The sequence below is a fragment of the Arcicella sp. LKC2W genome (genome assembly GCF_034931005.1).
Lineage (GTDB): Bacteria > Bacteroidota > Bacteroidia > Cytophagales > Spirosomataceae > Arcicella.
Genome location: NZ_JAYGIN010000023.1, coordinates 1 through 57,671, shown reverse-complemented (window position 1 = coordinate 57,671; position 57,671 = coordinate 1). Strand labels below are relative to the sequence as shown.

The following is a 57,671-nucleotide window of genomic DNA, read 5'->3' as shown; positions in this document are numbered from 1 at the left end:
TTTCAGTTTTGTTCATTGTTGGATGAGTTAATAATTGACTTTTTAGCACGCAGATGACGCAGATTTTCAACCGCAGATTTTTATAGATTTACTCTTATACAAAATAGACATACATAAACTTTGAGGTTTGTACAAAATACATTTAGTCGTTCTATTTTATCTGTAAAAATCTGCGTTACGAAGTATCTGCGTCTTCTGCGTGCTAAATCGTCAATGAAAACTATTTCTTAAATTTCACGGTACGTTCGTCTTTGATGATACCTTTCCAGTTCATTCCAAAGCCAAAATCGTAGGCGTTTCCTTCACTGTCTTTGTAGCATTTCAAATCGTAAGGAACGTCTTCGGCTTGTTTTTCTACCGTAATCATGTCGGCAGGCATTTGCATTGGAAGAAGTGCCGCTGGTTCAGATTTTCCTGCAACGATTTCTAAAATTGCTTGGTCTTGCACGCCAAAACTCAATAAAAGAGCAGAAGCATTTTTCTCAATTTCGCTGAAAATCATTGGGTTAGTCGTATTCACTGAAACAATAACAGGCTTACCTTTCATCTTTTCTTTGGTTTCAGTAACCAAAGTCATGTCGGTAATGTTTGGTGTTTTTGCCGTTTTGTTTTTGTAAGAACGGTTCGTGAAATTTTCCATTGGGTCACCACCTGCAATACTTGTTTCACGAGCTTCGGTAGCGGTATAATCTCCGTATTGCAAACTGATTGGAATATATCCGTTTCCGCCATTTTTCAAATCTTCTTTGTCGTAACCAATCGTTGCCGATGGATTTTGGATAAATACTAAAGCGAAATCAGCTTCGTCGGCATTGTCGGTTACATTATAATATTTCTTAACGATATCGATACTTACAGGATAATCCGTTGAAGCAGGAGATTCCATTCCTAAGAAATTACGGCTTGCAGGGACAAATCTTTTTGGTACATAAACTGTCTTTTTAGTGGTAATTGGTAAGGTTGAACTTTGGTTTTTTAACATTACAACTGACTGTAATTGAGCATCATAACCTGCTTTCATAAACGCAGGATTTCCAACAGTCGCTTTGGTTTCTTCTACATTCAAATATGGATTTTCAAAAACACCAACTCTGAAAATATTACGCAACAAACGCACCGCAGATTGTTCCATTCTTGCTCTCATTTTAGCTTCGCCGTGTTCTTTTACGCCCATTTGGTAAGCTTCAATAACAGGTTTTGCATCATTATTTCCACCGTATTGGTCAACACCAGCCATTAATACTTTATAGTGACGTTCAGCCAATGAAAGTTTTTCAACTCCCCATGATTTTCCATCAATAAAAACATCCATTGCTTTATGGTCGCCAGTTACAAGCCAATCGGTACAAACTACGCCATCGTAACCATATTTTGTTCTTAGTAAGTCGTTGATAATGTACTTGTTATAATTGTTCGCTACATTTTCACCATTCTTTTTATCTTGATTCCAAGAAATGGTATAGTAAGGCATCACGGCAGAAGCCATGCCTGTTTTACCTTTCAATTTGAATGCTCCGTTGATAAAAGGAATCAAATGAGCATCAAAATTATTACCTGGATATACCGCAAATTTTCCGTTAGCATAGTGTGCATCACGTCCTGCTTCGCCAGCACCGCCACCTGGCCAGTGTTTTACCATCGCATTTACGCTACCCAAACCCCAACCGTTCGCAATTTCTTTTTTTCCAAGTGAAGTTTGAAAACCATTACAATATGCCTGAGCCATTTCTGCTGAAAGAGCAGGGCTTTCGCCAAAAGTACCGTTGAAACGACTCCAGCGTGGTTCTGTGGCAATATCAACTTGCGGAGAAAGGGCAGTCGTAATACCCAAAGCACGATATTCTGCGGCTGCTACTTGTCCGAATTTTTCAACTAATTCAGGTTTGAAAGTCGCCGCCATACCTAAAGAACTTGGCCACATCGAAATTTCACCGCCCGAAGCCGCATCGTATTCTGCTTTGGCTTTCGTTCCGTGACGTGGGTCTGTACTGTTGTTGGCAGGAATTCCGTTTCCAACACTTTCACAGTAAGCTTGTAATTTGTTATTCCATTTTGCGGCTACTTCTGGCGACTGAACCGTTGTCAATAATACGTGACGAAGGTTATCATCTTTCAAAAATAATTTTTGTTGGTCGGTCAAATCAGAAGGGTCTATTTCACCTTCTTTGAAAGGTTTTCCGTTGTATGTTCCCGCAAAATACCCTCCCGCACGGGCAGGAAGCGATTGATGCGAAGAGTAAAGCATTAGCCCTGCAATTTCTTGAATAGTAAGTTTTGAAGCCAAATCTTTTGCACGTGCATCAATGGGTAAACGCCAGTCCTCAAATTTATCTAACTTGCCATTTTTGTTTAAATCTTTGAAAGCTAAACCATTGACTGTCAAAACTTTTATACCTGAATTTGGCGAATATCCTAAGGTCTGCCCACCTTGATTTTTGATAATGTTAAAAGTTCCGTTAGTGGTTTCTGTCCACTTTTTCTGAGCAAAAATGGGTTGTAAGCAACTCGATAAAATGAGGGCGGTAATAATACGTTTTGTCATTGGATATGTGTTTGATTTGGGAATTATTTACCTCGTCGGAAGTAAATAATTTCGTTTGATTTTACATGAATTTTACACTTTATTCATTCGATAAAATTAAACTAAAATTTAGAGAATTAAATTTTTTCTTCAAAAATCACTATTCAATAATTGCTACGGCTCTTGTCCAGCCCGCACTTGCTGCTTTAATTTTGGCAGGGAAACAAGATACTTTGAAGCCGAATGGAGGTAATTGGTCTAAGTTTGCCAATTTTTCAATTTGACAATATTCTTTTTCAATTCCAACATAATGAGCTTGCCAAATCACGCCATCTCTTGGATTGGCTCTATAATCTGCCGCTTGAATATGCAATGGAATATCCCAACCCCAACCGTCAGTTCCCATTACTTTTATGCCTTGGTCAATCAACCAGTGTGTAGCTTTGGCGGAAGCCCCCACGTGGATTTTTACAAAATCTTCATCGTGAATTCTTTTGTCAGCATCACAACGAATCAAGACAATATCAAATGGTTTTAATGTATAATTAATGTCAGCTAATTTTTCAATTAAATCTTCTGGTTCAAACATATAGCCGTCTGGTTTATCCGTAAAATCAAGCACAACGCCATCGTGGAAAAACCAATCTAAAGGCATTTCGTCAATTGTTCTCGACGGTTTGCCTTCGCAAGTTGGATAATAATGGTAAGGGGCATCTACGTGTGTTCCGCAGTGACTTGTAACGGTCAAGAATTCTCCAGCAGGGCCATTTCCATTGATAAAAACATCACCAGCGATGCCTTCAAACAATTTTCCACCCATTTTTTTAGCACCTTCTTTATGGTCTTCATAGACAATTTTAGTAGGAAGTGGCTCTTTAATTTCTTCTGAAATGGTTACAGAAAGGTCAATTATTTTCATATTGAGTCCCGTATGGGAGGTTAAGTAGGACAGGTTTCCAACCTGTCTCCGTTGTTATTATGTATGTAGGACAGGTTTCCAACCTGTCTCTGTTGTTAATATTTATGTAAGTAGGACAGGTTTCCAACCTGTCAATGGAGTACCTGTTATTTATTCAGTAGGACAGGTTTCCAACCTGTCGTCGTTAGTAACGTCCATTTTACAGGTTAGAAACCTGTGTTACTTGTTTTTTTACAGGTTAGAAACCTGTGTTACTTTAAAAGCCTTCCGCCATCTACCGTAATGATATTTCCAGTAGAAAAAGTCAGTTGAGTGGCTACCGCAAAAACGGCATTGGCTACGTCTTCATTCACTGCAAAGCGTCCGAGTGGTGTATTTTCCTTTTGATTTTGCAAAAATGCAGGGTCAAAATTCTTGGTATATTCACCTTCTACAAATCCGGGAGAAACCGAAACCACTCTGATTTTCGGAGCTAAAGCCCTTCCTAACGAACGAGTCATGGAATCAATTGCAGATTTTGAAGCACAATATGCCACATTTGAGCCAATTCCATAAATACCTGCGATAGATGAAATATTGACAATCAGAGCAGTATCTTCTTCCGATTTCATCAATAAATCTTTAAAAGCTCTATTCATGGCAAACGTTCCTCTGAAATTAGTTTGCATGATTTTGTCAATCCATTCGTCAGTCAAAGCCTCCAAATCTTCGTGAGCAACAGGCGTTGTGATACCTGCATTATTCACCAAAACGTCTAATTTTCCGTATTTCTCAGCCACAAAATGTTTCAAAGCATTTACTTTTTCAGCATCGGTATTTGGAGCATGAAAAATCGTATGATTTCCTTCAGGCAAAGTGCTTAACAGAGCTTCTGCTTTTTGAGAATTTGAGTTGTAGGTAATGATAACATCAAAGCCATTTTCTGCAAATTTTCTACAAATAGCAGAGCCAATTTCGCCTGCTCCGCCAGTTACTAAGACGACTTTTCTTAATGATGAGTTTTTCATAACGTGAGATTTTGAAGAGTATTTTATACCAAAGTTTTGTTCGATTAAATATAGTGTTTAATAAGTTTTAAGGGAACTTCCCGAAAGTAAAAATAACTTTCGGGAAGTGAAGTCGGGGCTTTATACTTCTCGAAAGTTTCTTCCACTTTCGAGAAGTTCTTTCAGAAAATTAGACTTCCCTAATAACTTATTAAACAGTGTATTAAATCAGAATTTACGAAACAGTCTTATATCTTCTCACTCTAATATCAGCTTGTTCTTTATGTCCTGCAAAGTTTTCAATAGCACATAATCTCGAACAATATTCACCAATCATAGCACTTGCTTCTGGCGTTCTTACTTCTTGATAAGTACAAGTTTTCATGAATTTTCCAACCCATAAACCACCTGTATATTTTGCTCCGTGCTTAGTTGGAAGCGTGTGATTTGTACCAATTACCTTGTCTCCGTAAGCTACGTTTGTATATTTTCCGAGAAATAATGCTCCGAAATTGGTCATTTTCTCCAAGAAATAACGTGAGTCAGCAGTCATAACTTGTACGTGTTCGCTTGCAATGATGTCGGCTTCTGCTACTAATTCATCAATGCTATCCACCAAAATAACCTGTCCGTAATCTCTCCAAGCAATACTTGCTACATCAGCTGTTGGTAAAATAGTCAATTGACGTTCAACTTCTTTGATGGTATCGTAAGCCAATTGTTCGCAATTTGTCAATAAAATAGCAGGAGAAGTTGGACCATGTTCCGCTTGTCCGAGCAAATCCGTTGCACAGATTTCGGCATCACTGGTTTCATCAGCAATTACTAAAGTTTCGGTTGGGCCAGCCAATAAATCAATCCCAATTTTTCCGAATAATTGTCTTTTAGCTTCGGCAACATAGGCATTACCTGGCCCAACAATCATATCAACTGAATCAATCGTTTCTGTTCCTAAAGCCATCGCTGCAATCGCTTGAACGCCACCCAAAAGGTAAATTTCATCTGCACCTGCCAAGTACATTGCCGCCACCGTAGCCGCAGGAATTTCGCCTTTGATAGGTGGTGTACACGCCACAACACGCTTAACACCAGCAACTTTAGCAGTAAGCACGCTCATGTGTGCAGAGGCAACCATTGGATAACGCCCACCTGGAACATAGCAACCTACACTATTAACAGGAATATTTTTATGCCCCAAGAAAACTCCAGGAAGGGTTTCAACCTCAATATCTTTCAAGGCATTTTTTTGGTGTGTTGCAAAATTTCTGATTTGTGCTTGTGCAAATTTGATGTCTTCAATCACTTGTGTAGGTAAACTTGCGATAATTCCCTCAATTTGTGCTGGCGAAAGTCTGAAACTTTCTGGCGACCAATTATCTAATCTTGCAGATAAAGCTCTTACTGCTTCATCGCCACCTGTTTTTACTTCATCAATGAGGTTTTCAACGGTTTCTCTTACCTTTTTATCATTTGATTCTGCTTCAAATAAAGCAATTGCTTCTTTTATTATTCGCTTCATAATTTTTTGAAATTAAAATGTTTTGACAAGACTGTTTTGAAATTATAAAGGCTGAAAACCTTTTGTTCAATAAATAAATCTGATTAGAAAAGCCTGTTTTTTGAATAAGTATGACAAGTTTATAACCTCTCTATACATTTATTTGATAGATTAGAAATTTGTCCTACTTTCCATGTTTAAACCATTTTTAGGCTAATTTTCTCTCTTTATACTGTAATTGAACTAATAATTTCAAAAATCATAATTCAATGATGAATTAAAATGTCTTGCAAAATTCAATTTTAATCATATAAAAGTCCAATATTTGTTTCTTGGGTTTTTGATAAGTAAAAGTTATTATGAAATTGGGAGTTGCGTTAGTTTTTGAATGGAACAGGAGTTTTGAGAGCGTTTCCATTGTTTTGTTAATGAAGTTAGAACTTATGAGCGGTCTGACTACTGCCTGACCGAGTTTGTATATTTGGTCTGACTACCGTCTGACTGAGTTTGTATATTCGGTCTGACTACCGTCAGACCGAGTTTGTATATTTGGTCTGACTACCGTCTGACCGAGTCTGTATATTCAGTCTGACTACCGTCTGACTGAGTTTGTATATTCGGTGTGACTACCGTCTGACCGAGTTTGTATATTCGGTGTGACTACCGTCTGACCGAGTTTGTATATTCGGTGTGACTACCGTCTGACTGAGTTTGTATATTCGGTCAGACGGTAGTCTGACCGCTAAATATATGTAGTATTTAAACAAAAATTTTGAAAGTATTGGTATCGGAGTTTGTTTTAATATGTGGGAGAAAGTGGTTAAATTAAGAGGATAATATTGGGGAATGAAACAGCGAGATTTGTAAATCAAAAACTCGTAAATCCCCAATCACTTATTACTATTCCGAAATTCACTCGGCGATAAACCCGTTTGCTTTTTGAAAAGTCGGGTGAAATAAGCGGGGTCTTTGAAATCTAAGAAATAAGAAATTTCAGCGATGGAATGAGACGTGTTTAAAAGATATTTTTTGGCTTCATTTACCAAATATTCATGCACAATTTGTAAAGCGGATTTTTGTACCAACGACTGACAAATGCGATTGAGATGCACCGCCGTAATATTTAGTTCTTGGGCATAATCGTTAATAGATTTTGATTCATGGAGCGACTGTTTTACACTTTTTTGAAAAGCCTGAAAATACCCAATCGTTCTATTATCTGACTTTGAGATTTGGTTTTCATTTTGTAAACTCCAACGGTATAAATTCACGAAAAAAAGTTGAAAAAAAGCTCGTAATGAAATCTGTTTTTCGAGATTCTCTGTTTGTAATTCTTCTTCAATTTTGTTTTTCAAATACAGCATTTCCTCAAATCCTTTTGGGTTTGCGTCAAAAGAAAAATTCTTCAAATTATTTAAACCCAAAGTTACGTGAGGAGAATTTTTGAAGATATTTTCAAGGAATGATTCTGAAAAAGTGAGAACATCGCCACAGATATTTGACTGAAATACAAAACCATGCAATGTATTGGCAGGAATCATCAAAATAGAAGGCGTATTCAAAGCAATTTTCTTGTTTTCAGAAATCAATAAACCTTCGCCCGAAGAAAATATAAAAACCTGAATCAAATCGGTGTGGAGGTGTTCGGTAATTTCCCAATCATACACTTTACTTCTCAATTCTAAGGCTTCGAGGTGGATAAATTCGGGTAGGGGCGATGATTGATTATCACCGTACAAACCTTTAAAATTGAGTAAATTATTATTCATGGATGTTTCAATAATGCAAATTCTGGTACTATTTCAATTCAAATATTGATTAAATGTTTGAATTGTGCAATTTTTATTTCAATTTATCCAACAAGAACCTGCTGCAACGTCATACATTTGCATAGAATTCAAACCAAATAATTATTGAATCAATGAGCAACATTATTTATAATCAATTTGATAGAGAAGTACAGCCTCCGTATTTATCTCCAGACTATACCTCAACGGTTTTACGAGCTCCCACTAAGCCATTGGTGGTATTAAAACAATCGCTTTCTGAACTGACAGGACCCGTTTTTGGTGATTTTAATTTAGGAATATTAGATAATGATTTGACCAAAAATTCAATTGTAAACGGTCAACCTTTGGGTGAAAGAATTGTTGTTCATGGAAAGGTTTTGAATGAAAACGGTCAGCCAATTCCGAATACTTTAATCGAAATTTGGCAAGCCAATTCGTGCGGTCGTTATGTGCATAAAGTTGACCAACACGATGCTCCGCTCGACCCTAATTTCTTGGGTGCAGGGCGTTGTTTGACGGATTCGGAAGGAAATTATAAATTCTATACCATCAAACCTGGGGCGTACCCTTGGGGAAATCATTACAATGCGTGGCGACCAAACCATATTCACTTTTCGTTATTTGGGGCAAACATTACTAACCGTTTGGTCACGCAAATGTATTTTCCAGGTGACCCACTTTTACAATATGACCCGATTTTTTTGAGCGTGCCACCTCAAGGACGTGATTTATTGATTTCTCAATTCGATTTGTCAATCACTGAACCAAGTTTTGCGTTGGGTTATCGCTTTGATTTTGTGTTGAGAGGAAACAACGCAACGCCATTTGAAAAACAATAGTTTTTAATGTTTGTAATTCGATGCTCGATGTTTGAATTTAGCAAATCGAAAATCGAATAACGAAAATCGAACATCAATCATCAAAAAAAATGAAACAGACTCCATCTCAAACCGTAGGCCCATATTTCGCATATAGCCTTACGCCAGAGCAGTATTTATATGATTTTAAAAGTTTAGTTGGTAACGTAATGGTCAATCCAACTGAGCATCCAGAGGCAATAACCATCGTCGGAAAAGTTTTTGATGGAGATAATAATGTCATTCCTGATGCCATCATCGAAATTTGGCAAAATGACGGTGAAAATCAACTTTTTGGTAGATTCGGGACGGGAACGGATGCTCAAAATCGATTCATTTTTCATACCATTAAACCCGAATCAGTGAATGGACAAGCTCCGTATTTGACGGTCATTATTTTCATGCGTGGACAGCTAATTCATTCATATACAAGGATTTACTTTTCTGACGAAGTGGCACTTAATGAAAAAGATGAGGTTTTGAATTCTATTGAAAAAGATAGAAGAAAAACATTGATTGCTCAGAAAAATGGGGCAATCGGTTCATTGTCACGATATGAGTTCAATATTTATATGCAAGGCGAAAACGAAACTGTCTTTTTTGAAATATGAGTTTATACTCCGAAATATTCTATTCAAGCGAAATCAACGAACTATTTTCTGATAAGAATGTAGTCGCTGAAATGCTACAATTTGAAGCCGTTTTAGCGGTTTCACAAGCGAAAGAAGGCGTAATTCCTGTTTCGGCTGCTGAGATAATTGGACAATGTTGCCATACTGATTTTATTGATTTTGAACGACTCAAAGCGGATATAAAATTGAGTGGAAATGCGGCGATTCCGTTGGTAAAACAATTGACGGCAATTGTTAAAAACAAAGATGTTGAAGCTGCCAAATATGTACATTTAGGAGCAACCAGTCAGGATGTGGTGGACACGGCAACAGTTTTGCAAATCAAGGATTTTATTGATTGGTTGGAAGAAAAAATGATGCTTTTAGAGCAAAATTTAATCGTAATTACTGAAAAACACCGCAACACTTTTATGATTGGCAGAACGCTTTTACAACAAGCTAAACCAATCACATTTGGTCTGAAAACGGCTTTATGGTTGGAGAGTATTGTTCGTTCAAAAGCAAGAATTGAGGAGGCTAAAAAACGAGTTTTAGTGATTCAATTAGCAGGAGCAGTTGGCAGTCAGAATCAGCAGATAAATCAAAAAGTAAAGTTAATTTTTGCGGATATTTTGGCACTAAAAACGGCAAATTCTTGGCATACAAACAGAGATAATTTAACCGAATTTGCCTCTGTTTTAGGAGTTTTGAACGGTAGTTTGGGCAAAATTGCCAAAGATATTACGCTTCTAATGCAAACAGAAGTAGGAGAGGTGTTTGAAGGTGCGGCGGCTGGAAAAGGTGGTTCAAGTACGATGCCACATAAACGCAATCCTGTGACATCAACGGCTATTTTGGCAAACGCTAATCGAGTACCGCACTTGGTGGCGACGATGCTTTCAGGAATGGTACAAGAACATGAGCGTTCGGTGGGACTTTGGCATTCTGAATGGGAAGTTTTGACCGAAATTATGCAACTCACCGCAGGAACATTAGAGCGTGGAATTGAATTAATAGAAGGTTTAGAAGTTGACGAAAATCGAATGTTAGCAAATCTTGAAATCACGAAGGGTTTGATTTATGCCGAAAATGTCTCATTAGCTTTAGCCTCAAAAATAGGGAAGTCAGCGGCTCATGAATTGGTAGAAAATGCCTGTAAATCAGCCGTTTCAGAACAAAAACATTTGAAAGAAAAACTGATAGAATTATCGGTTAATTTATCAGAAAGCGAATTAAACGAACTTTTCAAGCCCGAAAATTCCATTGGTTTGAGTTTAGAAATTATTGATGGAATTTTGAGAAAAGATTAGATTAAGAAACGAACTCTTCTAAGGTTTCAAATCCTTAGAAGAGTTAAATCCGACCGAAACACAATGCAAACAAACTATAAAATTCAAGGAACACCCAACAGTCCAGTTTTAATTTTTTCTAACTCATTGGGTTCAGAAATGATGATGTGGGACGAAGTAATTCCGTATTTACTTCCGTATTTCAGAGTTTTACAATATGATACTCGTGGACACGGTGGAAGTGTAGAACATGGTGTTGATTCTCCTTATACAATTGCTCTTTTAGGACAAGATGTCATTGATTTATTAGACCAACTCAACATTTCAGAAGCCTATTTTTGTGGATTATCAATGGGCGGATTAATTGGGCAATGGTTAGGCTTAAATTATCCAAATCGTATCAAAAAACTCATTGTATGCAACACAGGAGCAAAAATTGGCAACGATGAAAGATGGAACGGACGCATCGAAACGCTAAAAGCAAACGGAATGCAAGCCATTGTGGACGACACGATAGAAAGATGGTTTACCGAAGATTTTAGAACCCAAAATCCCGAAAGAGTAGCTCAAACGCACGCCATGTTTTTGCGAAGCAATGTAACAGGATATTGCAATTGTTGTGCGGCTATTCGTGATGCAGACTTTAGAGAAGAACTTCAAAAAGTATCGGTTGAAACTTTGGTCATTACTGGCGATGAAGACCCCGTAACGAATGTAGAACAAGCCGAATTTATTGCCAATGAAATACCAGCTTCTCATCTTAGAGTTCTTCATGCAAGACACTTGTCTGCGACTGAATTACCGAAAGAATTTGCTGAAAATATTATTGAATTTATTGCAGGAGAAACGGTTTTTGAAAAAGGAATGCACGTCAGACGTACCGTTTTGGGGAATGCTCATGTTGATAAAGCTACGGCAAATATTAATGGATTTAATGCTGATTTTCAGGAATTTATCTCAAAATATGCTTGGGGCGAAATCTGGACTCGTCCCGAATTAGCCAAACGAGAAAAGAGCTTGATAACGATGGCAATGCTCATTGCGTTGAACCGTCCAGCAGAGTTTAAAATGCACGTAAAAGCCGCTTTCAATAATGGCGTAACCGTTGCCGAAATCAAAGAAGTAATCATGCAATCTGCCATTTATTGTGGCTTGCCTGCCGCCAATGATGCCTTTCATTTGGCATTGGATGTTTTCAAGGAATTATCTATAAATTATTAGCAAGATGAATCAAATTAAAACCAAAGTCGGTATCATCGGAGCGGGCCCTTCTGGACTTACGTTAGCACTTTCGTTGCATAAAAATGGTATTGAGTCAGTCATTATCGAAAATAGAAGCCGTGAATATATTGAAAATCGTGTGCGTGCGGGTTTGCTGGAACATAACACCGTTGAAGTTTTCGATAGTCTGAATGTATCAGATAGATTGCATCAAGAAGGATTAGTGCATCACGGATGTTATATCAATTATAACGGTGTAAGTCAACGAATTGATTTTCAGAAATATACGCAAAAGGAAGTTACTATTTACGGTCAACAAGAAGTGGTGAAAGACTTGGTGAAAGCGTGCTTAGAACGCAATATTTCTATCATTTTTGAAGCCGAAGCTACTAAAATTACAGACTTAGAAACCGCTAATCCTAACATCTATTTTACCCAAAATGGAGAAGAATTTGTATTGACTTGCGACTTTGTGGGTGGTTGTGATGGTTTTCATGGATTGGCACGCAAAACCCTTCCGAAAGACTCTTACAAAGAATATAAAATAGAATATCCTTTCAGTTGGTTAGGAATTTTAGCGTATGCAAAACCCGCTTACGACGAACTAATTTATGCCTATCATTCAAACGGTTTTGCGTTGGCGAGTTTGCGTTCAGAGAAAATTGTACGTTTGTATTTGCAAGTTTCCAACGATGATTCGATTGACAATTGGTCGGATGAAATGATTTGGGATGAACTCGAAAATCGCCTTGAAATGAAACTCAATCGTGGTGAAATCTTTGAAAAAGGCATCACGCCCATGCGTAGTTTCATGATTGATAATATGCAATTCGGACGTTTGTTTTTAGCGGGCGATTCTGCTCATATTGTTCCTCCAACGGGAGCAAAAGGCTTGAATTTAGCAGTAGCTGATATTCATAATTTAGCCAATGGATTAGTCGATTTTTATCAATCAGGAAGCGAAGAAGGGCTTAATAATTATACCAAAAAGTGCTTGGCGAGAGTTTGGCGAGTACAAGATTTCTCAAATTTTATGACTTATCTCTGTCATAAACAAACAGAAGAAGGAAGTTTTGAAAGTCTGCTACAAAAATCAAAATTTGATTATCTGACTATTTCAGAAGCCTATCAAAAAACGATTGCAGAGAATTATGTGGGACTGCCTTTTGAGGTGTTTGGATAGTTGATTTTAATCTTCTTTCTTTTCCATGATTCTGTCCACATTATTCATTTCTAAAATCTTAATAGTTGCTTGACCTATTTGACTTTTTGCATAGATAACTCCATGGTAAAGTTCAAAATGGTCATTCCAATTATCAGTTCGAGGATTGTAGAATCTAATAAATGTAGTACCAGGAAGGAGAATAGTACCGACATCACTACCTTTTGAATTGTTACACAAAAAACAAGCATAAGCTAAATTTTCAAGGTCAGAACTACCACCATGTTTAAGACTAATAATGTGGTCAATTTGATGTTTGAAAAGAGTATCATCATCAGAATATAAACAATACTCACAGCAGTAGGATGCACATTGAGCAATAAACTGTCTATCTTTTTCAGAAATATATCTACTCATTGTGCTAATTTTTTCTTGGCATTTTTTTTAGCCATACGCATCATGTGTTCTAAAAGTAAAAATTTATTCATTTCTTCAATTTCATCATCATTTAAAAAAGAGGTTTGCTTTTTATACAGTAAATCCTCTACTCTATTTTGAATAGAATCAGGTGCTTTGTATGCCAAAACATCTTCTGGTTTTGGAAATGAAGTGATGAAGTTAATAACCTCATCAATAGGGCGATAAGTAATCATAACGCTGTTTTTTTACTAAATTATTGAAATTAAATCAAAAAACACAATCTTTAATGAAACAAGTTCCAATTATAGATTTAGAAACCGCCGCCAAAATGGTAAAAGATGGCGATACATTGCTACAAGGCGGTTTTGGTATGACAGGAAACCCAGTTCACTTGATGCACGCATTGGCTGAAATTGGTACAAAAAACTTAACTTTTATTGGCAATAATACAGGAGAAGCAGGACTTGGCGGTGGTCGTTTATTAAGAAATGGACAACTCAAAAAGATGATTGGTTCATTTTTTACGTCCAATCCAGATGCCGTAAAAGCAGCCCAAAGTGGTGAAGTTGAATATGAACTTCTCCCCCAAGGAACACTTGCCGAAGCCATTCGTGCGGGTGGTGCAGGTATTGGTGGTTTTTACACGCCAACTTCGGCAGGAACACTAATTGCCCAAGGTCGTGAAACCAAGATTATTGATGGTGAAGAGCAAGTTTTTATCAAAGGAATTCGTGGAAATGTAGCTTTTATTCGTGCTTGGAGAGCCGATACCGCAGGAAATTTACAGTACCGAATGACCGAAAATAATTTCAATAAAGCAATGGCAACTGCCGCCGATTTAGTGATTGCAGAGGTTGAAGAAATTGTTCCTGTCGGAGAAATTGCTCCCGAATTTATTCATACGCAAGGTTGTTTTGTAGATTATTTGGTAGAAGCCAAAATTACACTTGAAGATTTAGGTTCTTCGGCTTCGGTTTCATCTTCTAAAAAAGTAGATGAAAGTAGGATGAACATGGCAAAGCGTGCTTTACAAGAACTGCAAAAAGGCGATGTCGTAAACTTAGGAATCGGTATTCCGACCTTAGTAGCCGATTTAATTACCGACGAACACGGCATTATTTTACATACAGAAAACGGAATGTTAGGTGTTGGTCCAGTACCAACTGATGGCGGTGGAGCAATGGATTATCCCGTAAATGCTGGTAAAATTCCCGTAACTGCTTTGAAAGGAAGTAGCTATTTCGATAGTGCTGATTCTTTCGCTATGATTCGTGGAAAACATATCGACGTTGCCATTATGGGCGGTTTAGAGTGTGACGAATCTGCCAATTTAGCCAATTGGGCAGTGCCTAATAAACCGCTTTTGGGCGTTGGCGGTGCAATGGATTTAGCCAAAGGAGCAAAGCGTTTAATTATCACCATGACGCACACCAATCCAGATGGTTCTGCTAAAATTGTGCCTTCATGCGTATTGCCATTGACTGCCGCAGGAGTGGTTGATATGGTCATTACAGATTTAGCCGTTTTTGCTTATCCAGATGGAAAATTGACATTAATTGAGTTGATGCCAAATGCTACTTTGGAAGATGTAAGAGCAAAAACGAGTGCTGATTTTATTGAGAAATTAGGATAGAGGAAGTAGTTATAAGTTATAAATTATGAGTTAGGGGAGTACGGATTTATAATAAATCTGCGATTATCAGTGATTGAAAATCAGCGTCATCAGCGTTCTATTTGTAATCCCGAACATCAAACATCGAAAAATGAATCAATCATATATCATAGATGCCATCAGAACACCCATTGGAAGTTTTGGAGGAAGTTTATCGACCGTCAGAGCTGACGATTTAGCTGCTTTGACCATCAAAGAATTAGTCAAAAGAAATCCAAATATTCCCGTCGAAATGATTGATGAAGTCATTCTCGGAAATCATAATCAAGCAGGAGAAGACAATCGAAATGTGGCTCGTATGGCAACATTATTAGCAGGTTTACCTTATACAGTTCCTGCTCAAACGGTCAATCGTCTTTGTGCTTCTGGAATGTCGGCAGTAGTTGATGCGTCTCGAAGTATTCAAGTTGGCGATGCCGAAATTATGATTGCAGGTGGTATGGAACACATGACTCGTAGTCCTTGGGTCATTTCCAAAACCTCAAAACCATTTGGAAATGATGCTCAAATGTTTGATTCCAGCTTTGGGTGGCGTTTTATCAATCCTTTAATGCAAAAAATGTACGGAACTGATGCAATGGGAATGACAGCTGAAAATTTGGTAGAGATGTACAATATCAGCCGAGAAGACCAAGATTTATTTGCGTATAATTCACAGCAAAAAGCCGCAAAAGCACAACAATCAGGAAGATTTTTAGAAGAAATTATCGGGGTTGAAATCTCTCCTAAAAAAGGTGAAACGGTTATTTTTGACAAAGATGAATTTGTAAAACCAAGTTCAACGCTTGAAAAATTAGCGACATTAAGACCAGCTTTCAAAAAAGAAGGAGGGAGCGTAACCGCAGGAAATGCCGCAGGTTTAAATGATGGTTCAGCAGCGATGTTTTTAGCTTCTGAAAATGCCATTAAAACCTATAATTTAACACCGAGAGCAAGAATTGTATCTTCTGCAATTGTAGGAGTTGAACCAAGAATTATGGGAATTGGTCCTGTTGGAGCATCTCAAAAAGCACTCAAAAAAGCAGGTTTGACACTTGACGATATGGATGTTATTGAGTTTAACGAAGCCTTCGCAGCTCAATGTTTAGCTGTTACTCGCAACTTAGGAATTGCCGATAATGACCCAAGAGTAAATCCAAACGGAGGAGCAATTGCTTTAGGGCATCCCCTCGGAATGTCGGGAACTCGTATCATCCAAACGGCAAGTTTAGAATTACAAAAACAAAACAAAAAATACGCCCTAATTTCTATGTGTATAGGCGTTGGCATGGGCTATGCCGTGATAATTGAAAGAGTATAAATAAAATAAATAGCGTATCGTTACCAAAGGCAATCAGGTGTTTCACAACATTTGATTGCTTTTTTACGTTAGTGTATAAAAAATAAACGTCGTGGAGAATCTCTACGACGTTTACAAAACACTTAAACTCTATATTATTAAAACTTGATTTTTACTTCTTGTTTTTTCCGAATTGATAAGCTAATCCCACCCTCAATGCAACTCCTCCGTTCGATGTGGAATTATTAAATGGTACTTGATAAGATGCTTCTCCAATAGCAAGTAGCTTTTTGGCAAGCACATAGTTTAAGCCAGTTCTTGCATAAGCAAATCCTTGAACACCTCTACGGTTATAGTCGTTGTCAAATGGTCTTGAACCTCCACGTCTATCATCATAACGTCCGAAGCCATTTCCGTCTCTACCAACGCCTACACCAGCACCAAAATAAGGTTGTAGTCTTCTACTTTTAAACGGCATCCAGTTAACTCCTAAAGAAGATTGTCCTCTCGAAAAAGTTGAGTTGTTGGTTCTATTTCCTTGAAAGTCAGCAACTAAAGATATTCTATTTGAAAAGCCGTATTCAATTCTTAGTCCCATTGTTCCGCCAACTTTATCATTGCTCGAATTGTCAAAGGCAATTAAACTTCCACCCAATACTCCAACTCTGAAAAATGCTGGTTTTAATGGATTAAATGGAGTATGTTTTTTTGACGAATCTTTGACAATTTTTCTTTCTAATACAGAGCCAAAAATTGGTTCAGATTTAACTTCTTTTGTTACTTCTTTAACTTCTTGAGCTTGAGTATTAAACAAAATACTAAGCAATGCAAGACCAGTCAAGGTCTTTTTTAGACTTGAAATATTCATTTTATTTATGGTTAATGATTAGATATTTAAGAGTTGAGAATCTAAAAGGCAAAGCCCTAAAATAAACTTTTTGAGATTAAATACGACTTATAAATATAGATTTTAATTACCAAAACGATAGCTTATTCCTATTTGTCCACCTAAAACTGTTGGGGCATTTAGAATAATATTTGGCTCTTTCAAAAACTGCGATTGGAAAAATAACTCTCCACTTGCTACTAAATTTTTAGTCAAGAAAAAAATTGCTCCTGCGTTTACACCTAACAAGTGCATCATAGATTCTTGCTGAAATACTTTACGAGGTTTTAAATAATCTTCAAATTCATAATCACCAAAACCCTGAGTTGGAATTTGCACATACCAATTTGTTCCAAAGTATGGACGTACTTTATCACTAAATAAAAGGTTGTATCTTACTCCTAAGCCCAATTTATAGGACGAAAAACACACATTAACTTTTTCTAATCTTGGATTACTACCATTTGGTTTTGTATTGGTTTTTGGAGGAGGTCCTAATTTATCAATATCCTCTTTTTTATCAATATCAAAAGATACATTGTTTTGTTGATAGTCTAACACGATTCCCCAACGTTCCTGTCCTTTTCGGTTATGATAGCCAAGCACTGTCCTTGCACCAATAGCAGTACCATTTTGATTAGAGAAATCGCCAATTGCTTTTTGTAGTCCACCATTAATTCCAATACTAACAGATTTTGGAATTAATGAAAACCGATTTTCTTCTACAACAGAATCTTCAGGAAAACTCTCTCCTTTATATTTTGAAAAATCATTTGTCACGCCAATATTTGTTGTACTCAAAACTGGACTTTTTCCTGACAATTTGTGGATGTCAATAAATTTTTCTCTTTCTGTAATTATTTGATTCTCAGTAGAGTTATTTCCATATTTTTCGTAATAAATATTGTTTTGGTTATTAATTAATTCTGGGTTTTGAGAAAAACTCTCACGGACTATCTGTTTTATTATTACCTGTTTATAAATAGTATCATGTATGAATATTTTTTGTGGACTAATCTCAGGCAGATTTCGCTGTTGTTGATAAGCATTTACTAATCGGGTTTCCAACGTTTTTACTTGCTCCCGTGTTCGATTCAACTGGTAATACAACACACTTGATACCGCCAGCATGATTCCTCCCACTGCAGGTAACGCCCACATTAATTTCCTCAATTGACGTTTGAGGTCGTGTCGTTCCAATTGTCCTTCCAACGCCCGCCAATCATTATTAGCAAAGTTGGGGAGTTTTGAACTATATAAATTGTCAAAATCTTCTTGCTCCTCCATTTTTAAGAGATATTTGAAATGTTGTGCATTATCATATAATATTTATTATTGAACCTCTTGAAACTTTCGTTTTGAGCGGTTCGCCGCAACGATGAAAATAATGAATGTGTTTTTAAAATTTTGACCCACCGTGGAGCAGATATAACATTGCTACACGGAGTGAATTTTAAACTCATTGACTTCAAACGGAACGATTGACAACAAAAGGAATAAGTTTAGACAGATTCATTAATAGCGTAAAACGCTCAATCTTCACTGTATAAAATTAATTCTTGTAACTTTTTTCTTGCTTTATGTAAGTTAGAAAGGGATGTTCCAACAGTAATATTTAACATTTCTGCAATTTCTTTGTGTTCATACCCTTCAATAACGTGTAGATTAAATACTGTTCTATATGCAGGGGATAATTGCTGAATTAAATGTCCAATTTCTTCTACTGAGAATTTACCGAACAAATCTAATTCAAAACCAACATCCTGAGCCTCCAATAATTCAGCAGTAGGAACATTTTGATGAGACTTTCTTAGATGGTTAATACAAGTATTAATCAAAATGCGTTTAAACCAACTAACAAAAGGATATTCTGGTTTGTATTGCTCAATATTAGTAAATACTTTCATAAAACCATCATTCAATAATTCTCGGGACGTATCAATATCAGCCACATATCGTAAACACACCGACAGCCCAAAGCGGTAGAAGCCTTCATAAAGCTCCCGCTGTGCATTTCGGTCGTTCTTACGACATTTTTTTAGAGTTTGTATTAATTGTTCAGTACCCATCTATACAAGATTACACGATTTTTTTTTGTACTATTGCTTGTAAGAGGAAAAAAAAAGATATTTTTTGAAAATAATTAATTTGTCCTTGTTGTAAAGGATAAATAGTATTTCAAGTGCATTTTTTCATTTTTAAAACGGCATGAAAAATAATTAATTTTATGTGTGCTAATTTGTTGATATTTAGTAGATTACGAATAGTTTTTTGTGAAAAAAAATAAAACAAAGCCATTTTCCTGCCGATAATCTGAAATAGTCCTCATATTATGCTTGAATAAAAGATTCTCAGACGTTTTGAACCCAAAATTTTAAGGAGTAAAATAGATGTGTCCATATTATCAAGAAGATTGGTGGACTAAAATCATCCACAATCAAAATAAACATTCATAACATTCTAATACTTGGTTAGATTGATTTTTCTATTTCTATTTGCAATTATAAAAAAAACTTCTTTTATTTGTATCTGAAAGCATATAACCGTTAGGAATAGCCTTCGCTCGCATATAAAACTTATATTTTTCTTGTCATTCCTTCCTTTACCTTAAAAGGTATCCTGTTTTTGTTGTGTCCAAATTTTTTGGTACATAATAAGCTGTAATTTCCTTTTTATTTTATTAATTATTCAGATTCTATTTAGAAGTCTGCTGGTATTTTTTTGGCATAATTTTCGCTAAACCAGACTATTCTATTTTTGAGCTAACTCGAACAATATGTTTGAGGTATTTAACTATGGAAATGATAGTCCAATATTTTTTAAGTGATTGGGAGTGGTATGTTAAGGTGTTAGTTTTCAATGCTTTATGGGCAGGGTTTTGTTTATTTGTCGTTGCCTATTGAGTGATATTTCTTTTTGGCACAGTTTTGGAGGATTATTTATGGAGTCATTGTACTGTGTTACGATGTCTCGATTGTTTCTTTTGTACCTGAAACCTCTAAAAAGTATTATTTTAACATAGTATTTTGGATACAGAAAAACACCTTAGCCCTAAATATATAATATGTTTAGAACATTAATTTATTAACAAAGCAACAGATGGAAGGAACTTCTACGTTCACTGATGGTGCAAGCAACCAAACGAACCTTACTATTTCATTACAACCTTTAGCAAAGAAAAGTGCTTTTCTTGTAGCTAAAGACTTGTTCAGGAAAGTCAAGAAACTATTTATTCAGGAAGAAATCTCTGAATCATTAGTTGAAACTGTATTTATGAATGAACCAATAAATACAATTCAGCCACAGCCCAATGCAGTGGTTGAATCTGCTATTCCTGCTGTTGTGGTTAAGCAAAAATCACAATTCTCGCATACAAATTATCAATTAAACATACAGCAAATGAATCTTTTTACTTACCTGAGACGAGCGATTACGAGTAGTGAGGAGTCGCTTAGTGGGCAGTTCTTGGAGAAATTTAAGAACTTTCTATCGGTAATAGTCGGTACCGCCCCCGATAATAATGCCCCTCTTGGCTTCGTCAAGCGGGATTTTGGCATTTTATCGCAATTGGGTGGTTCACAACTACTCAGCAGTAAATCATTTAATCATCAGAGTCTGAGAACTTGGATGGGCGTAGTGTTTTTGACGTTGTTTACAGCGTTTGGAGCATTATCTCAGGGAGTTTCATTGACTACTAACCCTGATTTGTCAGTCAAAAAGACGATTGATAATCAGAGTCCTGCTTTGGGAACTGATGTTACTTATACCATTAAAGTAAACAATGCAGGTGCGGCAGCTACGGGTGTCGAACTGACTGATGTTTTGCCTGATGGGGTAACATTCAAATCTGTAAATGTGTCAGGCGTTGGTTCAACATCTAATACTACTGTTGCAGGAGTAACGTCTATTAAATGGAATATTGGCAATGTTAGTGCTTCTGCCGACTTGACGATGACAGTGGTTGCTACGGTTACTTCTCGTGGTCTTTCATTTAATATTGCACAGATTACGAAAGAGAATGAAGTTGACTACGATTCAAGTCCAAATAATAATGACCTCAACGAAGACGACCAAGACGCTGTATGTTTGTCAGTTGCGGATTATTTTTATCAAGGAGATGAGTTTAAAATTGGATTGCCAGTAGGTTATACAAATATTGCTTGGACAATAAAAGTAGGTACAGGTGCTGCAACTGCTATTACAGCAAATACACCAGGTGTATCACTTAATGCTGCAAAAGATACTTTAACAGTTTCAAGTATTACTGCTTATACAGAATTTGCATTTACAGCAACCAATAAAAATTGTCCTGCTACGGGATGTTGTCCAGCGAAATTTATTCCTGGCCCACTTGGTTCAATTAGTGATTATGTATTTAAAGACTATAACGGAGACGGAAAGCAAGATTTAGGAGAGAGTGGAAATATAGGAGTAAAAGTAATTCTTTATAAAGCAGATGGTATTACAAAACTTGATTCCACAATTACAGATAATAATGGTAAATATATATTTGATTCTTTATTAACAGGTACTTATAAGGTTAGATTTGGACTCCTTCCAGGACAATCTTTTTCGCCTTCAAAAGCTGCTGGTACTACTGACATAAATGACAGTGATGCTGGCACAGATGGATTTACATCAGTTATTTCAATTGACGTAGAGAAAACTGGAAAAGACAAAGATAATTTTGATATCGATGCAGGTGTCATCGGTAATGTGGGTTCAATCGGAGATTTTGTATGGCGTGACGATAACTCAAACGGCATTCAAGATTTAGGCGAACCAGGAATTGCAGGTGTAGTTGTTAACTTATATAAAGGAACAGCATTCCAAACATCAATAACAACTGATGTCAATGGTAAATATACTTTCGGTAATTTGACATCGGGTGCATATCAAGTAGAATTTGTAGCGCCTGCACAAAGTAAATTTACTAATGCCAATCAAGGAACAGACGATACAAAGGATAGTGACGTTGGAGCAGCAGGAAAAAGTCAAATTGTTAATATTGACATAACCAAAGCTACAACGGATACACTTCGTAATAATCCACAAATTGATGCGGGTATTATTCCATTGGGTTCTATTGGAGACTATGTTTTCAATGACAATAATAAAGATGGTATCCAAAATGCAGGAGATACTCCAGTAGCAGGCGTAAAAGTTTATTTGTTAGACAAAGACGGAAACAAAATAGACTCTACCGAAACTGGTGTTAATGGAAAATATAATTTCTTCGTTCCATCAGGGGATTACTATGTTCAGTTTACAAAACAACCTGGACAAAGTTACTCACCAACAGGAGCAGGAACTTCATCAACAGATTCAGATGCTGATGTAACAACTGGGAAATCTGGGAAAATCACAATTGATGCTTCTAAACCAGTTGGTGACCCAGCACGTGATAATTCTACGGTTGATGCAGGTTTGATTGGCAACTTAGGTTCAATTGGAGATTTTGTATGGCGTGACGATAACTCGAACGGTATTCAAGATTTAGGAGAACCAGGAATTGCAGGTGTAGTTGTTAACTTATATAAAGGAACAGCTTTCCAAACATCAACAACTACAGATGCCAATGGTATATATAATTTTGGTAATTTGACATCGGGTGCATATCAAGTAGAATTTGTAGCACCAACACAAAGCAAATTTACTAATGCTAATCAAGGCACAAACGATACAAAAGATAGTGATGTTGGAGCAGCAGGAAAAAGTCAAATTATTAATATTGACGTAACTAAAGCCGCAACAGATACACTACGTAATAATCCACAAATTGATGCGGGTATTATTCCATTGGGTTCTATTGGAGACTATGTTTTCAACGATAACAACGGAAATGGTATTCAAGATGCAGGTGATACACCAATCGTAGGTTTAATAGTTACTTTAACTGATAAAAATGGGGTTGTACTTGCATCATATCCAACAGATGCCGATGGTAAATATGAATTTATTGTACCAGCAGGTCAATATATTGTGGTATTTAATAAGCCAGCAGGTTCTACTTTCTCTCCAACGGGAGCAGGTACAACAGCGACTGATTCAGATGCAGGTGCTGATGGTAAATCAGGAATTATTACTATTGATACAACAAAACCAGTTAATGACCCAGCACGTAACAACACCACAATTGATGCAGGTTTAATTCCGAACAAAGGAACTATTGGTGATTATGTTTGGACAGATGCTAATGGTAATAACAAACAAGACGTAGGAGAAACAGGAGTTTCAGGTGTAACGGTAGAGTTATATGATGGAACAGGAACGACAAAGTTAAAATCAACAATAACAGATGCAACTGGTAAATATTTCTTTAATGACTTAGAATCAGGTGCTTATAAAGTGAAATTCATTTTACCTTCTGGTAAAACATTCGTAACGCCAAATACTGGAACAACAACAGAAGATTCAGATGCAGGTGTAGGCGGGTTCTCAGGAGTAATTAATATAGATGTTACAAAACCACTTGGAGACATTGGTCGTAACAACTTGACAATTGACGCAGGTATCAAAGCTGATTGTAATATTAATGCAGGAACATTGGCTACAACAACGCCTAATTTCTGTTTACCAGCAGCAGGTTCAGTAATATTGGAAGCTACAACAGCAACAGCACCAACTGTACCAACAGGATATTCTGTAAAATATGTATTAACACAAGGAACGAATTTAGTAATCCAACAAATTGCAAATGCTCCAACATTCACAGTAAATGCAGCAGGTGATTATACAATTCATACCTTAGTATTTGACAATAACTCAGCTAATGGAAGTTACCTTGATTTATCAACAGTTGTTTTAGGAACGACTAAAGCAAGTGATTTATTAAGTACAATTTCTACGAACAATTTATGTGCTGCATTAGATGCAACAGGTACTAAATTTAAAGTAGGAACAATTCCAGCAGGTCCGCAGGTAGCAGGTGGAACAATTTGTGCGGGTGGTTCTATCACCTTAGGAACTCCAAATGTTAGTGATCCAGTTTATCATTGGTTTAACGTAATAACTGGAGGAACACCATTTGCAACATCGTCATCAGTGACAGTAAGTCCAACTTTTACAACTAATTATTATGTAAGTACATTAGCAAATACGCCTAATGCTTGTGAAAGTTTAAGAACAAAAGTTACCGTAACAGTTAATGCTAAACCAAATAACCCAGTAGCAAAATCATCAATCTCTAATGATTGTACCAGAAATTTGCAAACTGTCAATTTAGCAGATGCTATTACAACAATCCCGACTGGTGCTACAATTGAATGGCACGTATCTAATTCTGTAAATTCAGCAATTGTTACCAATACAACAGCAGTAGGAGCAGGTACATATTATGCTTTTGCAAAATCAACGGCTGGTTGTTATAGTGCAGCAGTAGCAGTAACAGTTATCATTAATTCTTGTGTTTGTGCAGACCCTGCAACAGTGTCAATTGCTCCATTAGCTGCAATTTGTGGTAATACAACAACACCTCCTGTACAATTAAGTGCAACGATTGGTGGTGGTGCTACAAGTGGAACATGGACTTCAAATGGAACTGGAACTTTTGATAATACAGGTAGCTTAACTGCAAAATATTCGCCATCAGCAGGAGACATCGCTAATGGTTCGGTAGAATTAACATTTACAACAAATGACCCAGATGGAACAGATATAAAATGTTCAGCTGCTTCAGCAAAAGTTATTTTAACGATTAAAGCTAAACCACAAGCACCTTATAATTTGAAGTGTGATACGTTGGTATGTTTAGGAGAAAGTAGTAAGTTATTTGCTGTTAGTCAGGGAAATATAGTAAAATGGTATTCGTCTTTAACAAGCAATACTCCTTTGATTGTACTTTCTACTGATGATGAAATACAAGCAGGATTTACCCCAACAGCACCAAATGCCGAAGGAGTTTATACTTACTATGCGGAAGCAACAACACTTGAAGGTTGTATTAGCGAACGTTCTTCGATTTCATTCAGAGTTAAGAAGTGTTTCACAGATTTAGCTGTAATCAAGAAAATTGTTGATGCACCAGATGCACAATCAGCACCATCTTATTTGTTAGGTCAAACAATTACTTACTCGATTGAAGCACAAAATTTAGGAACCGCTAAAGCAACTGATGTTAAAATTGTTGATATTCTTCCAGTAGGAGCAACTTATGTAAGTTCTACCCCTTCAGGAGAATACAATACAACAACAGGAACATGGACAATTGGAGATTTAACGGCTGGTTCTACTAAAGCGTTATTAATCCAAGTGACTTTAGGAAAAGTTGGTTCGGTCGTAAATACTGCTGAGATTTCAGGTTCTAACGAAGACCCAACTAAGAAAGATAACAATATATCAACAGTAACAATCAATGTAATTGACATTGCTGACTTGAGCTTAACAAAAACAGTAAGCAAAACAGAAGTTAATGTTGGAGAGACAGTTGAATACACAATTACGGTATTGAACTCAGGTCCAAATACAGCGACAAATGTTGAAGTAAAAGATAAATTGCCAGCAGGTTTAACCTTTGTGAGTTCATCTACATTAACTGAAAATGCAGGAACATTGACAGGAACAGTAGCAAGTCTTGCTAAGGGAACTTCGACAAACTTTACTTTCAAAGCTAAAGTGATGGCATCAGGTAAAATCAAGAATATGGCAGAAGTTAGTAAGTCTGACCAAAAAGACCCTGACTCAACGCCTAACAATGCTTCTACAAAACCTGACGAAGACGATGATGATAGCGTAGAAATTAATTCTACATTGGTTTGTAATCTTGAGAAACCAACAATTGCTTGTGGATGTACTCAGAAGTCAATTTGTTTAGGTGGTAGTGTAACATTGACAGCAACAGGTTGTGAAAACTCAACTTTTGTATGGAGCAACGGAGACTTAGGAGCAAGCATTACAGTAAGCCCTAAAACAAACCAAACATATACCGTTTATTGTAAGAAAGATGATTGTAAGAGCGAATCTTCAAATGCAGTAGAGGTAAAAGTAATTGTAGTTGATAGTCCATTATTATCAGCGGCACCAAGTAAAATTTGTGCTGGTGAGTCAACAACTTTAACAGCTAAAGGTTGTGGAGGAGTTGTAGAATGGCAAACTTCACCGAAACAGACAGGGCCACAAATTACTGTAAATCCTACCGTTTCAACTACTTACAAAGCAGTTTGTAAAGAATTTGAATGTGTTAGTCCAGAAGCAACCGTTGATGTAATTGTTACGCCAACTCCGAATGCTCCAACAATTGTATGTGCTAAAGGTGAAATTTGCCCAGGTGAAACAATCACTTTAACTGCCATTAATTGTAACGGACAAGTGAAATGGAGTACAGGTCAGGAGACAACAACAATTACTGTCTTCCCAACTACAACTACGAATTATACAGCTACTTGTTCTTTCAAAGGTTGTACAAGTGCAGTGTCAACACCTTATGTATTGACCGTGAAACCAATTGATGTACCAATTATCAAAACGTCAGATTTAATAGTTTGTGTAGGAGGTTCGGCAACATTGACAGCAGAAGGTTGTACAGGAAAAGTAACTTGGTATTATGGAGATAAAAATGAAACAGGTGCTACTATCATTGTAAAACCAACTACAACCACAATATATTATGCTACTTGTAGCTCAACTGTTTGTCATTCAGATAAATCAGCACCAGTAACAGTGCAAGTTGTAAATCCAGCTCCTCCAATTGTGAGTTCGGGTACTTCAACAATTTGTGCAGGTTCATCGGTAGATTTAACAGCAACAGGTTGTGAAAGTGGAATTGTAACATGGTCTGATGGACAAAAAGGTTCAGTAATTACTGTTAAGCCATTAGTATCTACTTCATACACAGCAACTTGTTCAATCGGAACTTGTGTAAGTGAAGCATCAATTAAGAGAAATATTACGGTTACAGATTTTGCTAAACCGACTATCACAGCAGATAAATTAACGGTATGTGTGGGACAGTCGATAACATTAACTGCAAACGGATGTAATGGAACAGTGAAATGGTCAGACGGCGTAACAGGTTCACCAAGAACAATTACACCAACTGCTGACGTGAAATATACAGCAACCTGTGAGTCAACAACTTGTAAGTCTGACAACTCAAATGAATTATCAGTTAAAGTAAATACAGCAGGTCCAGCACCAGTTGTTTCATGTGCTAAAACTGAAATTTGTGCAGGAGAAAGCGTAACATTAACAGCAGCAGGTTGTGAAGGTGGAACAGTAAAATGGTCTGACAACAGTACAGGAACATCAATTACTGTAAAACCAAGTGTAACAACTATTTACACTGCAAAATGTGTAACGAATACTTGTGAAAGCGTTAATTCTAACGAAACTAAAATCACGGTTAATCCAGCAGTTGTGTTGAACTTAACTGCATCAGCAAGTAATGATAAAATTTGTGCAGGTACAGAAGTAACATTAACCTTAGCAGGTTGTACAACAGGTACAGTAACATGGACAGGTGGTTCGACAGGAGCAACTATTAAAGTTAAACCGACAGAAACAACTACTTATACCGCTACTTGTACAGGAGTTGCTTGTGCAAAAGATGCTTCTGCAAGTGTAAAAGTGACTGTATTGCCAGGTGCAACAACACCAAACATTACACCAACAAATACACAGATTTGTGCAGGTGCAGAAGTAACATTGACAGCTAATAATTGTAATGGAACTTTATTATGGAGCAACGGAGCAACAACAGCTACAATCACAGTTAAGCCAAGTATAACAACGATTTATTCAGTACAATGTAAAGTAGAAGGTTGTGGAGAATCTAAAACATCTGAACCTGTAACCGTGAAAGTGGGTACACCAGATGCACCAACGGTGGTATCAACTCCTCCAAGTGTATGTGCAGGTGGTTCAGTAGTATTAACCGCAACAGGTTGTACATCAGGAACAGTAGTTTGGTCGAATGGTAAAACAGGCGTGTCAATTTCTGAAACTGTAAATGCCACAACAACTTACAGTGCAGTATGTAAATTAGGAACTTGCAATAGTCCAGAATCTAATAAAGTAACGGTAACGGTAACAATACCAAGTGTACCAACAATCTCATGTGCAACAAGTACAATATGTGCAGGAAGTACAGTGACATTAGTTGCATCAGGTTGTGAAGGAACTGTGAAATGGTCAGATGGTCAAACAGGAACGATTGTTACAACTGCTCCGACTGTTACAACTGATTATACAGCAACTTGTACAATTGGAACTTGTACATCTGCTCCATCAAGTGTGGCAACAGTTAATGTTGGAAACCCTCCAGCACCACACATTACTTGTAACGCAACGTCAATTTGTCAAGGAATTCAAATTACATTGACAGCATCGGGTTGTGACGGAACAGTAATCTGGAATGATGGTCAAGTAGGAAATGTAATTACAGCAAAACCAAACGCAACAACTAAATACACTGCGATTTGTAAATTCGATAAATGTGAAAGTGGTAAATCAAATGATGTTACAGTTACAGTAGGAGCTGGTCTTAGCACTCCTAAAACTAAAAACTTAACCAATGTTTGTCCATTCTTGACAGTCGATTTAGCATCAGGTGTAACATCAGGTTTATCAGCAGGCGGAACATTTGAATATCATACAGGAGTGTTACCATCATCACCATTGGTATCAAGTCCAAATGCAGTAGGAACAGGAACGTATTATGTATTTGAGAAAACTGCTTCAGGATGCTATTCTGCTCCAGGAGTAATCAATACATATATTAATACAGATTGTACTCCTAAAGATTGTGCTAAAACACCAAGTACAGTAAGTGCAGGAGCAGATGCAACAATTTGTGCAGAGAAAGTCTATAAGTTAAGCGGTACATTCGGTGGTGCAGCAACAAGCGTTACTTGGACAACAACAGGGACAGGTACATTTGATAACCCAATGTTACCAACAGCAACATATCGTTCATCATTGGCAGATGTGTTAGCAGGAACGGTTAAATTGATTGTCACAACCAATGACCCTGACGGAACAGGAACTTGTAAGGCAGCAGCCGACACAATGGTATTGACCATGCAAGGTGTGAAGTTCAAACCATTGGTATCAATTAAAGGTAATTTAACTACTTGTGGAACAGATACAGTAACATTAACAGCAACAGCAGGTAATTACGGATATAAGTGGTTTAAAGTTGGTTCGACAACTGAAATTGCTTCAACAAGAAGTATCACAGTCGCTTCGTCTGGCTCATACTACTTCAAATTAGTAGATGCTAACAAGTGTTGTTCAATTGAGTCAGATACTGCAACGGTTAATTACTTAATTGCCCCTTCTGCTCCAGTAGCAAATAGTGTGAAAATTGATAGAGGAACAACGGTTGACTTGAGCAAATTAGTGGTAAGCAACACGCCAACGGGAGCAACATTAGTATTCAAAACAGGTGCAAATGCAAACTCAACAACGGTAGCTAATCCAAGTGCAGTAGGAGCAGGAATCTATTATGCTTGCTACAAATCAGCACAAGGATGTTTCTCTGGAACAACGAAGATTACAGTTGAGAATAAAGCAGAAGTTACTTCACCAACTGACTCAGATATTGAAATCGTAGTAACTACTGAAAACAATATCGCTCTTGACAGTACCGTGAAAGTAACCATCAAAGTGACAAACAAAGGGCCAGCAACAGCGAAAGGCGTATCAGTGTCATCGCCTATTCCAACTGGATTGACGTTTGTGTCACAAACAGGAGGATTAGTAAGAAACGGAAGTTTATTAAGTGGCTCAATTGATAGCTTAATAAGTGGTGGCGTGAAGATTTATACATGGATTGGTAAAATTTCTGGAACAACAACTTCAGTAACAGTTGGAGCAACAGGAGGATCAAACAACCCAGACCCGAATCCGAACAATAATAACGGTAGCAATCCAGGTGGTTCATCTACGGTTACTGTACCATCTCCAAACTCATCAGACATCGTTGTTACAATTACTACGGATAAAATTAATTATGCAGTAGGAGATACAGTAACTACAACGATTACGGTAAGAAATCTTGGACCTGCAACGGCTAAAAACGTAACAATATCAAGTGCAATACCTGATAAATTAACTTACGTGTCGCAAACAGGTGGTTTAACTAAAACAGGAAGCGTATTAACAGGTAAATTAGATAGTTTAGTTAAAGATGGCGTGAAGGTTTATATCTACAAATCAGTTCTTAACGGAGCAGGCCCAGTAGTAATAGGTGGAACAGGTACATCGAATAACCCAGACCCTAATCCGAACAACAATAACGGAACAGGAACAGGTGGTTCAGTAACGATTAACCCAACTTTACCATCAGGTGCTGATGTAGTTGTAACCATCACAACAGATAAGTCTAATTATGCAGTAGGTGATACCGTAACAACGACAATTACAGTTAAAAACCTTGGGCCACAAACAGCAAAAGGAATTAACGTAAGCTCGACACTTCCTTCAATCTTAGAATACATCGGACAAACTGGTGGATTAGCGAAAGCAGGAAGCGTATTGTCTGCATCACTTGATAGCTTAGGCAAAGACAGTGTGAAAGTTTACACATTCAAAGCTAAAGTAATAGGCAACGGTACAACAACGATTACAGCATCAAGTACAAGTACAACTACCGACCCTAATCCTACTAATAATAGTGGTTCAGGTTCAGGAGGTGCAACAATCGTAGTAGGTTCAACAACGCAAACAGGTGCAGATGTAGTAATTACCATTACAACTGATAAAGCATCATACGCTAAAGGTGAAACGATTACAACAACCATTACAGTTACGAATCTTGGACCACAAACGGCGAAAGGTATTAACATCGCTTCTGTAATTCCAGGTACATTCACTTATGTGTCTCAAACTGGAGGTTTAGTGAAAAATGGTAGCTTGTTAACGGCAACACTTGATAGTTTGATTAAAGGTGGTGTTAAAGTTTATACTTATACAGCTACTTTAAATACAGATGTTGAAACGACCATCGCAGCAGGAGGTACAAGTATCACTGCAGACCCTAACCCAAGTAATAACAACGGTTCGGGAGCTGGTAAAACGATCATTAACGTAGGTAAAGTAGATAATACGGTGGCTGATGTAGCGGTAGTAATAACTTCTGATAAAACAACAGCGAAAGTAGGAGAGAACGTTAACTTCTTGTTGACACTTACTAATAACGGGCCTGCAACGGCTAAACAAGTTGTATTGACAAATGCAATTCCAGCAGGAATGACATTTGTATCAAGCTCAACAGGTCAGACACTTACATCAGGTGCAGTTACAGTAAGTCTTGATTCATTGCTAAAAGGACAAACAAGAACGTATGCTTATGTAGCTACGATGAATGTGAAATCTAATGTAACGAATACGGTATCAGTAAATTCATTGTTAGACAACGTAGGGCCTAATAACTTCTCGTTCGTAACTATCAACGGTGATACAACAACAGTAGTAACACCTCCAGCAGGAACAGGTAAACTTGACTTAGCATTAGCATTTACCGCAGATAAGCAATTAACTGCCTTGAATGACGAAGTAACGTTCACCTTAACAGTGAAAAACAACGGGCCAGCAATAGCGACGAATGTAGTGGTTGACAATTTGTTACCTAAACATTTAAGCTTTGTTTCAGGTGACCCTGCTAAGAACGGTGATACGCTAAGAGTAGCAATTGTTTCAATCCCAGTTGGTTCGTCACAAGTATTTACTTACAAAGCAAAAGTGGCTAAAGATACAATTATCTATAACACTGCTAAGATTACGAAAACAACACCGACAGATTCAATCTTGACGAATAATGTTACAACAGTCGTGTTAGTACCTGCAAACGATACAACTTATGCTGATTTAGGTGTGTTAATTACAGCTAATAAAGCAACTTATAAGAAAGGAGAAAATGTAACATATACCGTAACATTGACAAACAATGGAGCGGGTAAAGCGAAAGATGTGAAATTGTGTAATCCATTACCAAGTGGTTTAACTTATGTGTCAGGAACTGGCGTAGTGAAAGCAGGTGATAGTTTAACAATTGCAGTTGATACAATTAGTAAAGGAAGTACTCGTACATTCACTTATATAACAACGGCATCTAATAGTGGAACGATTGCTAATACAGTGAAAATCTGTAATACAAGCAAGGTTGATTTAATTACCACAAATAACTCAAGTACATCAACTATCACAGTTAGAGACACTTCAGTAACGGTAGATTGTAAACTTGGCTTAGCAATGGCAGTAATTGATACAGCGAAAGTTTCGGAAGGAGTTTATAATGTAACCTACCGTTTGATTGCTAAAAACTTCTGCAAGGATACTTTAAGAAACGTAACCTTAACGAGCAACTTAGCAAGTACATTCAAAACACCAGTAACGTGTGAGATTGTAGGAAAACCAAACACAGGTGTAAGTACAAACTTGATTGTAAATGATGCGTTCAGCAAAACAGATTCAAGCTTAGTGAAAGTGGGTAGCTTCATGTTACCAGGTGCTTCTGACACAGTTAAATATGTAGTAAAAGTTACCTTGAATGGAAATAAAGGACCATTCTTTAGCCAAGCTACGGTAACAGGTGTTAAACCAGATAACACAGTTCTTACTGCAAAATCAAGCGATGGAGCAAATGTTAATGGAACACCAAGCAGAACGGTATTACGCTTTGACTTACCAAATACACGTATCGGTGTAGCGAAAGAAGTGGTGGTAACAGCATTGAAAAATGACTCAACTACCTTCTGGACAGTACCATATAGAATCCGTGTAGTGAACATGGGAGCAACCAATATCACTAAATTGAGCGTGAAAGATAGTCTTGATGCAGTATTCACCGCTAAAGGTGCAGTAATCGTTGGAACTCCAATCCTTATTGCAACACCAGGCTTGAAAGCGAATCCAAACTATACAGGTAAAGGTGCAAATACAGACTTGTTGCTTCCTGAAGAATCAACATTATTGAAAGGTGATACCGCAATCATTGACTTGACAGTAAGAGTTAATACGGCTGGTTCAACAGATGCAGAGAATATCTTTAACAACGTAGCAGTTGGTACTGCAACAGGTACTGATAATGCGACTTACAAAGACATTTCAACAAATGGTAATAATCCAGATTCAAATGGAGACAAAGACCCATCTAATGATAATGTAGCAACGCCAGTACAGTTGAAAAATGTTGTTAATAGCGAAGTTTCGATTGGTTTAGCATTAGCGTCTCAAGTAGATACAATTCCTTTAGCAGATAGCACTTATAACGTAACGTTAATAATGACTGCTAAAAACTATGGAAGAGTTGGTTTAGCTAAGGTTCGTTTATGTACTAATATCGGAAATACGATTGGTCAGCAAGTTGAAGCATGGAAATTAGTTGGAACGCCAAGAGTTGTAAGAGGAAATGCAACCATTAACTCAAACTTTAATGGTAGAGCTGACTCAACGTTGACTAAAACGGATAGTACATTCTTAGCAGTAGGTGACAGTATTGTAGTTGCCTATATGGTAAATGTGAAACGTCCAGTAAATGACACGATATTTACTCAAGGAATTGCCAAGGCAGTAAGTGCTTTAGATTCAACGAAATCAACGTCTGATATTTCAGTAAATGGTATTAATCCTGACCTTAACGGAGACGGTAAACCAGATGAAGCAACACCAACACCGATTATTTTCAAAGGTGCAGTGATATTGTCAGAATTGTTTATTCCACAAGGATTCTCGCCTAACGGTGACGGTACCAATGATAAGTTTGTAATCCAAGGTGTAAATAAAGCTACCGAAAAAGTTGAGTTAATTATCTTCAACCGTTGGGGTGGTGTAGTTTACGCAAGTCAAGATTACGAAAACGACTGGGCTGGAGCAGCTAACCAAGGAGTGAAAGTTGTCGGAGATGGTCAAGGCTTACCAGATGGAACTTACTTCTACTGCGTAACTCGCTCGAATAGAATTACTGGGGAGAAGATTGATACAACTCCGAAAGTAAGATACATGACCATTTCAAGATAGTAATTAAGAGTAAAAACACCTGACAAGCCTAAACGCTTGTCAGGTGTAAATAAAAGGGAAAGTCCATCAAGGAAAGGCGTAGTTTTTATATTTCATAACTCTAAGACAAGATAAATTAGAGTTAAGATTACTGGTGAACTGCCCCTATCCTTACAACAACATTAAAATCATTTAAACATTTTATCACATGAAACTCCAAGGTTTGCTTTCAAGAGTTCGATACATGACAGCACTGGCTTTTGCTACGTTGGCAGGTGTTCAAACCGTTCATGCACAGCAAGAGGTTCAATACTCGCAGTATATGTTCAATATGTTGGCAGTAAACCCTGCGTATGCGGGTAGCAGAGATGTATTGAGTATGACGGGTCTATACCGCCAACAATGGGTAAACATTGACGGTGCTCCAACAACTCAATCTTTCACTATTGATATGCCAATTAAGAAAGAAAAAGTAGGTATTGGCTTACAAGCTTATAACGACCAAATCGGTGTTTTCAAGAATACAGGTGTTTATCTGTCTTATGCTTACCGTGTGAAAGTTTCTCAAAGAACAACCTTGTCGATGGGTGTTCAGGGAGGAGTAACTAACCTTACTGGAAACTTAATTGATGTACAGCGTACATTAAGTGGTACAGATTCTGATGCTGCCTTTTCTGGTAATATCAGTAAATGGTTGCCTAATGCGGGTGTAGGTCTATACTTGAGTAATGACAGAGGTTATATTGGTTTATCTTGTCCAAGCCTTATTCAGAACCGATTGAAAGATGGAGAAGCAACTAAATCGAGTGATTCGGTAGCACGTCAAGAACGCCATTTCTTCTTAATGATGGGTTTTGTATTGCCTTTAGGACGTTCATTAGCCCTGAAGCCATCAATTTTAGCAAAAGCAACTCGTGATGCTGCGGCATTTGACTTTAACCTAAATCTTTGGATTAAAGACCGCATTGCTATTGGTGGTTCATGGAGAACAAACAATAAAGATTTTAATTCTCCTTTCAACAATCTCAATGGTGACGCAGCCATTGGTATGCTTGAAATCCAAGCAACTGACCAATTCCGCTTAGGTTATGCCTATGACTTTATGCTGAATGGGTTGAGAGGTAGACAAGGAGGTTCGCATGAAGTAATGCTTCGTTATGAATTCGGATACCGTAAAGCTAAGATTCTTACACCAAGATATTTTTAAGGTAGAGTATAGAGATTAGATTTTAGAGAATATACAATAGCATTTCAAATAGTTAATGATTTTGGAATAGGTCTATTATTTATTCTTGGTTATCTATACTCTAAAATCTATCATCTAATACAATAACCCCACCCGCCTTAAATAACGTAGTAAAACTTTCTTAATACGATGATTAATTTGAAGAAAACTGGACTAATGCTTGTGCTGGTATTACTGGTAGTTGCTAAGACTTTCTCTCAGTCGATTAAAGACGCTGAGTATGAGTTTAACAAGATGAGCTACCTCAACGCCGCCGAAATGTTTGAGCAGGTTTTGAAAGGAAAACTTTCCGATTCAGAAAAGCAGTCGGCTCGTTTGAAATTGGCGTATGCTTATCGCCAAATTCGTGATACTCAAAACGCTGAACGTGTTTACAGAGAATTAATCAGCGGAGGTTCTGAACTTTCAGGTGATGCCTCGAAAGCATATTTGTATTATGCCCAAGCGTTGGCTTCAAACGGTAAATACAAAGATGCACAAGATGCTTATGAAAAATATTCAAAAGTAGAAGCTGCCGATAAACGTAGTGGAGGTTTTCAGAAACTATACAAAAATGTAGAGTCTTTGAATAAAAATGCTACTTGTTATAAGGTAGATTATCTTTCTATCAATTCTGATAAGGCTGATTTTAGCCCAATGTATTACAAAAATGGTTTGGTTTTCAACTCTGGACGTACCGAAGGCACAGGATTAAAACGTGTTTTCTGTTGGGATAACTCTCGTTTCTTAGATATGTACTATCTAAGCGATGTAAGTCAATTGACTGCCTCAGCCGCTGGTTTGGGTGGTGCTGATGCCAATAAAGCCAAGTCAAGAGGAAATGAAAGTGTTGTTGGTTCTGACGAATATACAGCTCCGACAGCTAACGACACCAGAACAGTAGGTACTTTTGGTGGAACCAATATCTATCAAGGGTATGGTTATACTGAAACGCCAGCGACAAAAACATCTGTATTTAGTAAGTCTTTAAATACAAAGTATCACGAAGGGCCAATGACTTTTACAGGTGATGGCAAAAAGGTGATTTTTACAAGAAACAACTTTAATAACGGTAAATTCAAAACATCTTCTGATAAAATCAATAAGTTGAAAATTTATACAGGAGACGATAAGGGTGTTGGACAATGGGGAAATATTAAGGAAGTTCCATTTAACAGTGACGAATATTCTACGGGACACCCTTCATTGACAAAAGATGATAAGTTGATGTATTTTGTGTCGGATATGCCAGGAGGTTTTGGTGGTACTGACGTTTATGTAGTACAATACAATGGTGGTACTTTTGGAACACCCGTAAATTTAGGCCCAGAAATCAATACCGCAGGAAATGAAATGTTCCCGTATGTTGATGAAAGAGGTAACCTATATTTCTCTTCTGACGGACATCCTGGACTTGGAGATTTAGATATTTTTTACGCACAATTATCGGATGGTTCAAAGTTAAAAGGTAAAATTAAAAACTTAGGAACACCTGTAAATTCAAGCAAAGATGACTTTGGTTTTATTGCAGATGGAGAGCGTAAAATGGGTTATTTGTCGTCAAATCGTAAACGTGGAGGAACAGATGATGATATTTATCGTTTCACTCGTGAATGTGACGAAAAACCTGATTGCCAAGAAATTCAAGTGATTGTTTATGATGTAGAATCTAAAATGCCTTTAGATAATGCAGACGTAGCTATCACCGTAGATGGAAATACTGAAATGAAAAAGACTGATTCTAACGGTACCTTTAAAGTGTGTTTAGAAGAAGGTAAAGATTATGAATTCAAAGCAAGTCGTGAAGGTTATGTGTCAAATACGGTAAATTTCTCTACCAAAACAGAAACAGACCAAACAACACTTGATATTCCATTAGCAAGAGTAAAAGAAGTAGTTGCTGATAGTACCGCAAATGCAGGAAACACAACAATTACTGATGGTTCATCAACCGTTGCAAATACTACTACTGACGGTGGAACTGTTGTAGATGGAGCTACACAAGGTTATCAAGGAACAACAGGAAATGCTATTCCATGCCCAACCACTAAAACAATTCGTGGTCGTGTAACTGCTAATAAAGACAAACGTCCATTAAGCGGTGTTAATGTTACCTTGAAAAACGAATGTGATGGTTCAGTTCAGAGTTTTGTTACTGGCGAAGATGGACGTTATCAATTTGATATTTGTGAAGGTTGTGACTACTCAATTGAAGCTGCTAAAGAGAACTTTGGTTCACGTGGAAACAAAATCAAGAAATTGGGCAAAGGTGGACCGAAAAATATCAATGCTAACTTGAGTATGTTTGAAGAAGGCGACGTTGTAGCAATTGAAAATATCTACTACGATTATGGTAAATGTAATATCCGTGCCGATGCTTCTCGTGAATTAGATAAATTAGCAATCATGTTGAAACGTTATAAAGGTATGAGAGTTGAAATTCGTTCACATACTGATAGCCGTGCTACAACTGAGTTTAACCAAAAAGTATCTGAAGGACGCTCGCAAGCGGTTAAAAAATACTTGGTGAAACGTGGTGTATCAGGTAGCCGTTTAGAGGCATCTGGATATGGAGAATCACAATTATTGAACGAATGTGCCGATGGTGTAGAATGTACAGAAGAACAACATTCAGCAAACCGTCGTACAGAATTCAAAGTCATTCAATTGAAATAGACATTGTGCAGAATAATACAAGCAAAACGCCTCATATCGCAAGATTGAGGCGTTTTTGTTTATGCCAAAAGATGTTTCAATGATTAGATTGTTTAATTTGAATGAAATGCTGTATTAGAGTTGTACCATTTTGAAACAGTAGGACAAGAATTCTTTTTACTGAATAAAATTCACCGTTCTTTTGTGAAAATTATAAAACAAAAAAATAAAAATATGCACTCAGATAAACTTTCAAAACAGATAAATTTCATAAAAGAGATTGATAAAATTAAGTACATTCAACGAAGAACGAAGCTATTTAATAGCAATCGTCATGAAAATGATGCAGAACATAGCTGGCATTTGGCAATGATGGCAATTGTTTTGGCAGAACATTCTAACACACCAATTGATATATTGAAGGTAATTAAAATGGTTTTAATCCATGATATTGTTGAAATTGATACGGGAGATGTATTTTTACATGACACCATTTTGAACCATACCAATACTGAAGCTGAAACAATGGCTGCAAAACGCATATTTGGCATATTACCTCAGGAACAAGCAGAAGAATTAATTAGCATTTGGGAAGAGTTTGAAGCAGGAGAAACCAATGAAGCCAAATTTGCAAAATCAATGGATAGATTTGAGCCTTTATTGCAAAATGCCTCGAATCAAGGAGGTACTTGGGCGGAGTATAACGTGAGCTATGACAAGGTATTTGACACCGCAAAAGGTATTCAAAAAGGTTCTGAAACGATTTGGAATTATACCAATGACCTTTTGAATGAATCTGTTGAACAAGGAATTTTATAAATTATGATGTTATTTTCGCAATACAAATTTTAGTCTATTTATGTAAGAACAGGCTAAAGTCTGTATTGCGAAACCCCACTAAACTTCGTGCAATGTTGAAATAAACTTACTCAAACTATCTTCAGCTACAAGGTTGAGTTTTCTTTTAATTCTCATGCGGGCTTTTTTGACGGCATCGGGCGTAATATTCAAAAGGTTACCCACCTGTTTTGGGCTGAGATTGATTTTAATGTAAGCACACTGACGTAGTTCCAATTGAGTGAGATTAGGAGCAAGTTGACTTAAAATAATAAAAAATTGAGGGTGAACTTGTTCAAAATGAATTTTGAAAGTATCCCATTCGTGTTGATTATCAGTGTTTTGTGAAACAATTTTCAAGATTGTTTTAATATCATTTTCAGAAATATTAGGCATTTCTTTAAGTTTTTCTTCTAATTTATGTTTGATATTGAGCCAAAGAACATTCTTTTGGTCTGCTACCATTGCCATAGAAGTCAATTCTCGGATATTATTATCAATTTCCAACTGCATTTTTTCACGCTTTTGTTCTTCATTTTTAGCCGTTTCGTCTAATAGTTTAATATTTAATTGATTGTTCTTTTGTTCTATATATAGCATTCTGACCACTAAGCCCAATACACAAAATAAAGTTGCCGATAATATCAAATATTGGCGTCTGCTTCCTTCTACACTATCTAATTGCAGTTGTTTTTTTTCTAAGTCAAATCTATGTTGTAAACTCTGGACTTTTTTTACTTTTTCTTTTGAAAAAAGTTTCTCTTTGAGCTTATTATAATTTTTTAGTGCTTCCACACTTTTTTGGTAGTCGCCTAATTTGTAATAGATTTCTGATAAAATATTTTCAATTTCAGATAAGTTTTTCGGATTATCAGTTTTGGCAATCATTTTATGAGCATCTAAAGCATAGGTTAAAGCTGTTGAATAATCTTTGCGAGCAAAATATATTAAGGCAAGTGATTTACTTGTACTTCCCACAAAATCAAAGGCAGGCAAAGCTGCCAAATCTTTTTGAATACTTCTGCTAAGCCGTTCAGCCTCATCTAATCTATTCAGTTTAATGAGAACCTCAACCTTAATTTGTGAAGCTAACGGAGCATAAGAAAGTTTGTTTTTGATACCAATAGGAATTGCTTTTTCTGAGTACTCTAATGCTTCTGATAATTTATTTTCACGTCTTTTAGTTTCCGCCATCGTCAAATACAATAACCATAAAGTGTTTTGATTATTGGTACGTTTAGCAATGCTTGCTCCTCTATTGAATGCTGTGTATGCTTCGCTATAATCTTCAAAATAGGAGTAATATTCCATCAATTGAAAATATATAGTTGGTAAGTATTTATCTGGATTTGTTCTCTCAGAAAATTTCCGAGATTCTGTCAAAATATCGTATGCTTCAATTGTTTCCCCCACAAACAAATAAGCATCTATCAAACTCGTATAAATGGCATAGGTTTCATCATAAAAATCTGTTTCAATAGCCAAACTCAACGCTTTTTTATAAAGTTGTACTGCTTTTTCCTTTTCGTGTAAATGTTCAAGATAGTACCAGCCCAAATTGCGAATTCCTTTTATCTCGCCGAATTCATATTGGTTCAGTTGAGCTTGTTTTATTGCGTTGATTAATAAGTTCAACGCTTTCACTGTATCTGGCGGTGCTAAATGTCGAGCGTATTCAATTGCAGCGTTAATTTTATTGTTTCCTTCAGCTTTTTGATAGACTTGAAACAAACTATCCTTTTTGCTCTGAGCAATTCCAGAGGATGAAAAAAACAAGATAAATGGAATGATTTTTAAGTATTTCATAAATTTTTAATATGGGAAATGCAAGAAGGTTTGGACATTTATCATGTCTGAAGTAAGTTCGATAAATCCGAAATACTTTCCAACAAAAAGCTTAATAATTTAATAATGCTGGAATATAGGATTTAAGTGACTGATAATGAGTTAATTGTGTTCTATTCTGTTCTGTTGTTTTAAGTAATATTTTACCTGTCCTCCTTTTGTCCTCCATCGTTCCCCTAATTGTACCCCTACCAAATATGACATTTAACAGTGAAAGAATATAAATTTGGTCTAACAATCTCTGATAGTTAGGGGGCAAAATTTATTTTACTTAACTGGAAAGTGATTGAGTATGTAGAGTAGCGGTTCTACTTACTAAATTCAATGAAGCGATAGTGTGGCGGCACTATCGCTTGTTTTTATCGAAGATGTTTAAACTTTCGGTATCGTTTGAAAATTTGTTTATTTTAAAGAAGTTCAGAGCTACATTGAAAAAATTTAACTTGCGACATTTAATGAAGACATCTTTAAATAATAGTCAATTTACATGGGTAGCGAAAGTTTAAAAAGTTTCATCCTAAAAATGATGTTTGAAATACTTTAATTTGACGGATATTTCATAGAATAATACTTTTGTTTTAGCGGTCTGACTATCGTCTGACCGAGGTAGAATAAGAATACTCGTTCAGACGATAGTCAGACCGCTAAAACAAGCCAAATTTACCGAGATATAATACTCGTTCAGACGATAGTCAGACCCCTAAAACAAGCCAAATTAAAGTTTTTCAAGCAATAGTTTTCAATACAGTTTGTCTGAATTAAAAAATTAATCTTCCTTTGAACTATATGAAAAAAAGTCCCGACAGTAGAAGTTCAAATTCTATTGAAGGGACTTTAAAATAAACTTTTGAATGATGGATTTTACCTTTTTCTTTTTAGACAGGCACTTTTTGGAAAATCGGACGAATGTCGCAGTCCAGCCCGAAATTCCGCAGTTTGAGCGTAGCGAACGACACCCGACGAGTTTCGGAATTTCTTGATTTTTTTTGTTACTTTTCGGAATTATCTACTATTTGTCGGAAGACAAAATTAGACCACGGATAGAACAGATAAAACAGATTTACACTGATTTTCTTTAAATTTATCCGTGTAAATCCGTTGAATCAGTACAATCTGTGGTCTAATTTTATTCTGCGACAAATTGTAGATAGTTCCGCTACTTTTTGTATCAAGACAAAAGTAAAAGACCTTGAAATTGGTAAAAATGCGTTTTAGAAAAAGTGTCTGTTTAAAACCTTTTCTGAATCTCTTTATAAAACTAAGCTATTTTTAGATTGGTGATAAATTTAGAAAGGTTTTCTTCTGCTGAAAGATTAAGTTTTTTCTTTAATCTCATACGAGATTTTTTGACAGAATCGGGCGTTATATTTAGGAGATTTCCTACTTGTTTCGGAGCTAAGTTTATCTTTATATATGCACATTGGCGTAATTCTAATTGCGTCAATGTTGGAGCAATTTGTCTTAATGTTGTAAAAAATTGAGGGTGAACATTCTCGAAATGGAGTTTAAAGGTGTCCCATTCGTGTTGATTATCATTGTCTTGCGTGATTATTCTGACGATAGTTTTAATCTCTTTCTCTGAAATGGTAGGCATTTCATTGAGCGTTTCTTTCAATTTTTGCTGAATGTTTTTCCAAATAATATTCTTTTGGTCGATAGCCATTGCCATAGAAGTTAATTCTCTGAGTTTAGTATCCATTTCAAGTTGAATATTCTCACGCAATTGTTCTTCATTTTTAGCGGTTTCATCTAATAGTTTTACTTGGAGTTGATTATTAGTATGTTTGATAAAAAAAACAATAATACCAAGAATTAGAATAAAAAATAAGGTAATAGATAGAACAATATACATTTTTTTGCTTGACTCAAGATTGGTCAGTTGTAGTTGATTTTTTTCTAAATCAAAACGGTGCTGCAAATTTTGAAATTCTTTTTGCTTACGTTCCGAACTAATTTCTTCTTGATGAGTAAAGTAATATTTGAGGTAATCAACACTTTTTTTATAATCTCCTAATTGATAATAAGCATTAGATAATGTACTGTCGAGGTCTATTAAATTTTCATTATTGTCTGTGGCTACTGTTTCTTGATATGATAATAATAGATATTCGACTGCCTTTTTATATTCTTTTCGAGCGGCATAGATATGTCCTAAAGAGGCATTGTTGCTTCCGATGAAATCAAATGCGGGAATTGTTTTCATGGTAGGTCGGATTTTCAAGCAAAGCTTTTCAGCTTCTTTAATTCTCCCACACTGTATGAGTACATCTACTTTTGCCTGAAGATTTAGAACTGCATAAAACTCATTATTTTTAGTACCATATTCAATAGCTTTATTAATGAAAGCTAAAGCTTCAAAGTATTTTTTTTCTTGGTATTTCATGTCAGCCATAGCGGTATATAAGAGCCACAAATTATGAATATCCTTTGTTTTTCTTGATAAGGTAACTCCTTTACTAAAAGTAGAATAAGCTTTTTCGAAATCGCCAATACTTGCATAGCATTCCATTAAACCAATATAGATAATAGATAAATATTTATCTGGATTAATTTTTTCTGCATATTGTTGTGATTCATTGAGGGTATTTATTGCTTCTATGTTGTTTCCGATAAAAATATATATATCACTTAAATTGGCATAAATGCCCAATAGTTCATCATAGTTTTTATGTTCTTTTGCCAATTGTATCGCTTTTTGATACATAAGTATAGCTTTATCTCGATTATGCAAATACTCAAAATAATACCAACCCATATAGTGAAAAACTTTAATTTGCCCATCTATGTATTTACTTGCTTTAGATTCTTTGAGTGCTTCTTGAAAAAGAAGCATCGCTTTCATCGTATCAGGCGGTGCTAAATAGCAGGCATAATTGATAGCGGCATCAATTTTTGCGTTCCCTTTTGCTGTAACATAAGCAGTCCGCACGCTATCAACTTTGTTTTTATACGCAAAGTTTGATAGGCTACACAGTAGTAGGATTGTAAGAAATATGAAATGCTTCATGCTCGTAATTCTGTAATATTTTTTTGAACAAAATTGATATTTATTTTAGCGAAGCAATTTAGAGATGAGTGGATTAAGTTTTTTGGTGTAGGAAAATAATTAAATTCGTCCCCCTTTTGTCTCCCTCAACGATGACGTAATTATCAATTGTTAAAGTAATTTTGAATCAACAATTAGTAGAAACTTTATTTTCTATTTATCAAGGTAAAAGGTATTATAGTTATCTTTTACTGGAGTTGGGTAGAGTGGCGGCTCTACCCGCTCAATTATTTGGAGCAATTGTGTGGCGGCATAGTTGCTCTATTTTTTTGGTATAAAAAAAACCTGTTTAAACAGTCTTTTGCGAATAGAGAGTTTAAACAGGTTTTTTGTTATACAAATATAGGAAATATAAGTGTTTTTACTCAAAAATGATGGTTTTATTTCCATGAATAAAAACCCTATCTTCCAATACCAATTTCAAAGCTTTTGCTAATACAATTTTCTCCACGTCACGTCCTGCCTGAGCCATTTCTTGGGCATTTTTTGTGTGGTTTACCCGAGTGATGTCTTGAAAAATGATTGGACCTTCATCTAAGTCGTCCGTGACAAAATGTGCTGTTGCTCCAATAATTTTTACGCCACGTTGGTAGGCTTGTTTATAAGGATTTGCTCCGATGAAAGCAGGTAAAAATGAGTGGTGAATATTGACAATCTTTTTACTGAATTTTTCGGTAAATTCAGCCGTAAGAATACGCATGAATTTGGCAAGAATAAGATAATCGGGTGAATAGCTTTTTACCAATTCCTCAATCTGTTTTTCATGTTCTACCCGAGTGATATTTTCGGCGGGTAAATGATGGAAGGGAATATTGAATTTCTCGGTCAAGTCTCGTAACGTATCATGATTACCGACTACTGCCAAAATATTAAAAGATAAATCCTTAAATTGATTTCTTATCAATAAATCTGAAAGGCAGTGATGTTCTTTTGTAACCAAAACAACTACGTCTTTAATTTGTTTTGTGGTGAGGTCAATATTAGAATTATCAGGAAGAATACCTCTCAAACCATCTTCAATTCTTTCGGGGTCACAATTTCCCGAGAAAGCAATTCTCATAAAGAATAGATTGTTTTCTACGTCCACAAATTCATCTGTTCTTTCAATATTGAGATTGTTGAAAAATAGCACTCCCGTAATTTTATGGACAAGCCCTTTCTCATCGGGACAGTCAATTCTTAAAATATAATCAGTCATTTTAAATATTTATTTGATGCTTTTTATTCAAACTAATTCTTTTTCTTGTCGATGAAGCCATAATGCTTAAAAATTTAGATTGGTAATATTTTACAATATTATAAATCCTCAGAGATAGAATCAAGTATGATTTTAATTATGAACTTGTTTAACAGAGGTATTTCGAAGAATTACAAAATTCAGAAATTTTACGCTATTTCTTTCATTTTTTTCTTGAACATCCCTAAAAAAGGCATTGAGTCTTTGCCGTATATTCTTATGGGTTTGAGTGTTACCACCGATTTGGCATCATTTTAGCAATTAGACTTCCTATATAGTAGTTTGTGCATACCCATTTTTTTGTAAAACTCTGAAAATCACCGCCATGATTCAAGTTGTACTTTACTCAGTAATGACGTTTTTACGTCATTTGTCCTCTTTCGCAATTCCATTTAACAAGGTTTTTGCTAAAATTTTATGCGTCTTAATATTTATTTTTCCAACAATTTTGACAGCTCAAAATTGTACGGTCAACGCTAATGTCGATGTATCCTATTGTGCAAATCAGCCTATCCAATTGTCTGGAGCAGTAGCCTCAGCGGTGAATGGTTATACTCCTACTACTACTTGGACTCAGGTTGGAGGCCCGTCAGTGGTGATTTCTAATCCTAATATTTTAAATCCTTCAATACTTGGAACTACGCCAAGTCAGGTTTATATTTTTCGCTTAACAGGGCTTTGTCAAGATGAGGAATTGATTTTTGATGAGGTCAGAATTACGGTTAATCCAATCTCAATCGCTAATGCAGGAGCTGATGCCACTTATTGTCCAGGTGTTTATACTATCTCAGGAAATACTCCCGCCAATGCTGGAGAAACCGTAGTTTGGCAAATTGTAGGGGCAAATAATGCAGGAGTGAGTTTATCGTCAGGTAGTGTTGTGAGTCCGTCAATAACGCTTTCTCAGACCAGTGCTGGTACTTCTACGTTAAGATATATAATTACAAGTTCTAATGGTTGCCAAACCACTGATGACGTTATCATTACAAACCTTGGCGGTGTGCCTACGGTCAATGCAGGAGCAGACCAAAATATTGCTGCTAATGTGGCGTGTTATTCTGTGTCAACTTGTACTACTTTAAACGGAACTTTTGAAGGCAATGGCACAGGCGGGCAAACTACTACATGGTCGCAGGTTAGTGGCCCAACGATTGCTACTTTTTCCAATGCCAATATCCGCAATCCACAAGTTTGTAATTTAAGAGAAGGTACGTATGTGTTTAGATTAACGGCATCTGGTGCTTGTACAAATGGCTCAGATGAAGTTACGATTGTTGTACCTGCTCCTTCGCAGTCAATAACACAAGTAGGAGCTATGGCGGACATTACGTTTTGTGATGGACGTACTTCAGTAGTATTGAATGGCCCATCTCCATCTTTTGTAGGCGAAACTGTTTTGTGGACGGTTGTTAATAATGGAGGAGGTTCACCCGTAATTGTATCGCCAACCTCACCAACTACTACGGTAACGGGTTTAGTGTCTAATGCCTATCATCAGTTTAGATATACAATTACCAATGCCGCAACGGGATGTTCAACCAACAATACGGTTCAAATTTATAATCAAACGCCTCCGAGTATTTCGGTAGGTGCAGACCAAGTTTTGGCTTGTAATGTTACCTCTGCTTCTGTTGCCTATACACAATCGGGGGGGCTTTATACACAATATCAAATTATTTCAGGCCCAACAGCCGTGATGGCTTCTCCTGTAAATTCATCGGGAAGTCCTCAAACAATTACTGGCTTGACGGTGGCAGGGGATTATGTAGTCCGTTTTATCAGAAATTCTTCGCAGGGGTCAGACTGTCAAACCGTAACCGACGATATAAAAATCAATATTTCTATTTCGCCAACAGCTTCAAATTCGGGAACAGACCAAGTGTTAGCTTGTGGAATATCCAATACTAACTTAGCAGGTAATATTCCTGCAACGGGCGTAGGACGTTGGTCGCAGGTATCAGGGCCATCGGTAGCTACGTTTTCTAATATTACTTCCAATACCTCTAACGTTGCTAATTTACTAACAGGTGACTATGTGTTGAGATGGACTATTGAGAATGGCCCATCTTGTGCCAAAAATACGGATGATGTATTGGTAGTGGTGAGAGTACCACCAGTTGCCATGGCAGGGGCAGACCAAGCTCCTGTTTGTTTGGGTACTTCTGTTCAGTTGAATGCGAATGTACCTCTCAGAAGACAACAGGGAACTTGGGCAGTAGTTGGGCAAGTTCCAGCAGGAACGGCTCCGACTTTTACAAATATCAATGACCCCAATGCCAAATTACAAAACCTGATAATAAATACAGTTTATCAATTGCAATGGACAGTTGTGAGTCTTCCACAGACGGGTGGTGGGAGTTGTTCTACTTCATCAGATATTGTACAGATTACTTCTGGTACTGAACAAGGGCCTGGAGATGCGAATGCAGGAGTGGATATTTGTGCATCAATAGGTAGCACAAGTGTGACACTCGGTGCAACCGCTCCGACAGCACCCAATACGGGTATATGGACAAATGTAAGTCGCCCGTCTGGTAGTGCAGTACCCAGTTTTTCACCTAATGCGAGTCAAGCCAATGCACAAGCAACAGGCTTACAGGCAGGTACATATAAATTTGTTTGGACAATTACTGACGGTATTTGTACTTCAAACGATACAATAAGAGTAACCATCAATTCTGCACTTCCAGTGGCTTCGGCAGGTTCAACCCAAACCCTTTGTGGAACTACTGCTACATTGGCTGGCAATAATCCTGGAGTAGGTGTAGGAACATGGACTCAGGTTTCGGGTCCTTCGCTGGCAAACATTGTAGATGTTAATTTGCCAACAACGACTATCAACAGCTTAGTTGCTGGAGATTATGTTTTCCGTTGGACGATTACCAATGGTTCATGTAATAATGGAACACAAGCAGATGTAACAATTAGAGTTTCATTTTCAACGAGTGTTGCCAATATTGCAGCTTCGAGTTTACAGGTATGTCCTCCAAATTCAACGGTAAATATCAATGCTGATGCTATTAATGCAGACAGTCAAGGTTATTGGTCGATTGTTGGAAATGCTCCTTCGTCAGTAGGTTTTTCAAGTAGTACCTCACCTTCTATAACAGTCTCAGGATTAGTACAAGGTAATTATAAATTTAGATGGACAGTTTCGGGGGGTGTTAATTGCCCTGTAACTTTTGACGAAGTAGATGTTTATGTACAAGAGGCTTCTAACGCAGGAGCAGACCAAAGTGTATGTTTGAGCAATTCAGTAACCTTAGTTGGTAATGGACCTTCTGGAACTTGGATAAAACTATTAGGCCCAGGTTTTCAAACAATAACACCAACGTCTTCGCCTTCCAATGCCGCCGTTGTAACAGGCTTGACAACAGGAACATATATTTTTAATTATACCATTGATAGAAATTTGAATGCTTCTGGTTGTATAATTCCCACTTTCGACCAAGTTACGGTAACTGTTTCGGCAGCAGGGAGTACACCAAGTGCAGGAGTTAATAAACAATTTTGCGAAGGTTCGGCTATTAATTTGAATGGTTCTGGAGATGTAATTCCTAATCCAGTTCCTGTGGGACAGTCGGGGCAATGGGCAATCTTGTCACAACCAACAGGTACATCAAATGCTACGCTTTCCAATGCCACAGCACCCAATGCCACTTTAAATATTGGTTCAAACAGTAAGTATGGATTATATTTATTAAAATGGACAATCACTAATGGTACTTGTGTAATTGGTGATGAAGTAAGAATTGAGAATTTTCAAACACCCACCGTTGCAAATGCTGGGGTTGATAAAACGGTTTGCCCACCAACGGTAAAAATGACGGCAAATGTACCAACTGTTGGACAAGGTATGTGGACATTAGTCTCAAAAACACCTGGTACATTACCAACGCCAACAATTTTGAATCCGCAAGTAGCTACTACTGATATTACAGGAATAGATGCTTCTGGAGTTTATGTTTTTAGATGGACTATTTCAAATGGCCCTTGTACACCATCATTTGATGAAGTTACGATAAATGTACCAGACCCAGCACCAACAACAGCCAATGCAGGGATTGACCAAACCATTTGTAATGGAACTGCCGCCAATATTACAGGAAATACACCAACCGTAGGAACAGGAGCATGGTCAAAAACAACAGATTCGCCTTATTCGGTATTTTCTCCTGCGGCAGGTACAAGCCCTGCTACAACGGCTTTGAGTTTATCAGCAGGAACTTATAAATATATCTGGACGATAACCTCTGGTGCTTGTATCTCTCGTGATACAATGATTATCAGAAATTTAGCCGTACCAAGTGCCGCCAATGCTGGTACAGACCAAATTGTTTGTCAGTTTTCGCCAGTCAATTTGAGTGCTGCTACTCCAACAGCAGGGACAGGAACTTGGACACAAATTGCAAAACCATCTGGAAATCCGAATGTAACTTTCTTATCGCCAAATTCTCCAACTTCGCAAGTGGTTGGGACGGATTTAGGGCAATATACTTTCCGTTGGACGGTTTCAACGGGGGTAAATTCTCCAAACGATTGCCAAACATCTTTTGATGAGATAATCGTCAATATTGTAGCTTCGCCAACGCCTGCCATTGCAGGAATAAGTCAAACTATTTGTGAAGGACAGACTCTTACGATGGCGGGTAACACCCCTACGGTTGGTACTGGCACATGGACAAAAGTGGCTGGGCCAGTAGGTTCTCCAGAAGTAATAACCAATGTCAATTCTCCTGCCACAACTGTAACAGGTTTATTAGCAGGAACTTATACCTATCGTTGGACAATTGGTGCTTCAGGAAATTGTACTTCTTATGATGAAATGACGGTAGTTGTTCGCCCTAAACCAACACTTTCATCGGCTACGCCTTCGTGTGTGGGTGGTGCAGGGACAGGTGTAATTACGGTTATAGGAGCAACAAATCCAACAGGAGGTTCATTAGATTATGCTTTGGGGGCAGGTGGTTTTCAGTCCTCTAATATATTCAGTAATTTAACCAATGGAGCTTATACCATTACCATAAAAGACCGTACTACAAACTGTACCAATACCACAACTACCAATATTAGTTGTACTGATAATCCAGTGCTTGGTCTTGCCAAATCAGTAGGAAGTCCAGTATTAGTAACCAATGGCGTTTATGATGTTCCTTATACCGTAACGGTAAAAAACTTGGGTAATGTAGCCTTAGCAAATGTACAAGTTACAGACAATTTAAACACTACTTTTCCAAGCCCCATTACCTACTCAATTACGGTAAAATCAACATCGTCTCCATTTACGATTAATAGTTCTTTTGATGGAAACAATGCTCAAAATTTATTAAATTCAGCTTCTTCTACCTTAGCAATTGGTGCAACAAGAACTATCACTTTTACGGTAAGAGTTAGTTTAAATGGCTCAGCACAAACACTTTTTAATAACACGGCTTCGGCTGGAGCAACCAATTCTGGAGGAACAATTAGTGCTATTTCTGATATTTCAAACAATGGCGGAAGTACTGCTATCGACCCGAATGGAAACAATAATCCGAGAGACTTAGGAGAAGATACACCCACTCCAGTATCTATTGTAAATGGTAATATTGGGGTTGCAAAGTCGGTAGGTACACCTCTAAAAATATCAGATGGCGTTTATGATGTTCCTTATACCGTAACGGTAAAAAACATTGGAAATGTAAACCTGACAGGTGTACAAGTAGCAGATGATTTATCTGCAACTTTTCCATCACCAGCTACTTATACTATTTCGCAAAGTCCACAAACACTTGCTCCTTTAGCCCCAGAAAGTTCGTTTACAGGTAGTGGAGCGAATAATTTATTATTAGTAAATGGTGCTAATACATCAACACTAACAGCAGGGCAGTCTCGTACAATAACTTTTACAGTACGGGTTACGCTCAATGGTTCAACACAAACAATATTCAATAATCAAGTGACTGCAACGGGTATCAATCCGTCTGCTCAAACAGTATCAGATTTATCAAATAATGGTGTAGAAACTGCCATTGACCCCAACTCCAATGGTTATGGAGGAGACAGTGGAGAAAATACGCCTACGCCTGTAACCATTTCAAACCCAATTATTGGCGTTGCAAAATCTACGGTTGGTTCTCCTTCATTACAAGGTGATGGTAGTTATAATGTTACTTATCAGGTAATTACCAAAAATGTTGGAAATGTTACCTTAAATAATGTTCAAGTAACTGAGAATTTAGCGACAACGTTTGTGTCGCCAATCACTTATACCGTGGTTAGTAAGTCTGGAGCGAGTGATATAAATACAGGATTTTTAGGAACACCATCTGCACAAAACCTTTTGACAGGTTCAGGAACTTTAGCACCTAATACAAGCAATACATACTTGTTCACGGTAAATATAAAATTAAATGGTTATACAGGAAATAACATTTTCTTGAATAGTGTAACTGCCACTGGTACAGGTACAACGGGCGGAAGTTCTTCTGATGTATCGAATAATGGAACAGACCCAACGCCAACGGGCAACACTCCAACACCTGTAACGATTCAAAATCAGGCAGATTTAAGTCTGACTAAAACGGTATCGAAAATAACAGGAACGCCTGCCGATCCAAATGTAGGCGAAAATATTATTTATACAATTACAGTAACTAATGCAGGGCCTAATACTGCCACCAATGTGGAGGTAAAAGACGTATTGCCAGCAGGGTTACAATTTGTGAGTTCTGCCAATTTAACAAATGTAGCAGGTACTTTGACGGCAGTCATTCCGAATATTGCTGTAAATGCTTCTGCTTCAGTGACTTTTGTGGCGAAGGTTTTGTCGTCAGGATTAATTACTAATGCTGCTGAGGTGTCATTAGCTGACCAACCAGATATTGATTCACCACATGGCAATGGCACTGCCAACGCTGAAGACGATAGAAGTTCGGTAGATATTAATGCTCAGCAAGCGGATTTGAGTTTAACAAAAACGGTTTCAAATGCCAATCCAAATGTTGGCTCAAATATTACTTATACCATTACGGTTTCAAATGCAGGGCCTTCAACAGCAACAAACATTCAAGTAAAAGACATTTTGCCAGCAGGTTTGAGTTTTGTTTCATCGGTAAATTTCACGAACACATCAGGAACGTTATTATCCACTAACATCGCCACAATTCCTGTCAATGGTTCGGTTGCTCTCACTTTTGTAGCAACCGTTACCCAAGCAGGTAGTATTTTGAACAAAGCAGAAGTTTCAATGTCTGACCAATACGACCCTGATTCTCAGCCCAATACAGGCACAGAAGACGGTCAGGATGATACAGGTGGGGTTTTGATTGGCGGACAACAAGCAGATTTGAGTTTGCAAAAATCGGTTTCCAATACCAATCCAAATGTGGGCGATGTTGTAACTTATACCATCACAGTGGCTAACGCAGGGCCAAGTACGGCTACAAACGTAACCATTCAAGATATTTTACCAACAGGTTTACAATTTGTTTCATCGGGAACTTTAACCAATACTTTAGGAACATTAACCAATACTTCGCCAATGACAGTATTGGTTGGAACGCCTATCAATTTAACTTTTAACGCCAGAGTTTTAACACCTGCTGTAAATACGGCATTAATCATCAATAATAGAGCAGAGGTGAAAACGGTTAACCAATTTGACCCCGATTCACAACCCAATACAGGTACAGCAGATGGACAAGATGATACAGATGATGCTCCACTAACAATTCAAACGGCTGATTTATCATTGGTGAAAAGCACAAGCCAATTGTCTGTAAATGTAGGAGATAATATTACTTATACCATTACCGTGAGCAATGCAGGGGCAAATACAGCTACTAATGTGGAGGTAAAAGATATATTGCCAACAGGGTTATTGTTTATTTCGAGTAGTGATTTTACTGCCGCAGGACAAACCCTCACGGCTTCAGGATTAACCATTGCTTCTGGAACGTCAAAAATCTTGACGTATATCGCAAGAGTTACACAAGCAGGCTCACTTAAAAATGAAGCACAAGTTACAAAATCTGACCAATACGATATAGATTCACAACCCGATACTGGTACAACAGACGGACAAGATGATACTGGAAATATTACCATAGCGGGGCAATTAGCAGATTTGAGCTTAATAAAGACTGTAAGTAATTCAGAGGTTAATCCCAATGAAATAGTCACATTTACCATTACCGTTTCAAATGCTGGCCCCAATGCAGTAACCACAGGTTCTGTTTCAGATGCTTTACCAGTTGGTTTAACATTTGTGTCAAGTTCAACTTTGACCAATAACAATGGAATTTTAGTTGGAAATTTCTCAAATCTTCAAGCAAATACAAGTATTGTTTTTACATTTCAAGCAAAAGTAACAGGAACGGGTATCATTACTAATAAAGCTCAAATTGCAAGTAGTGATGTCCCTGATTCAGATTCTACGCCAAATAATGGAACAGACAATGGCGAAGATGATACCGAAAACGAATCAATTAGAGTGCGTCAAGCAGATTTGGAATTGACCAAAACGGTTTCAAAAACGAATCCTAACGTTGGTGAAAATATTACTTATACCATCACAGTGCTAAACAAAGGAACAGATAATGCTACCAATGTAAAAGTAAAAGATGTGTTGCCTGTGGGCTTAACTTTTGTGAGTAGTAGCGACTTTGTGAATACATCAGGATTATTAATTTCAAATAATATTGCATCAATTACTGCGGGTGGGCAAAGAGTTTTGACTTTCGTAGCAACAGTTACGCAAGCAGGAAGTATTTTGAACAAAGCGGAAGTTTTGACTTCAGACCAATTTGACCCTGATTCTCAGCCAAATACAGGTACAGAAGATGGACAAGATGATACTGGAGGCGTATTAATTGGAGGTCAACAAGCAGATTTGAGTTTAACCAAAGTAGTTTCAAAAACCAACCCTAATGTTGGTGAAAATATTACTTATACTATTACGGTAAATAATGCAGGGCCAAGTGTGGCAACAAACGTTGCCGTTCGTGATGTGTTGCCAGCAGGAATCAATTTTGTATCAAGCTCAGATTTCACGAATTCGTCTGGCACATTAACGGCAAACATAGCGAGTATTCCAGTAGGTACACCTAAAGTATTGACGTTTGTTGGTGTAGTACAAACTGCCACAACCATAGTCAACAGTGCAGAAATTAGTAGTGCAGACCAATACGACCCCGATTCTCAGCCCAATACAGGTACAACTGATGGACAAGATGATGCAGGAAGTGCTACCATTATTCCGAAACAATCAGATTTGAGTTTGACCAAAACCGTCTCTAATACAGCTCCCAATGTCAACGCAAACATAACTTATACCATTAATGTCACCAATGCAGGCCCAGATATTGCTACCAATGTTGAGGTAAAAGATATTTTGCCAGCAGGATTACAATTTGTGTCATCTGCTGATTTAACCAATACTGCTGGAACGCTATCGGGAACAGTCAATACGATTGCCATAGGAGCTACCAAATCTTTCAGTTTTGTAGCCAAAGTTTTGAACTCAAATGCTATTTTAAACAAAGCAGAGGTATCAAAGTCAGATGAGTTTGACCCTGATTCTCAGCCAAATACAGGTACAGAAGACGGTCAAGATGATACAGGAGGCGTTTTGATAGGAGGTCAACAATCAGATTTAAGTTTAGCAAAAGTTGTTTCAAATACTACTCCCAATGTAGGCGATAACATCACTTATACCATTACAGTAACCAATGTTGGTCCGTCAACGGCTACCAATATAGAGGTGAAAGATATTTTACCTGTGGGTTTACAATTTGTATCAAGCACAGATTTTATTAACTTAAATGGAACATTAACTTCTCAAATTGCAAGTTTGCCAGTAGGTACCAAAACATTAACATTTGTAGCACGGGTTTCTCAACCTGTCAGCATTACAAATAAAGTAGAAGTGTCAAAATCAGACCAATTTGACCCAGATTCACAACCCAATACAGGTACAGAAGACGGTCAAGATGATACGGATGATGCGATTTTAACGCCCAAAACAGCAGATTTAAGTTTGACAAAAACGGTTTCAAAAACGAATCCAAACGTTGGTGAAAATATTACTTACACTGTCACGGTTAACAATGATGGTACAGATGCAGCAACAAATGTTCAAGTAAAAGACGTTTTGCCAACAGGTTTACAATTCGTTTCAAGTACAGATTTTATTAATACTTCGGGTGTACTTTTCTCAAATAATATCCCAACTATTTCATCGGGAGGAATTGTAACACTTACTTTCGTCGCCAAAGTGACACAAGCAGGGGCAATTTTGAATAAAGCGGAGGTGTCGAAATCTGATGTGTATGATATTGATTCTCAGGTAAATACTGGTACAGAAGACGGTCAAGATGATACAGGAGGTGTTTTGATTGGTGGACAACAATCAGATTTGAGCCTAACAAAATCAGTTTCAACCACCACAGGAACGCCTGCCGCAGGAACACCTGCCTCACCAAATGTAGGCGAAATCATTACTTATACCATCACCGTTAATAATGCAGGGCCATCTATCGCAACAGGAGTTGAGGTAAAAGATGTCTTGCCATTTGGGTTAAGTTTTGTTGGAAGTACAGATTTTACTAATAATGCAGGAATATTAACCGTATCAAATTTAACAATTGCCGTTGGTACTCCCAAAACCTTGACATTTACAGCACAAGTAACGCAATCTACTACCATCATTAACAAAGCTGAAATTTCAACATCAGACCAGTTTGACCCTGACTCTCAGCCAAATACTGGAACCGCAGATGGTCAAGATGATACAGGTTATGCTACCATTATCCCACAAGTTGCTGATTTAAGTTTAGTAAAATTAGCCACCCCATTATCTGCAAACGTTGGCGATAATATAACTTATACCATTGAAATAAGTAATGCTGGCCCATCAACGGCTACCAATGTAGAAGTAAAAGACGTATTGCCAGTAGGTTTAAATTTAGTAAATGCAGGAAATTTTACGAATAATGCAGGAACACTAACGGCAACAATTCCAAGTTTAGCGGCAGGAGTAACACAAAGTTTGACTTTTACAGCCCAAATAACCCAAGCTGGGAATATTATTAATGCCGCTCAAATTACAAAATCTGACCAATTTGATACTGATTCTCAGGTTAATAATGGCACAACAAACAACGAAGACGATACCGATGAAATAACAGTAGGAGGAATTTTAGCCGATTTAAGTTTGACAAAAACAGTTGATAAAGCAATCGTTAATCCAAATGAAAATGTAGAATTCACCATCACCATCACCAATGCTGGGCCAAGTGCCGTAACATCTGCAAGCGTACGTGATGTACTGCCCGCAGGTTTACAATTTGTTAGTTCTTCAACCTTTGCTAACACGAATGGAACACTGATAGGACAAGTTTCAAATTTAGGAGTTGGACAAAGTCAGACTTTGAAATTTGTTGCTCAAGTAACTGGTACTGGCAAAATTACCAATAATACGGAAATTGCTTCCAGCAATGTGCCTGACCCAGATTCATCACCCAATAATGGTATCTTGAATGGTGAAGATGATACCGATAGTACAAGTGTACAAGTGCGTATAGCCGATTTGAGTTTACAAAAATTTGTAAACAATGCCAATGCCAATGTAGGAGATGAAGTAGAATTTACCTTGTTAGTAAATAATGCAGGAGCAAATATCGCCACCAATGTACAGGTTAAAGACGTTCTACCTGCTGGATTACAATTTACCAGTAGTACAGACTTTACAAATACATCGGGAGTGTTATTGTCAAATAATATTTTGACAATTCCTGTAAATGGCTCTGTAACCTTAAAATTTAAGGCAATTATTACTACTTCAGGAGGAATAACAAATAAAGCAGAGATTACCAAGTCAGACCAGTTTGACCCTGATAGTCAGGTTAATACAGGAATTGTAGATGGTCAAGATGACGTAGGGGCAATTTATTTGAACGCCCAGTTATCAGATTTAAGTTTGACCAAAACCGTAAGCAATTCAACGCCAAATGTTGGAGATAATATTACTTATACAATCACAATTAATAATGCTGGTACAAGTACAGCTACAAATGTGGAGGTAAAAGACATTCTTCCTGCTGGTATTGTGTTTGTGAGTAGCTCGGATTTTACCAATGTGAACGGCACATTGACAAGTACATTACCATTGACAGTTACAGTTGGGAATCCTCAAACATTGACTTTTGTAGCACAGGTTTCCCAATCTGCAAGTATCACGAACAAAGCCGAAATCTCAAAATCTGACCAATTTGATATTGATTCTCAACCAAATACAGGAACTACCGATGGTCAAGATGATATTGGAAGTGTAACAATTACCCCTCAAATTACCGATTTAAGTTTGACCAAAACGGTATCGAATACAAACCCAAGTGTCAATACCGATGTAACTTACACAATTTCAGTAACCAACGAAGGTCCAAATGTAGCGACCAATGTAGAGGTAAAAGACGTGTTGCCAGCAGGTTTACAATTTATATCATCTTCAGATTTAATTAACAATGCAGGAACGCTTACAGGCACAATTGCGAATATCCCATTGGGAGCAACAAGAAGTCTAAGTTTTGTAGCCAAAGTAACGCAATCAGGCAGTATTTTAAACCGAGCAGAAGTAAGTAAATCTGACCAATTTGATTCAGATTCACAACCCAATACAGGCACTTTAGACGGTCAAGATGATACAGGCGGTGTTTTAATTGGCGGACAACAATCGGATTTGAGTTTGACGAAAACCGTAAATAATCCTACGCCCAACGTAGGTGAAAACGTAATTTACAC

The 57,671-nt window shown here is 37.2% G+C and carries 26 protein-coding genes and 1 pseudogene (1 of these 27 running past the window's edge); 13 read left to right on the top strand and 14 right to left on the bottom strand.

Features of this window, described 5'->3' with window-relative positions; all coding sequences use genetic code 11:
- The 6 genes from VB796_RS18190 to VB796_RS18165 all read right to left on the bottom strand — a co-directional run.
- Window positions 1–16, bottom strand: the start of a protein-coding gene (locus VB796_RS18190; RefSeq protein ID WP_323348007.1) for an AraC family transcriptional regulator. Its footprint begins 893 nt before the window's first position; only the first 16 of its 909 coding nucleotides appear in the window; its start codon is at window positions 14–16; its stop codon lies beyond the left edge, outside the window.
- Window positions 17–220: 204 nt separating this feature from the next.
- Window positions 221–2,542: a glycoside hydrolase family 3 protein gene (locus VB796_RS18185; protein ID WP_323348006.1), complete on the bottom strand. Its 2,322-nt coding sequence runs from the start codon at window positions 2,540–2,542 to the stop codon at window positions 221–223.
- Between the two features lie 139 nt (window positions 2,543–2,681).
- Window positions 2,682–3,440 (bottom strand): cyclase family protein, encoded by a 759-nt coding sequence (locus VB796_RS18180; RefSeq protein WP_323348005.1) that lies wholly within the window; start codon window positions 3,438–3,440, stop codon window positions 2,682–2,684.
- Between the two features lie 251 nt (window positions 3,441–3,691).
- Complete coding sequence (locus tag VB796_RS18175) at window positions 3,692–4,447, bottom strand: SDR family oxidoreductase (protein WP_323348004.1); 756 nt, start codon at window positions 4,445–4,447, stop codon at window positions 3,692–3,694.
- Between the two features lie 214 nt (window positions 4,448–4,661).
- On the bottom strand, window positions 4,662–5,945 hold the full coding sequence (gene hisD / locus VB796_RS18170; protein WP_323348003.1) for a histidinol dehydrogenase: 1,284 nt from the start codon (window positions 5,943–5,945) through the stop codon (window positions 4,662–4,664).
- 869 nt (window positions 5,946–6,814) lie between these two features.
- The gene (locus VB796_RS18165) at window positions 6,815–7,693 is read right to left on the bottom strand and encodes a helix-turn-helix domain-containing protein (protein ID WP_323348002.1); all 879 of its coding nucleotides are present in this window, start codon (window positions 7,691–7,693) and stop codon (window positions 6,815–6,817) included.
- Window positions 7,694–7,845: 152 nt separating this feature from the next.
- Between VB796_RS18165 and pcaH the strand changes: the two genes are divergently transcribed.
- From pcaH to VB796_RS18140, 6 genes and pseudogenes are all read left to right on the top strand, one after another.
- The gene (gene pcaH, locus VB796_RS18160) at window positions 7,846–8,553 is read left to right on the top strand and encodes a protocatechuate 3,4-dioxygenase subunit beta (RefSeq protein ID WP_323348001.1); all 708 of its coding nucleotides are present in this window, start codon (window positions 7,846–7,848) and stop codon (window positions 8,551–8,553) included.
- 89 nt (window positions 8,554–8,642) lie between these two features.
- Window positions 8,643–9,182, top strand: a complete 540-nt coding sequence (pcaG, locus tag VB796_RS18155; RefSeq protein ID WP_323348000.1) for a protocatechuate 3,4-dioxygenase subunit alpha — start codon at window positions 8,643–8,645, stop codon at window positions 9,180–9,182.
- Entirely contained in the window at window positions 9,179–10,492 is a 1,314-nt protein-coding gene (gene pcaB / locus VB796_RS18150) for a 3-carboxy-cis,cis-muconate cycloisomerase (protein WP_323347999.1), read from the top strand. The genes pcaG and pcaB overlap by 4 nt, the downstream gene beginning before the upstream one ends.
- A 63-nt stretch (window positions 10,493–10,555) precedes the next feature.
- Window positions 10,556–11,305, top strand: a pseudogene (pcaD, locus tag VB796_RS18145) (3-oxoadipate enol-lactonase); the annotation flags it as partial.
- On the top strand, window positions 11,306–11,692 hold the full coding sequence (gene pcaC / locus VB796_RS23790; protein WP_416233529.1) for a 4-carboxymuconolactone decarboxylase: 387 nt from the start codon (window positions 11,306–11,308) through the stop codon (window positions 11,690–11,692).
- A 4-nt stretch (window positions 11,693–11,696) separates the two neighbouring features.
- Complete coding sequence (locus tag VB796_RS18140) at window positions 11,697–12,875, top strand: 4-hydroxybenzoate 3-monooxygenase (protein WP_323347997.1); 1,179 nt, start codon at window positions 11,697–11,699, stop codon at window positions 12,873–12,875.
- Between the two features lie 6 nt (window positions 12,876–12,881).
- Here the strand turns inward: VB796_RS18140 and VB796_RS18135 are convergent, their stop codons facing one another.
- Entirely contained in the window at window positions 12,882–13,271 is a 390-nt protein-coding gene (locus VB796_RS18135) for an HNH endonuclease signature motif containing protein (protein WP_323347996.1), read from the bottom strand.
- On the bottom strand, window positions 13,268–13,507 hold the full coding sequence (locus VB796_RS18130; RefSeq protein WP_323347995.1) for a hypothetical protein: 240 nt from the start codon (window positions 13,505–13,507) through the stop codon (window positions 13,268–13,270). Before VB796_RS18130 ends, VB796_RS18135 begins: the two co-directional genes overlap by 4 nt.
- 53 nt (window positions 13,508–13,560) lie before the next feature.
- On the opposite strand from VB796_RS18130, the gene VB796_RS18125 reads away from it, so the two are divergent.
- Both VB796_RS18125 and pcaF read left to right on the top strand, forming a co-directional pair.
- Complete coding sequence (locus tag VB796_RS18125) at window positions 13,561–14,907, top strand: 3-oxoacid CoA-transferase (RefSeq protein ID WP_323347994.1); 1,347 nt, start codon at window positions 13,561–13,563, stop codon at window positions 14,905–14,907.
- Window positions 14,908–15,037: 130 nt separating this feature from the next.
- Window positions 15,038–16,246 (top strand): 3-oxoadipyl-CoA thiolase, encoded by a 1,209-nt coding sequence (gene pcaF / locus VB796_RS18120; protein WP_323347993.1) that lies wholly within the window; start codon window positions 15,038–15,040, stop codon window positions 16,244–16,246.
- 151 nt (window positions 16,247–16,397) lie between these two features.
- On the opposite strand, the gene VB796_RS18115 is transcribed toward pcaF, so the two are convergent.
- From VB796_RS18115 to VB796_RS18105, 3 genes are all read right to left on the bottom strand, one after another.
- The gene (locus VB796_RS18115; RefSeq protein ID WP_323347992.1) at window positions 16,398–17,093 is read right to left on the bottom strand and encodes a hypothetical protein; all 696 of its coding nucleotides are present in this window, start codon (window positions 17,091–17,093) and stop codon (window positions 16,398–16,400) included.
- Window positions 17,094–17,195: 102 nt separating this feature from the next.
- The gene (locus VB796_RS18110; RefSeq protein ID WP_323347991.1) at window positions 17,196–18,398 is read right to left on the bottom strand and encodes a hypothetical protein; all 1,203 of its coding nucleotides are present in this window, start codon (window positions 18,396–18,398) and stop codon (window positions 17,196–17,198) included.
- A 245-nt stretch (window positions 18,399–18,643) separates the two neighbouring features.
- Window positions 18,644–19,180 (bottom strand): sigma-70 family RNA polymerase sigma factor, encoded by a 537-nt coding sequence (locus VB796_RS18105; RefSeq protein ID WP_323347990.1) that lies wholly within the window; start codon window positions 19,178–19,180, stop codon window positions 18,644–18,646.
- Window positions 19,181–20,210: 1,030 nt separating this feature from the next.
- Between VB796_RS18105 and VB796_RS18100 the strand changes: the two genes are divergently transcribed.
- The 4 genes from VB796_RS18100 to VB796_RS18085 all read left to right on the top strand — a co-directional run bounded on the left by VB796_RS18100 (window position 20,211) and on the right by VB796_RS18085 (window position 38,745).
- Window positions 20,211–34,067 (top strand): SdrD B-like domain-containing protein, encoded by a 13,857-nt coding sequence (locus tag VB796_RS18100; protein WP_323347989.1) that lies wholly within the window; start codon window positions 20,211–20,213, stop codon window positions 34,065–34,067.
- A 187-nt stretch (window positions 34,068–34,254) separates the two neighbouring features.
- Window positions 34,255–35,253, top strand: coding sequence for a type IX secretion system membrane protein PorP/SprF (locus VB796_RS18095; RefSeq protein WP_323347988.1), 999 nt, complete (start codon window positions 34,255–34,257; stop codon window positions 35,251–35,253).
- A gap of 168 nt (window positions 35,254–35,421) precedes the next feature.
- Window positions 35,422–37,947, top strand: coding sequence for a carboxypeptidase regulatory-like domain-containing protein (locus VB796_RS18090; RefSeq protein WP_323347987.1), 2,526 nt, complete (start codon window positions 35,422–35,424; stop codon window positions 37,945–37,947).
- Between the two features lie 213 nt (window positions 37,948–38,160).
- Window positions 38,161–38,745 carry an HD domain-containing protein gene (locus tag VB796_RS18085; RefSeq protein WP_323347986.1) on the top strand — a complete coding sequence of 195 codons (585 nt, stop codon included), beginning with the start codon at window positions 38,161–38,163 and terminating at the stop codon, window positions 38,743–38,745.
- Window positions 38,746–38,823: 78 nt separating this feature from the next.
- On the opposite strand, the gene VB796_RS18080 is transcribed toward VB796_RS18085, so the two are convergent.
- From VB796_RS18080 to purU, 3 genes are all read right to left on the bottom strand, one after another.
- The gene (locus VB796_RS18080) at window positions 38,824–40,569 is read right to left on the bottom strand and encodes a hypothetical protein (protein ID WP_323347985.1); all 1,746 of its coding nucleotides are present in this window, start codon (window positions 40,567–40,569) and stop codon (window positions 38,824–38,826) included.
- A gap of 1,297 nt (window positions 40,570–41,866) precedes the next feature.
- On the bottom strand, window positions 41,867–43,615 hold the full coding sequence (locus tag VB796_RS18075; RefSeq protein WP_323347984.1) for a hypothetical protein: 1,749 nt from the start codon (window positions 43,613–43,615) through the stop codon (window positions 41,867–41,869).
- Between the two features lie 400 nt (window positions 43,616–44,015).
- Window positions 44,016–44,852, bottom strand: coding sequence for a formyltetrahydrofolate deformylase (purU, locus tag VB796_RS18070; protein ID WP_323347983.1), 837 nt, complete (start codon window positions 44,850–44,852; stop codon window positions 44,016–44,018).
- 364 nt (window positions 44,853–45,216) lie between these two features.
- Here purU and VB796_RS18065 point away from each other — a divergent pair.
- A partial coding sequence (locus VB796_RS18065) for a PKD domain-containing protein (protein WP_323347982.1) occupies window positions 45,217–57,671 on the top strand: 12,455 nt, incomplete at its 3' end.

Coding starts and splice junctions, on each gene's coding strand:
- VB796_RS18185 (WP_323348006.1), bottom strand. CDS start 2,542: ATGACAAAACGTATTATTACCGCCCTCATTTTATCGAGTTGCTTACAA.
- VB796_RS18180 (WP_323348005.1), bottom strand. CDS start 3,440: ATGAAAATAATTGACCTTTCTGTAACCATTTCAGAAGAAATTAAAGAG.
- VB796_RS18175 (WP_323348004.1), bottom strand. CDS start 4,447: ATGAAAAACTCATCATTAAGAAAAGTCGTCTTAGTAACTGGCGGAGCA.
- hisD (WP_323348003.1), bottom strand. CDS start 5,945: ATGAAGCGAATAATAAAAGAAGCAATTGCTTTATTTGAAGCAGAATCA.
- VB796_RS18165 (WP_323348002.1), bottom strand. CDS start 7,693: ATGAATAATAATTTACTCAATTTTAAAGGTTTGTACGGTGATAATCAA.
- pcaH (WP_323348001.1), top strand. CDS start 7,846: ATGAGCAACATTATTTATAATCAATTTGATAGAGAAGTACAGCCTCCG.
- pcaG (WP_323348000.1), top strand. CDS start 8,643: ATGAAACAGACTCCATCTCAAACCGTAGGCCCATATTTCGCATATAGC.
- pcaB (WP_323347999.1), top strand. CDS start 9,179: ATGAGTTTATACTCCGAAATATTCTATTCAAGCGAAATCAACGAACTA.
- VB796_RS18140 (WP_323347997.1), top strand. CDS start 11,697: ATGAATCAAATTAAAACCAAAGTCGGTATCATCGGAGCGGGCCCTTCT.
- VB796_RS18135 (WP_323347996.1), bottom strand. CDS start 13,271: ATGAGTAGATATATTTCTGAAAAAGATAGACAGTTTATTGCTCAATGT.
- VB796_RS18130 (WP_323347995.1), bottom strand. CDS start 13,507: ATGATTACTTATCGCCCTATTGATGAGGTTATTAACTTCATCACTTCA.
- VB796_RS18125 (WP_323347994.1), top strand. CDS start 13,561: ATGAAACAAGTTCCAATTATAGATTTAGAAACCGCCGCCAAAATGGTA.
- pcaF (WP_323347993.1), top strand. CDS start 15,038: ATGAATCAATCATATATCATAGATGCCATCAGAACACCCATTGGAAGT.
- VB796_RS18115 (WP_323347992.1), bottom strand. CDS start 17,093: ATGAATATTTCAAGTCTAAAAAAGACCTTGACTGGTCTTGCATTGCTT.
- VB796_RS18110 (WP_323347991.1), bottom strand. CDS start 18,398: ATGGAGGAGCAAGAAGATTTTGACAATTTATATAGTTCAAAACTCCCC.
- VB796_RS18105 (WP_323347990.1), bottom strand. CDS start 19,180: ATGGGTACTGAACAATTAATACAAACTCTAAAAAAATGTCGTAAGAAC.
- VB796_RS18100 (WP_323347989.1), top strand. CDS start 20,211: ATGGAAGGAACTTCTACGTTCACTGATGGTGCAAGCAACCAAACGAAC.
- VB796_RS18095 (WP_323347988.1), top strand. CDS start 34,255: ATGAAACTCCAAGGTTTGCTTTCAAGAGTTCGATACATGACAGCACTG.
- VB796_RS18090 (WP_323347987.1), top strand. CDS start 35,422: ATGATTAATTTGAAGAAAACTGGACTAATGCTTGTGCTGGTATTACTG.
- VB796_RS18085 (WP_323347986.1), top strand. CDS start 38,161: ATGCACTCAGATAAACTTTCAAAACAGATAAATTTCATAAAAGAGATT.
- VB796_RS18080 (WP_323347985.1), bottom strand. CDS start 40,569: ATGAAATACTTAAAAATCATTCCATTTATCTTGTTTTTTTCATCCTCT.
- VB796_RS18075 (WP_323347984.1), bottom strand. CDS start 43,615: ATGAAGCATTTCATATTTCTTACAATCCTACTACTGTGTAGCCTATCA.
- purU (WP_323347983.1), bottom strand. CDS start 44,852: ATGACTGATTATATTTTAAGAATTGACTGTCCCGATGAGAAAGGGCTT.